59 protein-coding genes (1 of these 59 only partly in view) are annotated in these 54,825 nt (G+C 57.2%); 32 read left to right on the forward strand and 27 right to left on the reverse strand.

Annotated elements, in window-relative coordinates; all coding sequences use genetic code 11:
- Nucleotides 1-327: 327 nt before the first annotated feature.
- The 8 genes from ACR0JR_RS21135 (at nt 328) to ACR0JR_RS21170 (ending at nt 10,293) form a co-directional block, all read left to right on the forward strand.
- Nucleotides 328-1,194, forward strand: a complete 867-nt coding sequence (locus ACR0JR_RS21135; RefSeq protein WP_480457994.1) for a hypothetical protein — start codon at nt 328-330, stop codon at nt 1,192-1,194.
- Nucleotides 1,195-1,428: 234 nt separating this feature from the next.
- The gene (locus ACR0JR_RS21140) at nt 1,429-1,731 is read left to right on the forward strand and encodes a helix-turn-helix transcriptional regulator (protein ID WP_171186123.1); all 303 of its coding nucleotides are present in this window, start codon (nt 1,429-1,431) and stop codon (nt 1,729-1,731) included.
- The gene (locus tag ACR0JR_RS21145; RefSeq protein WP_480457996.1) at nt 1,724-2,944 is read left to right on the forward strand and encodes a type II toxin-antitoxin system HipA family toxin; all 1,221 of its coding nucleotides are present in this window, start codon (nt 1,724-1,726) and stop codon (nt 2,942-2,944) included. The genes ACR0JR_RS21140 and ACR0JR_RS21145 overlap by 8 nt, the downstream gene beginning before the upstream one ends.
- Before the next feature lie 307 nt (nt 2,945-3,251).
- A complete protein-coding gene (locus ACR0JR_RS21150) occupies nt 3,252-3,449 on the forward strand; it encodes a hypothetical protein (RefSeq protein ID WP_480457998.1) in 198 nt (65 codons plus the stop codon).
- Nucleotides 3,450-3,597: 148 nt separating this feature from the next.
- Nucleotides 3,598-3,792: a methylation-associated defense system helix-turn-helix domain-containing protein MAD1 gene (gene mads1 / locus ACR0JR_RS21155; RefSeq protein WP_480458000.1), complete on the forward strand. Its 195-nt coding sequence runs from the start codon at nt 3,598-3,600 to the stop codon at nt 3,790-3,792.
- Nucleotides 3,789-5,978, forward strand: coding sequence for a type I restriction-modification system subunit M (locus tag ACR0JR_RS21160; RefSeq protein ID WP_480458002.1), 2,190 nt, complete (start codon nt 3,789-3,791; stop codon nt 5,976-5,978). Before mads1 ends, ACR0JR_RS21160 begins: the two co-directional genes overlap by 4 nt.
- Nucleotides 5,979-7,202, forward strand: a complete 1,224-nt coding sequence (locus tag ACR0JR_RS21165) for an AAA family ATPase (RefSeq protein WP_480458003.1) — start codon at nt 5,979-5,981, stop codon at nt 7,200-7,202.
- On the forward strand, nt 7,192-10,293 hold the full coding sequence (locus ACR0JR_RS21170; protein WP_480458005.1) for an HsdR family type I site-specific deoxyribonuclease: 3,102 nt from the start codon (nt 7,192-7,194) through the stop codon (nt 10,291-10,293). Before ACR0JR_RS21165 ends, ACR0JR_RS21170 begins: the two co-directional genes overlap by 11 nt.
- 18 nt (nt 10,294-10,311) lie before the next feature.
- Here the strand turns inward: ACR0JR_RS21170 and ACR0JR_RS21175 are convergent, their stop codons facing one another.
- On the reverse strand, nt 10,312-11,229 hold the full coding sequence (locus ACR0JR_RS21175; RefSeq protein ID WP_480458007.1) for a GIY-YIG nuclease family protein: 918 nt from the start codon (nt 11,227-11,229) through the stop codon (nt 10,312-10,314).
- Nucleotides 11,230-11,707: 478 nt separating this feature from the next.
- Between ACR0JR_RS21175 and ACR0JR_RS21180 the strand changes: the two genes are divergently transcribed.
- From ACR0JR_RS21180 to ACR0JR_RS21225, 10 genes are all read left to right on the forward strand, one after another.
- Entirely contained in the window at nt 11,708-12,586 is an 879-nt protein-coding gene (locus ACR0JR_RS21180) for an ArdC family protein (protein ID WP_480458009.1), read from the forward strand.
- A 667-nt stretch (nt 12,587-13,253) separates the two neighbouring features.
- Entirely contained in the window at nt 13,254-13,517 is a 264-nt protein-coding gene (locus ACR0JR_RS21185) for a hypothetical protein (RefSeq protein WP_480458011.1), read from the forward strand.
- Entirely contained in the window at nt 13,514-13,717 is a 204-nt protein-coding gene (locus tag ACR0JR_RS21190; protein ID WP_480458012.1) for a hypothetical protein, read from the forward strand. Before ACR0JR_RS21185 ends, ACR0JR_RS21190 begins: the two co-directional genes overlap by 4 nt.
- Nucleotides 13,714-13,938 (forward strand): hypothetical protein, encoded by a 225-nt coding sequence (locus ACR0JR_RS21195; protein ID WP_480458014.1) that lies wholly within the window; start codon nt 13,714-13,716, stop codon nt 13,936-13,938. Before ACR0JR_RS21190 ends, ACR0JR_RS21195 begins: the two co-directional genes overlap by 4 nt.
- On the forward strand, nt 13,925-14,206 hold the full coding sequence (locus ACR0JR_RS21200; RefSeq protein WP_421701066.1) for a hypothetical protein: 282 nt from the start codon (nt 13,925-13,927) through the stop codon (nt 14,204-14,206). The genes ACR0JR_RS21195 and ACR0JR_RS21200 overlap by 14 nt, the downstream gene beginning before the upstream one ends.
- 174 nt (nt 14,207-14,380) lie before the next feature.
- Complete coding sequence (locus ACR0JR_RS21205; protein WP_480458015.1) at nt 14,381-14,971, forward strand: hypothetical protein; 591 nt, start codon at nt 14,381-14,383, stop codon at nt 14,969-14,971.
- Complete coding sequence (locus ACR0JR_RS21210) at nt 14,958-16,766, forward strand: relaxase/mobilization nuclease domain-containing protein (protein WP_480458016.1); 1,809 nt, start codon at nt 14,958-14,960, stop codon at nt 16,764-16,766. Before ACR0JR_RS21205 ends, ACR0JR_RS21210 begins: the two co-directional genes overlap by 14 nt.
- Nucleotides 16,759-18,651 (forward strand): type IV secretory system conjugative DNA transfer family protein, encoded by a 1,893-nt coding sequence (locus ACR0JR_RS21215; protein ID WP_480458017.1) that lies wholly within the window; start codon nt 16,759-16,761, stop codon nt 18,649-18,651. Before ACR0JR_RS21210 ends, ACR0JR_RS21215 begins: the two co-directional genes overlap by 8 nt.
- 171 nt (nt 18,652-18,822) lie before the next feature.
- Nucleotides 18,823-20,553, forward strand: a complete 1,731-nt coding sequence (locus tag ACR0JR_RS21220; RefSeq protein WP_480458019.1) for an ATP-dependent nuclease — start codon at nt 18,823-18,825, stop codon at nt 20,551-20,553.
- On the forward strand, nt 20,540-21,946 hold the full coding sequence (locus tag ACR0JR_RS21225; protein ID WP_480458021.1) for a UvrD-helicase domain-containing protein: 1,407 nt from the start codon (nt 20,540-20,542) through the stop codon (nt 21,944-21,946). The genes ACR0JR_RS21220 and ACR0JR_RS21225 overlap by 14 nt, the downstream gene beginning before the upstream one ends.
- 114 nt (nt 21,947-22,060) lie before the next feature.
- On the opposite strand, the gene ACR0JR_RS21230 is transcribed toward ACR0JR_RS21225, so the two are convergent.
- The 14 genes from ACR0JR_RS21230 to ACR0JR_RS21295 form a co-directional block, all read right to left on the reverse strand.
- Nucleotides 22,061-23,059: a TrbL/VirB6 family protein gene (locus ACR0JR_RS21230; RefSeq protein WP_480458023.1), complete on the reverse strand. Its 999-nt coding sequence runs from the start codon at nt 23,057-23,059 to the stop codon at nt 22,061-22,063.
- A gap of 20 nt (nt 23,060-23,079) precedes the next feature.
- On the reverse strand, nt 23,080-23,256 hold the full coding sequence (locus tag ACR0JR_RS21235) for a DUF4177 domain-containing protein (protein ID WP_319949072.1): 177 nt from the start codon (nt 23,254-23,256) through the stop codon (nt 23,080-23,082).
- On the reverse strand, nt 23,249-24,244 hold the full coding sequence (locus ACR0JR_RS21240; protein ID WP_480458025.1) for an ATPase, T2SS/T4P/T4SS family: 996 nt from the start codon (nt 24,242-24,244) through the stop codon (nt 23,249-23,251). Before ACR0JR_RS21240 ends, ACR0JR_RS21235 begins: the two co-directional genes overlap by 8 nt.
- A 2-nt stretch (nt 24,245-24,246) precedes the next feature.
- On the reverse strand, nt 24,247-25,560 hold the full coding sequence (locus ACR0JR_RS21245) for a TraB/TrbI/VirB10 family type IV secretion system protein (protein WP_480458027.1): 1,314 nt from the start codon (nt 25,558-25,560) through the stop codon (nt 24,247-24,249).
- A complete protein-coding gene (locus ACR0JR_RS21250) occupies nt 25,553-26,248 on the reverse strand; it encodes a TrbG/VirB9 family P-type conjugative transfer protein (RefSeq protein WP_480458029.1) in 696 nt (231 codons plus the stop codon). The genes ACR0JR_RS21245 and ACR0JR_RS21250 overlap by 8 nt, the downstream gene beginning before the upstream one ends.
- A gap of 3 nt (nt 26,249-26,251) precedes the next feature.
- A complete protein-coding gene (locus tag ACR0JR_RS21255) occupies nt 26,252-26,902 on the reverse strand; it encodes a VirB8 family type IV secretion system protein (RefSeq protein ID WP_480458031.1) in 651 nt (216 codons plus the stop codon).
- 4 nt (nt 26,903-26,906) lie between these two features.
- Nucleotides 26,907-27,686, reverse strand: coding sequence for a type IV secretion system protein (locus ACR0JR_RS21260; protein WP_480458033.1), 780 nt, complete (start codon nt 27,684-27,686; stop codon nt 26,907-26,909).
- Nucleotides 27,683-28,777 (reverse strand): lytic transglycosylase domain-containing protein, encoded by a 1,095-nt coding sequence (locus tag ACR0JR_RS21265; protein WP_480458063.1) that lies wholly within the window; start codon nt 28,775-28,777, stop codon nt 27,683-27,685. The genes ACR0JR_RS21260 and ACR0JR_RS21265 overlap by 4 nt, the downstream gene beginning before the upstream one ends.
- 46 nt (nt 28,778-28,823) lie before the next feature.
- Entirely contained in the window at nt 28,824-28,982 is a 159-nt protein-coding gene (locus ACR0JR_RS21270) for a hypothetical protein (RefSeq protein ID WP_480458035.1), read from the reverse strand.
- Entirely contained in the window at nt 28,975-31,341 is a 2,367-nt protein-coding gene (locus ACR0JR_RS21275) for a VirB4 family type IV secretion/conjugal transfer ATPase (protein ID WP_480458037.1), read from the reverse strand. Before ACR0JR_RS21275 ends, ACR0JR_RS21270 begins: the two co-directional genes overlap by 8 nt.
- A complete protein-coding gene (locus ACR0JR_RS21280) occupies nt 31,331-31,609 on the reverse strand; it encodes a VirB3 family type IV secretion system protein (protein WP_024096577.1) in 279 nt (92 codons plus the stop codon). The genes ACR0JR_RS21275 and ACR0JR_RS21280 overlap by 11 nt, the downstream gene beginning before the upstream one ends.
- A 7-nt stretch (nt 31,610-31,616) precedes the next feature.
- A complete protein-coding gene (locus ACR0JR_RS21285) occupies nt 31,617-31,907 on the reverse strand; it encodes a TrbC/VirB2 family protein (RefSeq protein WP_480458039.1) in 291 nt (96 codons plus the stop codon).
- Nucleotides 31,907-32,485 carry a lytic transglycosylase domain-containing protein gene (locus ACR0JR_RS21290; RefSeq protein WP_480458041.1) on the reverse strand — a complete coding sequence of 193 codons (579 nt, stop codon included), beginning with the start codon at nt 32,483-32,485 and terminating at the stop codon, nt 31,907-31,909. The genes ACR0JR_RS21285 and ACR0JR_RS21290 overlap by 1 nt, the downstream gene beginning before the upstream one ends.
- 64 nt (nt 32,486-32,549) lie before the next feature.
- On the reverse strand, nt 32,550-32,867 hold the full coding sequence (locus tag ACR0JR_RS21295) for a hypothetical protein (protein ID WP_480458042.1): 318 nt from the start codon (nt 32,865-32,867) through the stop codon (nt 32,550-32,552).
- Between the two features lie 378 nt (nt 32,868-33,245).
- On the opposite strand from ACR0JR_RS21295, the gene ACR0JR_RS21300 reads away from it, so the two are divergent.
- From ACR0JR_RS21300 to ACR0JR_RS21310, 3 genes are all read left to right on the forward strand, one after another.
- Nucleotides 33,246-34,217 carry an ABC transporter substrate-binding protein gene (locus ACR0JR_RS21300; RefSeq protein WP_058274113.1) on the forward strand — a complete coding sequence of 324 codons (972 nt, stop codon included), beginning with the start codon at nt 33,246-33,248 and terminating at the stop codon, nt 34,215-34,217.
- Nucleotides 34,218-34,284: 67 nt separating this feature from the next.
- Entirely contained in the window at nt 34,285-35,313 is a 1,029-nt protein-coding gene (locus ACR0JR_RS21305) for an ABC transporter permease (protein WP_480458043.1), read from the forward strand.
- A 12-nt stretch (nt 35,314-35,325) separates the two neighbouring features.
- Nucleotides 35,326-36,384 carry a quaternary amine ABC transporter ATP-binding protein gene (locus tag ACR0JR_RS21310; protein ID WP_480458045.1) on the forward strand — a complete coding sequence of 353 codons (1,059 nt, stop codon included), beginning with the start codon at nt 35,326-35,328 and terminating at the stop codon, nt 36,382-36,384.
- A gap of 33 nt (nt 36,385-36,417) precedes the next feature.
- Here the strand turns inward: ACR0JR_RS21310 and ACR0JR_RS21315 are convergent, their stop codons facing one another.
- Nucleotides 36,418-37,341 carry a LysR substrate-binding domain-containing protein gene (locus ACR0JR_RS21315; RefSeq protein WP_480458046.1) on the reverse strand — a complete coding sequence of 308 codons (924 nt, stop codon included), beginning with the start codon at nt 37,339-37,341 and terminating at the stop codon, nt 36,418-36,420.
- A gap of 236 nt (nt 37,342-37,577) precedes the next feature.
- Here ACR0JR_RS21315 and ACR0JR_RS21320 point away from each other — a divergent pair, with 236 nt between their 5' ends.
- The 6 genes from ACR0JR_RS21320 (at nt 37,578) to ACR0JR_RS21345 (ending at nt 45,699) form a co-directional block, all read left to right on the forward strand.
- Nucleotides 37,578-39,182, forward strand: a complete 1,605-nt coding sequence (locus ACR0JR_RS21320; protein WP_480458047.1) for a fatty acid--CoA ligase — start codon at nt 37,578-37,580, stop codon at nt 39,180-39,182.
- Nucleotides 39,179-39,865 carry a dimethylsulfonioproprionate lyase family protein gene (locus tag ACR0JR_RS21325; protein WP_480458049.1) on the forward strand — a complete coding sequence of 229 codons (687 nt, stop codon included), beginning with the start codon at nt 39,179-39,181 and terminating at the stop codon, nt 39,863-39,865. The genes ACR0JR_RS21320 and ACR0JR_RS21325 overlap by 4 nt, the downstream gene beginning before the upstream one ends.
- An 11-nt stretch (nt 39,866-39,876) precedes the next feature.
- The gene (locus tag ACR0JR_RS21330) at nt 39,877-41,997 is read left to right on the forward strand and encodes a 3-hydroxyacyl-CoA dehydrogenase NAD-binding domain-containing protein (RefSeq protein WP_480458050.1); all 2,121 of its coding nucleotides are present in this window, start codon (nt 39,877-39,879) and stop codon (nt 41,995-41,997) included.
- Entirely contained in the window at nt 41,994-43,178 is a 1,185-nt protein-coding gene (locus tag ACR0JR_RS21335; protein WP_480458051.1) for an acetyl-CoA C-acyltransferase, read from the forward strand. Before ACR0JR_RS21330 ends, ACR0JR_RS21335 begins: the two co-directional genes overlap by 4 nt.
- Before the next feature lie 128 nt (nt 43,179-43,306).
- Entirely contained in the window at nt 43,307-44,326 is a 1,020-nt protein-coding gene (locus ACR0JR_RS21340; protein ID WP_480458053.1) for an AraC family transcriptional regulator, read from the forward strand.
- A gap of 194 nt (nt 44,327-44,520) precedes the next feature.
- Nucleotides 44,521-45,699, forward strand: coding sequence for an acyl-CoA dehydrogenase family protein (locus ACR0JR_RS21345; RefSeq protein WP_480458054.1), 1,179 nt, complete (start codon nt 44,521-44,523; stop codon nt 45,697-45,699).
- A 333-nt stretch (nt 45,700-46,032) separates the two neighbouring features.
- Here ACR0JR_RS21345 and ACR0JR_RS21350 read toward each other — a convergent pair whose 3' ends face one another.
- Nucleotides 46,033-46,488: a MerR family transcriptional regulator gene (locus ACR0JR_RS21350; RefSeq protein ID WP_480458056.1), complete on the reverse strand. Its 456-nt coding sequence runs from the start codon at nt 46,486-46,488 to the stop codon at nt 46,033-46,035.
- Between the two features lie 71 nt (nt 46,489-46,559).
- Between ACR0JR_RS21350 and ACR0JR_RS21355 the strand changes: the two genes are divergently transcribed.
- Both ACR0JR_RS21355 and ACR0JR_RS21360 read left to right on the forward strand, forming a co-directional pair.
- Entirely contained in the window at nt 46,560-47,495 is a 936-nt protein-coding gene (locus tag ACR0JR_RS21355; RefSeq protein ID WP_170394733.1) for a cation diffusion facilitator family transporter, read from the forward strand.
- Nucleotides 47,492-48,085 carry a methyltransferase family protein gene (locus tag ACR0JR_RS21360; RefSeq protein ID WP_217354369.1) on the forward strand — a complete coding sequence of 198 codons (594 nt, stop codon included), beginning with the start codon at nt 47,492-47,494 and terminating at the stop codon, nt 48,083-48,085. The genes ACR0JR_RS21355 and ACR0JR_RS21360 overlap by 4 nt, the downstream gene beginning before the upstream one ends.
- Here ACR0JR_RS21360 and ACR0JR_RS21365 read toward each other — a convergent pair.
- The gene (locus ACR0JR_RS21365) at nt 48,073-48,423 is read right to left on the reverse strand and encodes an ArsR/SmtB family transcription factor (protein ID WP_170394730.1); all 351 of its coding nucleotides are present in this window, start codon (nt 48,421-48,423) and stop codon (nt 48,073-48,075) included. The genes ACR0JR_RS21360 and ACR0JR_RS21365 overlap by 13 nt on opposite strands.
- A gap of 62 nt (nt 48,424-48,485) precedes the next feature.
- Between ACR0JR_RS21365 and ACR0JR_RS21370 the strand changes: the two genes are divergently transcribed.
- Nucleotides 48,486-49,334, forward strand: coding sequence for a cation diffusion facilitator family transporter (locus ACR0JR_RS21370; RefSeq protein WP_170394727.1), 849 nt, complete (start codon nt 48,486-48,488; stop codon nt 49,332-49,334).
- A 12-nt stretch (nt 49,335-49,346) separates the two neighbouring features.
- On the opposite strand, the gene ACR0JR_RS21375 is transcribed toward ACR0JR_RS21370, so the two are convergent.
- The 7 genes from ACR0JR_RS21375 to ACR0JR_RS21405 are packed head-to-tail and all read right to left on the reverse strand — an operon-like array spanning nt 49,347 to nt 53,658.
- A complete protein-coding gene (locus tag ACR0JR_RS21375) occupies nt 49,347-50,699 on the reverse strand; it encodes a dihydrolipoyl dehydrogenase family protein (protein WP_480458058.1) in 1,353 nt (450 codons plus the stop codon).
- A 22-nt stretch (nt 50,700-50,721) separates the two neighbouring features.
- Complete coding sequence (gene merA, locus ACR0JR_RS21380) at nt 50,722-52,152, reverse strand: mercury(II) reductase (protein ID WP_235183683.1); 1,431 nt, start codon at nt 52,150-52,152, stop codon at nt 50,722-50,724.
- Between the two features lies 1 nt (nt 52,153).
- Nucleotides 52,154-52,291: a hypothetical protein gene (locus ACR0JR_RS21385; protein ID WP_153218051.1), complete on the reverse strand. Its 138-nt coding sequence runs from the start codon at nt 52,289-52,291 to the stop codon at nt 52,154-52,156.
- Nucleotides 52,291-52,674 (reverse strand): mercury resistance system transport protein MerF, encoded by a 384-nt coding sequence (merF, locus tag ACR0JR_RS21390; protein WP_037941655.1) that lies wholly within the window; start codon nt 52,672-52,674, stop codon nt 52,291-52,293. The genes ACR0JR_RS21385 and merF overlap by 1 nt, the downstream gene beginning before the upstream one ends.
- Nucleotides 52,671-52,922 carry a hypothetical protein gene (locus ACR0JR_RS21395; RefSeq protein ID WP_138058777.1) on the reverse strand — a complete coding sequence of 84 codons (252 nt, stop codon included), beginning with the start codon at nt 52,920-52,922 and terminating at the stop codon, nt 52,671-52,673. The genes merF and ACR0JR_RS21395 overlap by 4 nt, the downstream gene beginning before the upstream one ends.
- Nucleotides 52,923-52,932: 10 nt before the next feature.
- Nucleotides 52,933-53,235: a heavy-metal-associated domain-containing protein gene (locus ACR0JR_RS21400; protein ID WP_037941656.1), complete on the reverse strand. Its 303-nt coding sequence runs from the start codon at nt 53,233-53,235 to the stop codon at nt 52,933-52,935.
- Between the two features lie 15 nt (nt 53,236-53,250).
- Nucleotides 53,251-53,658 (reverse strand): mercuric transporter MerT family protein, encoded by a 408-nt coding sequence (locus tag ACR0JR_RS21405; protein ID WP_235183693.1) that lies wholly within the window; start codon nt 53,656-53,658, stop codon nt 53,251-53,253.
- 76 nt (nt 53,659-53,734) lie between these two features.
- Here ACR0JR_RS21405 and ACR0JR_RS21410 point away from each other — a divergent pair, with 76 nt between their 5' ends.
- On the forward strand, nt 53,735-54,148 hold the full coding sequence (locus tag ACR0JR_RS21410; RefSeq protein WP_170394715.1) for a MerR family transcriptional regulator: 414 nt from the start codon (nt 53,735-53,737) through the stop codon (nt 54,146-54,148).
- 96 nt (nt 54,149-54,244) lie between these two features.
- Here ACR0JR_RS21410 and ACR0JR_RS21415 read toward each other — a convergent pair whose 3' ends face one another.
- Nucleotides 54,245-54,445, reverse strand: coding sequence for a hypothetical protein (locus tag ACR0JR_RS21415; RefSeq protein ID WP_480458059.1), 201 nt, complete (start codon nt 54,443-54,445; stop codon nt 54,245-54,247).
- A 2-nt stretch (nt 54,446-54,447) separates the two neighbouring features.
- Nucleotides 54,448-54,660 (reverse strand): helix-turn-helix domain-containing protein, encoded by a 213-nt coding sequence (locus tag ACR0JR_RS21420; RefSeq protein WP_170349196.1) that lies wholly within the window; start codon nt 54,658-54,660, stop codon nt 54,448-54,450.
- Between the two features lie 158 nt (nt 54,661-54,818).
- Here ACR0JR_RS21420 and ACR0JR_RS21425 point away from each other — a divergent pair, with 158 nt between their 5' ends.
- Nucleotides 54,819-54,825 carry the 5' end (the start) of a hypothetical protein gene (locus tag ACR0JR_RS21425; protein WP_480458061.1) on the forward strand. 635 nt of this gene lie beyond the right edge of the window, so only the first 7 of its 642 coding nucleotides appear in the window; the start codon lies at nt 54,819-54,821; its stop codon lies beyond the right edge, outside the window.

Raw genomic sequence — 54,825 nt, forward strand, 5'->3', positions numbered from 1 at the left:
GCCTCAAACACGGCAAGGAGTGATGTAAGTGATTGTTTTTAAATGGAGGCGAGTACCGGAATCGAACCGGTGTACACGGATTTGCAATCCGGAAAATTTTGTTGATTTCAAAGGGAAAAATTGTAAACGGACTTGTTTCGTTCAGGGTCACTTTTCAATAGGTTACGAGGCCCAAGTAAACGGCTTTTCACCGGCTTTTCCTATGGTGAAAAGGCAAAGAAAAACCGCTGAGGGGGCGGCCACCCACCTCAACGGCATAGAAGATTATTTCCGTCCGAATACCTACGGCATTTCCGGTCTGACCTCAACCCAATTGGCGGTGAGATCATGAGCTGGCGCATCGCAAATGAATGCGCCGAGCGCCGCTTTGGCAGCGCCGCGCGCAAGCAAATCATCATGTTCCTGGCAGACAAGGCGAGCGATGATGGCTCGGGCATCTGGTGCTCCAAGGGGACCATCCAGCGTCATACAGAGCTCAGCGAAAGCACGGTGAAGCGCACCATTATCGACTTCCTGCGGGAAGGCATTCTGATCGAGATAGGGCGGCGGCACTGCAAGAACGGCTACACGGTCATTTACCGCATCGTATTGGGGCGCGTGGCCGCGCTCGAACCCACGGCCGAGCCCGACATCGACACGGGGGTCACTGTGAACCCCGTCCAGCCTGAACCCGGTACGGGGTCCACGGTGAACGGGGTACGGGGTTCACGGTGGACCCCAAACCATCCTAAAACCATCCATAAACCACCTACGCGCAGGCGCGAGGCGGCGGAGGAGGAGGTTGAAGATCTTGAATCTGAGAAGATCTTGGCGGCCTATCCCGAGGACAGAATCCGAGACCGGCGGACCAGTCTGCGCCTGATCGCAGCGGCTGTGAAAGACGCGGTAGAGCCCGATGACCTGCTTCAGGCGGTCAAAGCCTATGCGAAGGAAAGTGAGGGCTTTACGCGCAGCAAGGTCTGCTTCTCAGACAACTGGTTCAAGATGCGGCGTTGGGAAAAGGGGCTGGCTCAGATACAGGCGGACCGTGAGAAGGCGCGAGAGGCCAAAGCCAAAGGGCGCGCCAGCCTCGTCGAGTGGATCCACGAGCGCCATCCTCTATGCCGCCACATCACAAACCGGCAGATCGAGGACTTGATCGCGTCGAAGCTGGTGACGCCCGAACAGGTGCGCGCTGCGGGGTTGCAGGCGTGACTTTCGAGCGAAGGGAACGCAATCGTTTCGTTCGAGCAGACGCGTTGTATGTGTGCGGTGAGGCAACCAGGCCATGTTTCGTAATGGCAACCTTAATGCTCCCAATGTTATGATGAGATAACATAAGCTGTGGTGCGAGCAGGGCGTTGGATCGTCAGGTTGAGTGGCGAAAATTGACATTAATGTTTTCTCAGGGTAACATATGGCGTCTTAGTGTCGCTTGGAGATATTATTATGGCTGTTCCGATCAAAATGCCCAGAGCGGCACGTAAAGAGCTCGTGACACTTGGGGAAAACATTCGTGTTGCGCGACTGCGCCGCAAGCTGACCGCTGAGATTGTTGCGCAGCGCGCTGGCACAACGCGGCAGACCATTGCCAAGATCGAAAGCGGGAACCCTGCAGTCAAGATCGGCACTTATGTGGCAGTACTGCAGGCGCTCGGCCTCTTGAAAGGTTGGGGGGATATCGACGATCCGGTTGGCGAGCAGATGGCCCTGGATGACCTCCCGCAGCGCGCGAGACTGAAAAATGGTTGAGGTCTGGATCGACTGGAAGGGGTTGAAACGGGTTGGCACGCTTCACCGCACAGCGGGGCGAGGCCGAGAGCGGGTATCCTTTACCTATCATGACGACTGGCTAGCCGACGAAAATGCCTTCGGGCTTTCGCCAAACATGCCTCTCGTTAAAGGGCAATTCGTGCCGGAAGCTGGGCAGGATATGCTTGCACCGCTTGGGGATTCTGCCCCTGATACCTGGGGTAGAACGGTCATGCGGCGCTATGAGGGGCGCATGGCAGAGGCCGAGGGACGACGTCCGAGAGTGCTGCAAGAAACCGACTACCTGCTTGGGGTGAATGACGAAACCCGTTTGGGTGCGCTGCGCTTCAGGGTTGATGGCGAGTTCCAAGCGCGCGAAGGCATTGGCGTGCCTGCCCTCGTGAGCCTCGGGGATTTGCTTCATGCGTCTCAGCGCGTTCTGCGCGGCGAAGAGACCACTGAGGACCTGAAAATGCTGTTTGCTCCGGGCAGTTCTCTGGGCGGCGCGCGGCCAAAGGCCAGCATCCTCGATCAACACGGCCGTCTTTCTGTCGCCAAGTTCCCAAAGGAGACGGACACCTATTGCGTGGAACGCTGGGAAGCCATTGCATTGGAGCTCGCAAGACGCGCCGGAATCACGGTTTCTGATCACACGCTTGAAATGGCTGGCGATAAGCCTGTTTTCTTGTCCCATCGGTTTGACCGGAACGACGACGGCAGGATCCCGTTCATCTCAGCCATGGCGATGCTGGGCGGCAAAGACGGCGAAAGCTACAGCTATTTGGATCTGGCAGACATTATCACCTCAGAAAGCGTCACACCCGATCAAGACCGCGAAGAGCTGTACCGGCGGGTCGCCTTCTCCATTCTCGTGACGAACCTCGATGATCATATGCGCAATCATGGATTTCTGCGTGGGCGGGGCGGATGGCACCTCTCACCAGCCTACGACATCAACCCCGTGCCGAACCAGCCGCGTGTGCTAAAGAGCTATGTCGACGATGACAACCCGGATGCCAGTATCGCCCTGCACCGCGCGCAACATGACTCCTATCTTCTCGAACGCGGCGAGGCAGATCGCATCATTGCCGAGGTGGCCGAAGCGACTATTGCTTGGCGTGATGTTGCCCGTGCCTTGGGGGCTCCGGAGCGAGAGATCAGGGAGATGGCAACAGCCTTCGAGCACGAGGAAGCGGATCTGGCGCGCGCGTGAACTGGGGCCGCTGTTGAATTGGATTGATCGAAAGCCGTTTGGCTGCAGCGAGATTTTGAGGTCCTTGGCCATTCTGATGCGTTACGACGTGGCAGTCGATTTTGGAGTGCAGAACTCAGATCCTCAACGCCGTGTTTCTGATTGCTGAACATAAGCGGGCAGCCGTAGCAGACGCGGTGCAAGCCCCGCTTCAACAAGAAAATTCCCCTGCGCCAGCGCATTCCTCGCGAGACAAGTTTCTCGCTGACAGCCCCTTGATGCCAGCTTTGGTCATGTTCATCGAAACACTCAAAGTGAGGATCAAAAGATGGCTACTCAAACTCTGAAACTGAACGTCAAATCCGGCGAAAAAGACGGCAAGAACTTCTGGGATCGCTGCGGCGTCCTCTTCGTCAACACCGACGACAGCGGCAAAATCACGTCGATCAACGTCAAACACAGCATGTTCCCCGATGTCGAAATGGTCGCCTTCCCTCGCCGCGATGAAGACCCGGTGACCGAATGACTTCAGCACCAGGGCGGGTTCTCCGCCCTGGAACGCAGCCCTGGAGCTGCTTCACGCTGAACTCGACGGCCTCTAGGAAGCCAAGCTTGCCGCTTCTCCTCCTTTCAACTAGTTTCAACCCATATCCCTCAGAGAGGACATTTTCGAGATGCCCAACGAAGACATTTTGACCGTGAAAGAGCTCGCTGAGTATCTCAAGATCGCTGAGAAAACGGCATATCGGTTCGCATCTGAGGGCAAGGTTCCCGGGTTCAAGGTGGGAAGCGCGTGGCGATTTCGCAAAAGCGAGATCGACCGCTGGATTACCGAGCAGGAACAAAAACAAGAAGGGGAGCAAAAATGACCGGGCAACAACAGGCTGAGGCATTGCGCAGAGAAATCTGGAGTATCGCAAACCGTGTACGTGGTGCTGTCGACGGCTGGGACTTCAAGCAATTTGTCCTGGGCGCTTTGTTCTATCGCTTCATCAGCGAAAACTTCACCAACTACATCGAAGGTGGGGACGACAGCATCAACTATGCGGGCATGTCCGACGCAGACATCCCCGATGAAGCCAAAGTCGACGCAGTCAAAACCAAGGGCTACTTCATCTACCCCAGCCAACTCTTTCAAAACGTGGTGAAAACCGCGAGCAAGAACGATAGCCTGAACACCGACCTGGCGGAGATTTTTTCGGCGATCGAGGCTTCTGCAAGTGGCTACCCGTCCGAGCAGGATATCAATGGTCTCTTCGCCGATTTCGACACCACCAGTAACCGCCTGGGCAGCACGGTCAAACAGAAGAACGAAAGGCTGGCTGAGGTCCTCAAAGGTGTGGCAGGCTTGCCGCTGAAATTCGAAGACAACAAGAACGACCTGTTCGGCGACGCCTATGAGTTCTTGATCTCGAACTACGCCGCCAACGCGGGCAAATCTGGCGGCGAGTTCTTCACGCCGACCCATGTGTCCAAACTCATCGCCAAACTCGCCATGCACAAGCAGACCAGCGTCAACAAGATCTATGATCCGGCGGCGGGGTCTGGCTCGCTGCTTTTGCAGGCCAAGGAAGAGTTTGAGAAACACATCATCGAAGACGGCTTCTTCGGGCAGGAAATCAACTACACCACCTACAACCTCGCGCGCATGAACATGTTCCTGCACAACATCAACTACGACAAGTTCAACATCCAGTACGGCAACACGCTGGAGGACCCGCACTTCCAGGACGACAAGCCCTTTGACGCCATCGTGTCGAACCCACCGTATTCGGTGAAATGGAAAGGCGCGGATGACCCGACGCTGATCAACGATGACCGCTTTGCCCCGGCAGGCGTGCTGGCCCCGAAGTCGAAGGCCGACTTTGCCTTTGTCCTTCATGCGCTGCACTACTTGTCGGCCAAGGGCCGGGCTGCGATCGTGTGCTTCCCTGGTATCTTTTACCGTGGCGGGGCAGAGCAGAAGATCCGCAAGTATCTCGTCGACAACAACTACATTGAAACGGTGATTGCCCTCGCGCCGAACCTGTTTTTCGGCACGACTATTGCAGTGAACATTCTCGTGTTGGCCAAGAACAAGACCGACACGGCTGTCCAGTTCATCGATGCGACAGGTGATGAGTTCTTCCGCAAAGGCGTGAACATAAACATTATGGAAGACCGACACATTGCCGAGATCATGAGGATGTTCGACAGCAAAGAGCACGTGGCTCACGTGGCCGAAACCGTCCCTCACGCCACGATTGTCGAGAAAGACTACAACCTGTCCGTCAGTGCTTACGTTGAGCCTAGGGATACCCGCGAGGTAGTCGAAATTGCCAAGCTTGATGCCGAACTGGAAGCCACCGTCGCGAAGATCGACCAGCTGCGTGAAGACATCGATGCCATTGTCGAGGGGGTTGAGCAATATCGCGAGCGGTTATTGAACTATGAAGGCAAAAACATCGAGCACTTACCGATGGGTGATGAGCGGGTGGGAACCTTTACGCGTGGCGGTGGGCTTCAAAAGAAAGACTTCGTGGAGTCTGGAGTAGGTTGTATTCACTACGGCCAGATTTACACCCACTACGGGACTTATGCCCGCACAACCAAAAGTTTTGTTTCAGAGGAGTTTGCCAAAAAAGCTCGTATGGCAAAGCCGGGCGACTTGGTGATCGCCACCACGAGCGAGAACGATGACGATGTCTGCAAAGCTGTCGCTTGGCTTGGTGATGACGATATCGCAGTCAGCAGTGACGCATGCTTCTATTCGCACAAATTAAACCCAATGTTTGTTGCCTATTTCTTCCAAACTGAGCAGTTTCAAAGGCAAAAAAGAGTTCATATTACAGGTGCAAAAGTCAGGCGCGTCAACGCCGATAGTCTGGCCAAGATCTTGATCCCTGTTCCCTCTCCCGAAGAGCAAGAGCACGTCGTCAACATCCTCGAAAGGTTCGAGGCGTTAACCACATCTCTTGGCGAGGGTCTGCCGCGAGAAATTAAATTGCGTCAGCAGCAATATGGATACTACCGCGACCTACTCTTGAGCTTTCCCAAATCTGACGGAGCTGAGTAGATGGAAGAGCAGAACGAAATTCCAGATCCACCAGAAGACAAACTAAAAGAAGTAGCTCAAAGCCTCGTCGATGCTGACAAGAAGGTGCAGCTTGTCTACGCCTTCAATGGCACCGGGAAGACCCGGTTGTCTCGTGCTGTCAAAGAGCACCCCTCTCTGGATTCTGAACAAGAAGAAGAGCTGGAGCTGACACAGCGCAAGTTCCTTTACTACAGCGCATTTACTGAGGACCTATTCGTCTGGGATAACGATACTGAAAATGATGAAGTCCGAAAAATTGACATTCAGCCCAATATTTTCACCGATTGGATTTTGAAATCTCAGGGTGATGAAAGGATCATCAAACACTTCCAGCGCTACACAGATGAACGGTTAACACCGGAATTTCCGCCAAAGACCGAGCAAATCACCAACAGCGAAGGCAGGCGGGAAAACATAACCACCTACCCAGAGGTCCACTTCTCGTTCAGGGGTGGCAGTGAACTCAAGCCCAATATCAAGATTTCAAAGGGTGAAGAGAGTAATTTTGTTTGGAGTGTCTTCCTGTCATTGCTGGAAGAAGCGGTTGAAATCCTGTTGGATGATCAAGACGAGAGTGACCGTTTCAAGGAGCTTGAGTATGTCTTCATTGACGACCCGGTCAGCTCGCTAGATGAAAATCACCTGATCGAGCTGGCCGTGGATTTGGCGACTTTGATCAAATCAGCAAAAGATACCGGCCTGAAATTCATCATCACCACCCATAACCCGCTATTTTACAACGTTTTGCACAACGAACTTTGCAATGACGACACTAGGTTGAGATGGCGGAACGCGCGAGCAAAAGCAGAAGCGTACTTATTGCAGAAGTATGAAGATGGGAGCTTTGACCTTTCGTCTCAAAACGATCGCCCATTCTCCTATCACTTGCACCTGCTATCAGAGGTGCAATCTGCCATCGGAAGCGGGAGCGTAAAGAAGTATCACTTCGGGTTCCTGCGAAATGTCTTGGAAAAGACAGCAACTTTCCTGGGGCATAAAAAATGGGAGCAATTGCTGCCGGTAACCACTGAGGGAAGGGTTAGTTCGCTGGCGTGGCGGCATTTGAACTTGGCCAGTCATTCCGCCCATAGCGGCGAAGAAACCGGTGAACTGAGCGCAACAGACCGAGACGAACTCAACAACATTGTCCAGCATATAATTGATCAGCACAAATTTAGGGATCTACGCCCCGATGACCAGTAAAACGACACCCATTGCAGAGACGCCCAATTACATCGTCCTCGACAAGTACACCAAGGAGTGGGACGCCGCCGATCGCTACCAGAGCGAAGACGATTTGGAGCGCGAATTGGTGCAGGATCTGGTCAATCAGGGCTATGAGTTCCAGCCTGCTCTGACGACTCCAGATGCCATGCTTGCCAATGTGCAGGTGCAGCTGGAACAGCTGAACAACGTCACGTTTTCAGATGATGAATGGAAGCGTTTTGTCGAGACCTACCTCGACAAGCCGAGCGACAGCATCGTCGACAAAACCCGTAAGATCCACGACGACTACATCCACGATTTTGTCTTTGACGACGACCGTGTCCAAAACATCTACCTCGTCGACAAGAAGAACATGGCCCGCAACAAGCTGCAGGTGATCAAGCAGTTTGAGCAAGTCGGCACACACGCCAATCGCTATGACGTGACGATCCTGGTCAACGGTTTGCCATTGGTGCAGATCGAGCTGAAAAAGCGCGGCGTTGCGATCCGCGAGGCGTTCAATCAGATTCACCGCTACAGCAAAGAGAGCTTCAATAGCGAGCATTCCCTGTTCAAGTTTCTGCAGCTCTTCGTGATCTCGAATGGCACCGACACCCGGTATTTCGCCAATACGACCAAGCGCAACAAGAATAGCTTCGACTTCACTATGAACTGGGCGAAAGCTGACAACGAGCTGATCAAAGATCTCAAGGACTTCACCGCGACCTTCCTTCAGAAGCGTACGCTGCTGAACGTTCTGTTGCAGTATTCTGTTTTCGATGTCAGCGACACTTTGCTGATCATGCGGCCTTACCAGATTGCGGCGACTGAACGCATCCTTTGGAAGATCAAAAGCTCATATGAAGCCAAAAACTGGAGGAAGCCTGAGGGCGGTGGTTTCATCTGGCACACCACAGGTTCCGGCAAAACGTTGACCAGTTTCAAGGCGGCACGGTTGGCAACCGAGCTGGATTTCATCGACAAAGTCTTCTTCGTCGTGGACCGTAAGGACCTCGACTACCAGACCATGAAGGAATACCAGAGGTTTTCCCCTGACAGTGTCAACGGTTCCGACAGCACGGCCGGGTTGAAGCGCAACTTAGGCAAGGACGATAACAAAATCATCGTCACGACGATCCAAAAGCTGAACAACCTGATGAAGTCAGAGGGTGACCTGCCGGTATATGACCAGCAGGTGGTCTTCATTTTCGATGAGTGTCATCGCAGCCAGTTTGGCGAGGCGCAGAAGAATCTGAAGAAGAAGTTCAAACGGTTTTACCAGTTTGGCTTTACCGGAACGCCGATCTTTCCTGAGAATGCGCTAGGGGCTGAAACGACCGCGGGGGTGTTTGGGCGCGAGCTGCATTCTTATGTGATCACCGATGCTATTCGCGACGAAAAGGTTCTGAAGTTCAAGGTCGACTACAATGATGTGCGTCCCCGGTTCAAAGCCATCGAGACTGAGCAAGACGAAAAGAAGCTCAGCGCTGCTGAAAACAAGCAAGCGCTACTTCATCCAGAACGTATTCGGGAAGTCTCTCAGTATATTCTGAACAACTTCCGTCAAAAAACCCACCGGATGCAAGCGGGTAGCAGTGGGTTCAATGCCATGTTTGCTGTCAGCAGTGTGGATGCCGCGAAGCTCTACTATGAAACCTTGAACGATCTGCAGGGGGGCAGTGAAAAGCCGCTGAAGATCGCCACGATCTTCTCGTTTGCGGCCAACGAACAGCAAGATGCGATCGGTGACATTCAAGACGAGAGCTTCGATGTGTCAGCGATGAATAGCAGCGCCAAGGAGTTCCTGAGTGCCGCAGTCAAAGATTACAATTCCTTTTTCAAAACGAACTTTGGTGTCGATAGCAATGGCTTTCAAAACTACTACCGCGATCTTGCCAGCCGGGTTCGCTCGAAAGAAATCGACTTACTGATTGTCGTCGGCATGTTCCTTACAGGCTTTGACGCGCCAACGCTAAACACCTTGTTTGTCGACAAAAACCTTCGCTTCCATGGCTTGATGCAGGCGTTTTCCAGAACCAACCGGATTTACGATGCGACCAAGACCTTCGGCAATATCGTGGCGTTCAGGGACCTTGAGCAAGCGACCGTTGATGCGATCACGCTGTTCGGTGACAAGAACACAAAGAACGTCGTGCTTGAGAAGAGCTACGACGAGTACATGAATGGTTTCGTTGATCAGGAAACCGGCGCGGCGCGACGCGGGTTCATTGATGTTGTGAAGGAGTTGACCGAGCGCTTTCCAAAGCCAGACGAGATTGTCAAAGAAGTAGATAAAAAGGAGTTTGCGAAGCTCTTTGGTGAGTATCTGAGAGTTGAGAATGTGCTCAGAAATTACGACGAGTTTTCAGCATTGAAAGCCTACCAGGGCCTAGATTTAGCAGATGCCGCTGCCGTTGAGGAGTTCAAGCAAAAGCACTATTTGCGCGACGAGGACCTACGCGACCTGGAGGCAATAGAACTGCCTTCAGACCGAGCAGTTCAAGACTACAGATCAACATACAACGACATTCGCGATTGGCTGCGCCGGGAAAAGTCTTCGGCGGAGCAAGAACAAAGCAACATCGAGTGGGATGATGTCGTTTTCGAAGTGGACCTTCTGAAATCGCAGGAAATCAACCTCGACTACATCCTCGAGCTCATCTTTGAGAAAAACAAAAAAGTGAAGAGCAAAGGGGATCTGATTGAGGATGCTCGCCGCGTCATTCGCGGTAGCCTTGGAAATCGAGCCAAAGAGAGCCTGATTGTGGACTTTATCAACCAGACTGATCTTGATCAGATTGATGATAAGGCAGGCGTGATCGATGCATTTTTCTCTTTTGCTCAGGCAGAGCAGCGCAAAGAGGTAGAAGAGCTTATCAGATCGGAAGATCTAAATTCTGATGCAGCAAGGCGCTATATTTCTGCTTCCATAAAACGCGAATTTGCAAGTGAAAACGGTGCTGACCTCAATGCCATACTCCCCAAAATGAGCCCGCTAAATCCGCAGTTTCGGACCAAGAAGACGACGGTCTTCGAGAAGATTGCAGCTTTTGTCGAAAAATTCAAAGGTGTTGGTGGGCAGGTCTAACCAAGACGTTGGGGTGCTCTACGATGGCTGTTTTGCTTCTGCTTGTTGCCAGTCGTGATACGTCTGCTTCGATCCCTTGACCTTCCACTCCAGGCGTCCGTTGCTGTTTCGGTCCAGGACGACAGCAGCGGCGGCTGAAGGACTGTTGAATGACCAAGGTTTCGTGAAGCGGAGTTTTTGATTGCCGTCGGCGACCAGAGTGCCGTCGGATATGAGCTTTTCCTTCAAGCTGCCATAGCTTTGTTGGACATAGCCGGTCTCGGTGAGCGCCTCAGACCCTTCCAGTATAACAAATTCACCATCTTCCTCGACAGCGGTCGCTTTGACACCGCTCTTGTGGCGGATCTCAAACTGCACTTCACCTGCGGTTCGTTCGTCGACTGGCTTCGCTGTCTGTGTCACCGCGCGCGGTTGTGGCTTGAGCATATCCAGGCCGATTACGGGCAGGATGATCCGCAGGTTCGATAGAAACTGCTCCATATTGGCTACGTCGGCCTCGGGCAATCGCCGCCTGCTGGTGTCCGGCTGCGTGCCATTGTCCAACGTGACGCGGCCTGCTTGGGCCGCTTGTTCAATGAGCCGCGCCTCCAGGTATTCCGCGTGCCCTTTGGAAAGGTCATCGTCACTTGTCGTGATGGTGATAGCCGTTTCCCAGAAATCTCTTTTGATCGCGCTTTGCTTGATCCTCTCAGCTACGGAATTTCCGGAGCCAATATAGGTGCGGGTTGCACCGGCTTTTTCGGGATCAGGACCCGATAGGATATAGATACCGGTCCTATCAACTTCTTCACGAGTGGTCAGGTCGCCGAAAGCTGAAGCGCCGCTTACAAAAAGCAAACCTGTCCAACCATGGATTGTCGCTTTTCGCAGCCCAGTTGGCTTTCCGTCGACGAGAAAAAGCTGGATTGTTCGACCGAATGAACCCTCTGCTTGCACGATTTTTCCCCTGAAAACATGATTCTAATAATTTCTTGTACAGCACACTTTAACCACGAAATTACATGATTGTCGTCCCGTCGGGACGGCTTTTGCAAACGGACTGCACCGGAGCTCAACGGGCTGTTGGCCCGCTCACCCCGATCCAGACATCATTCATTTTGTTTGGTCCGCCCAACATCCCTGACCGTGGCGGTCAACCTTAGTCCATCCCCAAAATCAGCCACCAATTTCCCCTGTCTCGCAGGCGAGCCATTCCTCGCGCGGCAAATTGGCGTCTGATTTTGGCGCAGACATTTTCTTCGCAAATGTGGCCGATTGACAGCCCCGTTCAGGGCCGTGGGTCGGGCTTTGCCCTCTCCCACTCTGTTCCGCCGAATACATGCGTATTCGGTCAGATCAGGTGGCCGAGGCGCAGCCCATCGGCGGAAGGGGGCGCGAAGCCTCACCCGCGTCACTTTGATCGAGGAGGCCACAAATGGCACCGAAGTTTGATGTTTATGCCCATGTCACCGACACTATTATTGCAGAGATCGAGACGGGCACGCCGCCATGGCGCAAGCCGTGGACCGGGAGTGCGTCCTGCATTGCCCTGCCGACGCGGCACAACGGCGAGGAGTATCGCGGGATTAACATCCTGATGCTCTGGGTCATGGCGGCCAAGCATGGTTATGCGTCCAGCCGCTGGATGACCTACAAGCAGGCCCAAGAGCTGGGCGGCCAAGTCCGCAAAGGCGAAACGTCGTCGACCGTGGTCAAATACGGGACGTTCACCCGAGAAAACGAACTGGGCATTGAGGAAGAACTGCCCTATGCGCGAGCATACCGCGTCTTCAACGCGGATCAGATTGAAGGTTTGCCGGAGGAGTACTACATCCGTCCCGAGGCCCCGTGCGATCTTGGCACTGAGGTTGATCCCGAGCTTGAGGCGTTTTTTGCTCGCACGGGTGCGGAGATCGTGACCACCGATGAGCCGCGAGTCTATTACAGCCCGGCCAAGGATCACATCCATATGCCGCCCGTGGCGACCTTCCTTAGTGCGAAAGGGTATTTCGCGACCCTTGCCCATGAATCAATCCACTGGACCGGTAGCGAAAAGCGGCTTGAGCGGATCAAGAAATTTGCGAACCGCGAGGCCTATGCCTTTGAAGAGCTGGTGGCCGAAATCGGCGCTTGTTTCCTTGGGGCTCAGATTGGTGTCGCGCCGGAATTCGACCAAAGCGCCGCCTATGTTGAAGGGTGGATAAAAGCGCTCAAGGAGGACAAGCGGGCGATTTTCCGCGCGGCGTCCGAGGCCCAGAAAGCCGCCGATTTTGTCCTAGCATCCGCAGGTCAATCGAAAGCGGCTGCAGCATGAGCGGCCCCGCAATCTTACCCCCGATGACGTGCCGCAAATGCGGCGCGTCAAATCCGGTGATCTTTCTTGCGCCGGTCATCGTGAAAGGCAGTTGCTCCTGTATGTGCTTGGATTGCGCCGAGGCCCGTTCGTGGCTCGATCCGGACGGCAACTTGAAGTCTGGTATTGAGCTTTGAGCACCTGCGCCCCGCCTCATGTGGCGGGGCGCAGGCACTTTCAACGAGATGCAAAATTGTGGCCCGTGCTGCTGCGCACGGGCCGCTCTGAGAAACGGACTGTGTGGAGGATCGACCGGCTTTCAGCCCGCTCACCTCCTTCAGGCTTCTTTCAATTTGATTAGTCCGCCCAACATCCCTGTCGCGCCCCGTCAATGGGCAAGCGCCGCGCGGGCGCGTCGTCAAAGCCTGCAACCCGTGTCCTCGCGCGAAGGCGCGCTGCGGGCCGCACCAGTTGCTGGCGTTGACCCATTGACTGGCCTCTCCTGGGCCGTGGGTCGGGCTGTGCCCCCACCCACTCTGTTCCGCCGAATACATGCGTATTCGGTCAGATCAGATTGGCCGGTGTGCAGCCCATCGGCGGAAGGGGAGCCAAGCCCCAACCGCAGCAGCCAAGAGGAGGCCACAAATGGCTCACAAATATCAGCCCCCGAAATTCTGGACCTGCGACTGTGATCGCGACCGGTGGTCACATCATCGACGGGCTCTATAGCACCTGCGTCTATTGCGGGAAGCATCGGCACGAGCTGAGAGAGATCGTTGTTCCGTCAGGTTTGGGCGGCGTGTTCTGTGTCGAGATCCTCAGCGTCGAGGATGATTGCGCCAAGGTGAAGGTGGCCAAAAGCTCGAACGGCTTTGACGCGCTACCGCCCTTCACGGTGCCGTTCAAAGACATCGCCCCGCGTTGGAAGCACAAGGCGGGAGAAATCCGATGATCCCTGACTATCACAGCGATGATTTTGCGACGGCGCGTCTGGACGGTACCGTCAGCTTGCGAAGCGCCGCCCGCGAGGCCCGCGCCACGCTTTACGCGGTGTTGAACCGGCTGGAACTGAATGATCTGGAAGGTGAAGAGCAGCCCTATATCGACGATTGTCTTGGGGCTCTCGCAATCCTTGAGGAGGCGTTGCGATGACCTTGGAAGACATCAAAGCAGCAATGGACGCGGGCAACCGCGTTCATTGGGTCAACAGCGGGTATGTCGTGACGCGTGATCGCCTCGGGCAGTATCTCATCACCTTCACGCGGAACGGGTCGGCTATCGGCTTGACCAGTCGGGATGGCACCCGCCTGAACGGCGAGCCTGACGAATTTTTCAACGGGGAAAGTGCAAAGGTTTGGCATGGAGTATTCTGACATCAGGCAGGCGGCCCGAGAGGGCCGCGCCAGCGTGCATCTTCACGGGTTCTGCAATCTGCCTGATGGCGGGCAGGAGTATTGTGATGATCCAGAACTGATTGATGGCTGGGCAATCTATGTCCGAGTTGAGACCCCGGACGACCCGCAACAGCCCTTTGATCTGCAAGAGTTGCCCGATCATCAAACCTATGCCAGCGCTGAAGGCGCGGCCCGCGCAATAGCGTTGCAATTGCTTGGCGATGCTGAGGCATGGAACCACGATTAGTGGTGCCATGCCTTGCGCATGGGGCCGGGCTTTGCCCGGCGGTCGCAGCCGATGGCTGCTCCAAACGGAATACAGGCAGTTGATGCAATATTATAATATTGATTCAATTATGGCGAAGTGCCATAACAGGGCTGCCTGTATGATGCTGGCAAGAAATAGGGGTGATTACTTCACATGGCCCGACAGCGCGCACCACGGCACAAGCGACTGACGCAAAACCAGCGTTTTGCCATCGTGCGCAAGCGTGCCGAAGGGGTGTCGATCGAGGATCTGGCCCGTGAATTCGGCGTCACGACCCGCAGCATCTTCTACACGTTGAAGGGCGATCAAAGCCGCAAGCTTGATGCGCGCGTGCGCTCTGAGCTGGTGAATGTCCGGCTTACGCCAAAGGAGCTTGCGCGCTTCGATGCCGTGCTGACGCGGCATGATATCGCCAGCCGCGCCGACGGGTTGCGGCGGCTGATCTATGCGTCGAACGATCTCTTCGTTCCTGACGATGAACTGGTTAATCAGATGCAGGGGCTCTCGGCCTCGCTCAATCGCACCGGCAACAACATCAACCAGATTGCGCAGCGCCTGAACGAGGCAAAGCGCCAGGGTAAAACGCCACCCTATGGCAATTCTGCCCATGGCCAGGTGCGCGCTTTGGCCGGGCTGATCTTCGATATCGCTGATCAAGTCCAAGACATGGCGCAGCGCCGCCGAAGTGCGCTGTCTGGCGAGGTTGCTCGCGTTCTGGGAGGCTTTGCCGATGGCCCGGAATAGCGCCGTTGCCGCCGCGCAGGAGGCCTTCTTCGATCGCGACTGGAGCCGCATTCGAGGAAGCGTGCCGCGTACCCGTGCCAAGCAAATGGCCCGCGCCGCCATGGGGCATTCCCCCGCGATCTTCAAAGCCATTCGCGACGGGGGCACACACAACAAATCGCAGCTGCGCAACCAGCTGGAATACCTAACCACCAAGTCGAGCTTTATCATCGATAGCCGTGGTACCTATGACGGCCAAAGCGTCCTGTCAGCCAAAGAGATCGAACAGGTCACGCGCCGATTTTCAGCGCAATGGAATGAGGGGTTTCATCCCAAGCTGGGGCATACCTCGCATCTCTTGATGGCTTTCCCGATTGGCACGCGCGGCGAAGATGTCGCCGAGATCACGCGCGAGATGTGCGAGCGCTTCTTTCAGGGCGAAGGCAGCCACTTTGACTACATCGCCGCCGTGCATGAGGACCGGGTTCACCCTCACGCCCATATCGTTCTGAACCGGCGAAGCAAGGACGGTGAATTCTTCTTTCTGAAAGAAGGGCACCACTTCAACTACGACAGTTTTCGCGAAGCGATGGTGGAGGTGTCGGACCGCTATGGGCTGCGGCTTGAGGCGACGCGAAAGCTGGAGCGCGGGATCACGACGAAGAGGCCAAGCGACGTGGACCAACGTCGTGCAGAAGCAACGGGGCAGAAGCTGATCGGGCGTAAGCGTGTGGGGCCGGAGCTCGACCGCGCTTTGGCTGAGGTGGCGCAGAACGCGCGGCTTTATCGCGGCCTGGCTGCCGAGGCCTCGCGCGAGAACCAGCATGACATCGCAGTTGCCTTGGACAAAGCCGCGACGCTTTTGGCGCAGGGCAAACCGATTGAAGCAGATGGAAAGGTATATGGTATGGCCGAAGAACAGCATTCGTTTGATGAGGTCGTGGATGCCTTTCACGACAAGATCAACCAAGCCGAACGCATTGTGGCGGACGCCCCGGTGGAGCGGCGTGCCGCGCTGGAGCATGAGCTGAACGACATTTATCGTTCTTTGTCACATCTGAGCCCAATGGGAACGCAGTCCCACACCTTGCTTGAGGATGCGTCCAAGAGTGGGATTTATTCGGCCGGGAATATTCAGGCTGAGGCCCAAGGTGCCTTGCGAGATCCAACGCTCGCCGAGCGTCTTGAACAGGCTTTGAAAGACACCGGCATTGACGCGCAAGAGGTGGCGCGACGCGTTGAAGTCGGCGCGAGCAATGCCGCGCTAGAGCGGCAATGGCTTGGTCAGGATTTGAAGGCGATTGCCGAGAAGGAGGGCTTTGACCTATCTCGCGCCGATGAGCTGGAGAAGGCGATCGACCGCCTCGACCAGGTGCACAGTGAGTTGGGCCATATGTTGGCCGAGACGCACGTTCTCAAAGACAGTGGGACGGTGGAGACCGACCGGCAGGAAAGCATGGTCGACAGGTTACCGCCGACCACTGCTAATATCCTGAGCCGTATGAGGGACGACCCAACCGCAGATCCATTCCGAAACGATCTGGAACACGAGACCTTGCGTGCTGAGATGGAGGAACTGGTCGGTGAAGAACAGGCGGCCGACTTGGCGATTGGTGATGAAACGACGCTTGAAGAACACATCGAAGACCGCCTGGAAAGGCTCTATGCGGCCAAGGCCTACCTGCAGAGCGATGCCGCTCTGGCGAACAGTGTGGCGATGGAGCATGTCCTAGACGAGATCGCAAATGAAGAAATTGATGTTCAACGCGAGCAGCATGTCGATGCCGACGGCGAAAAGGGCGTGACGCATGGGTAAGGCGCGGATCGCACTCGGCGTCATGAGCTTTGCTCTTCTGGGCGCGGTGTTGGGGTATGTTCTGGCGTCGGCCTTTCTGACATTCCGCTGGTTCGGGGTTGGGGCGGACATCGATTTCTTGATGCTGGCGCGCAGCTATGGGGATCTTCGAGTGACCCATCCGGGCGATATGCAGATTGTTCACTTGATCGTGGGGATCAGCACTGGTGCCGGTGTTTTGCTTAGTGCGGTCTTGATGAACGACGCTCTGACCAAATTTGGGGAAACCCATTGGCAGCAAATGTCCGAGATGAAGCGGAACGGTTTCTTCGGCAAGCCTGGCCACGGCTTTGTCCTCGGCAAAATGGGAAAGCCCAAGAGCCGCAAACCCTTCGTGATGTCCAAGGTGTTCCCCCATGCCCTGATCGTCGCCCCGACCGGACGCGGCAAAACGACGGGGTTTGTCATCCCGAACCTTCTGACCTATCAGGGCAGTGCGGTGGTGCTCGACGTAAAAGGCGAAAACTTCGAAGCAACATCGCGCCACAGGGCAGCGCAGGGCGACAAGGTTTTTCGGTTCGCGCCCACTGACTGGAAGGACGGCCGCTCGCACCGATACAATCCTTTGCTGCGAATATCGGCGCTGGAGAACGTCGACCGCCAGCAGATGGAGCTGCAACTCTTGGCTTCGTTGTTCCTGCAAGCAGATAACGACCGCGTCCAAGGGCTACTTGATGGCGGTATCGATTTGTTTGTTGCGGCAGGACTTTTGGCGTTCGAGCGCAAGCGGCCGACCTTGGGCGAAATCTACCGCATCACCGCATCAGGCGGAGACAAACAAAAGGAGTACCGCCGTCGCGCCGACGAGGTGGTCAATCCAGCTGCCAAGCTGATCTTCATGCGCATGGCCTCAACCAACAACGACACGCTGACCTCCTACCTGTCGCTACTGATGACATCGGGCCTGAAGCAATGGTCCAACCCCGCCATCGACCGTGCAACAGCAACGTCTGACTTCGATTTTCGTGATATCCGAAAATCGCCGTTTTCGGTTTATCTCGTGGTCGAACCGCTGATGGTAAAACCGCTCGCGCCGTTGATCCGCCTGTTTTTCTCGGATTTGCTGGCATCGCTTCAGGATCATGAACCCGGCAAGGACGAACCCTGGCCGGTGATGATCATGCTCGATGAGTTCAACCGCCTCGGCAAAATGCCCATCGTTCTGGACAGCATCGAAACTCTGCGCTCTTACCGCGCCAATCTCGCGATCGTCACACAGACCATCCCGGCGCTAGATGAAATCTACGGCGAAAATGCCCGGCGTGCCTTGCAGGGCAACGCGGGCATCAAGCTCTATCTGACCCCCTCGGATGAAAAGACCATCGAAGAGCTCAGCAAAGCCGTCGGCAAAACCACCAAGCGTGTTGTAACCCGCTCGCGATCGGTCGGCCGCAACCCCTTTGCCGGGCGCAGCATGTCCGAGCGGACGGAAGAAACGGCTTTGTTACCTGAGGATGAGGCGCGGCGCATGGATCTGGATGACATCGTCTTAGTCGTCGACGCGCAAATGCCTGTCCGCGCCAAGCGGATCAAGTACTATGAGGATCGGTTCTTTAAGCAGATCTTCGACAAGCAGACCGGCGATCTGCCATATCCCTCAGCGGGTGACCAGATGCGTGGGCTTCAGGGCCAGATCAAGGCGCTGGAGGTTAAGATTGGCGTGTTGGAGGTGCCAAGAGAGGTTGCCGTCGACGCCTTTGAAGTTGGCGGGAAACGGCGCGATGAGATTGAAGAATTGGCGTCCGGCAGTCAAAATGCACCGTCAGCTGCCCAGGCCAGTTTGGGTGACTATCAGGCCGGAACTGAAAGGGTGGAAAGGTTTATGGACGAGGCAGCTCGGGAATGACAGGCTGAGAGATGCTTTTTGCTTCACAAGAGCTATTCACGCACCGGATAGAACTGAACTGACGTTCAATCGATTGACACAGCTAGGCGGTACATGAATTCAAGTAAGGTCTTATGCTTCTTCGGCTTCTCCGCTAGGTTGTGAAGAAACTGGTTCGGGAAGCTCAGTATTTTGCCAAAAATTTTCTACTTAAACGTTCAAAACTTCAGATCGATAAAAGAGTTATCGTGGAAGCCTAACCACGGCATAAATTGTCTGATCGGGGTCGGAGACAGCGGTAAGACAACTGTGTTGGACGCAATTGACTACTGTCTTGGTGCGAGACGTTCCGCGCAGTTTTCTGACTACGATTTTCATAAAACGGACACCAGCGAGCCAATAAAGATCTTGGCCGCACTCGGTGCACTTGAACCGTCACTTCTCTCAATTGATGCCTATGGCGACTATTTTTGCGGCTACAACCCCACTACGGGAAAATTTGAAGATGAGCCTGGCCACGGACTGGAGACAGTTTTAGTGCTCCGACTGAAGGTTGAAAAAGACCTAGAACCACAATGGTCACTTTTGTCGAAGCGGGCGAAGGCTAAGGGCATCGAGCGAAATTTACGGTGGGAGGATCGCCAAACTTCCTCCCCATTGCGACTCGGGGATCACCCCGACTGGCACCTCGCATGGCGACGTGGTGCGCTGTTTGAAAGGCTGACGGATGAAAAGCTGGCTCTAACGGAGGGTTTGTCCGATGCCGCTCGAAAAGCCCGAGCAGACTTTGGCAGTACAGCAAACAAGGAACTGACGGACAGCCTCGATGTGGTGAAGAAGTCTGCCGATGAGTTGGGCGTACCGACGGCTGGGGCGGTACACGCGCTACTCGATGCGAACTCAGTGAAGTTTGGCACGGGAGCGATTGCGCTGCATGACGCGAACAACATACCGCTTTCATCTTTGGGTACTGGATCAAAACGCTTGCTGGTGGCAGGCTTGGCAAGAAAAGTCGCAACATCCGCTAGCATCGCCTTGGTTGATGAGTTGGAAACGGGTCTGGAACCGCATCGGATACGAAGCCTGCTCAACACGCTGGGTGCGAAGGACACGTCGGCTTCCCAACAGGTTTACGCAACGACCCATTCGCCAGTTGTTCTGAGAGAGCTAGACCACACCCAGTTGACGTTGCTGCGTGTTGACAAAACCACCGGAAAGCACCGGGCCCATTCCGCTTCTGAGAGTGCTCAGGGATTGCTGAGAAGTAACCCAGAGGCTTTTCTGGCGAAGCGAGTAATCGTTTGTGAAGGCAAATCTGAAATGGGCTTCATTAGGGGGTTTGATCAGCACAGTAGCGGATGTGGAAACGTCTCAATGGAAGCGCTTGGAACCGTGCTAGTTGACGGAGGTGGAGCCAAAAAATTGCTTTCTCCAGCGAACGAACTCCTCCGCCTCGGGTACAATGTATCAATTTTCATGGATAGTGATGTTCCTCTAGAGGCCGCTGATGAAGAGGCTTTTGTTACTGGAGGAGGCACGGTATTCAAGTGGCCAAACCAATGTGCTCTCGAGGATGCGATTTTCCGGTGTGCTACCGGGCCGGTCATTGCTTCGTTGTTGGACTACGCCGTTTCGTTGCCAAACGGTGATAAGGTCGACGCGCAGATTTGTACGGCATCAAGAAACCAATTCAATCTGGCTCAAGCAAAGAGTTGGGCGGAAGCAAATACGCTTCAGCCTGCAACCGCCGGCATACTGGGCCAGGCAGCGCGTAGTGGAGACGGTTGGTTCAAGCGGATTGCGCCATATGAACATGTGGCAAAGAACATTTTAGCTCCCAGTTATTCCTCGCTACATGCCGATCTGACGGGCATCACTACAGCATTGATGAATTGGGCTTGGGGTCACAATGACCGAACCTGATCCTCTCCAGATATCAAGAGGATGCATACAGGCTCCCGCTGGATGCGGAAAAACCCACCTAATTGCGGAAAGTTTAAAGCGCTGTACTACTGAGAAACCAATCCTCGTTTTGACTCATACGAATGCGGCGGTTGCGGCGCTTCGGCAGAGGCTGGACAAGGGTGCAGTTCCTCGATCTAGCTATCGTCTCGCAACCATTGACGGGTGGGCTATGAGACTGGTCGGCATGTTTCCATTGAGAAGCGCCGCAGACCCATCCATTTTGGAGCTGTCCAGCCCAGGAACTGACTATCCAGCTATAAAGCAGGCTGCGCTCTGTTTGCTGCAAGGGCGCCATATCGACAACCTTCTTGCAGCAAACTACTCTCGGCTACTAGTCGATGAATACCAAGACTGCCTGAGCGCCCAGCACCGAATTATATGTGAACTTGCGAGAGTGCTGCCGACTTGCATTTTCGGCGATGTCCTTCAAGGAATATTCGATTTTGGGGACACACAGGTAGACTGGAACGCTGAAGTGCTTCAGGATTTTCCGTTGGTAAGTGAGCTATCTACACCGTGGCGCTGGAACCTCGCCGGGGCGGGATCATTGGGCCAGTGGCTGCTGGACTTGCGACCAACACTTCTGAGCGGTGGCCAAATTGACCTCTCTACGGCTCCATCAGAGTTGGAATGGGTTCCCGTTGCAGGCGACCAGGATTTTGAAAAGATTCTTGCCGCAACACATGGTATGCCAAAGGGCATCGAGAGTTCGCTGATTATTTGCAGCAGCCGCAATCGTCAGAGGCAACAACAAATTGCTCAGTTTACAAAAGGTGCGTCAGTCGTAGAGAACGCGGACCTTACAGACCTAGTTTCTTTTGCTCGGCGTTTCGATTTTTCTTCAACCAACGCCACCGCAGAATTGCTCAATGAAGCCGCAAGCGTTCTTCGCGGAATAAGCGCGACCGAAATGATAACGAGAATTGTGTCACTCAAGGCAGGCACGAACCGAAAGCCAGCCACAGCTCAAGAAATGGCGGCACTGAGTTTCGACGCGGATAAGACCCCTCAAAAGGCGGCGGCCCTCTTGTCAGCTCTGAGCAATCAGTCCGGTGTGTCAGCCTTTAGAGGAGAAGTGTTTAGAAACCTTCTGAAAGCACTTCACGCATCTGCAAGCGCAAACGATTTTGCGGATATGGTGCTCAAGGCTCGAGAGGAGCGGCGCTTTCATAGCCGTGCCCTTGGAAAAAAATCTGTCGGCAGCACGCTTTTGGTAAAGGGCCTGGAAGCCGATCAGGTCGTGATTGTCGATACACATGAAATGAATGCCAAGAACTTGTATGTTGCGCTCACCCGAGGGGCGAAGAGAGTAGTGGTGTGCTCAGCATCTCAGTATTTGCCAACCACATAGCACGTCAGAAAAGCGCGCTTCTTGAAAATGCTGCGCGTTGCACGAATGGCTTTTCTGGTTAAGCCGTGGCTCGGCATCCGAACGGTCAGTGGAGGTCGTTTCTGGGCAAAATCTCTATTCCAACCGTTTCGCCCGATCTGCCACCCGCTGAACCATCGAGACAGTCGCACCGCCCGCCTGGCGTAGTCCAGCCCCGGCGATCTCAGCATTTGACCTCGTCCCAAACCGCGCCCGCGCCCGTGAGCCCTTGGTTCCGATCAAGCCCTTTGCGAACCCACCAGGGCTGGGAATGCTTGGCGGTCCGGCCATCATGAAATTGCCTGAGATTGAGCGGACGATCAGCGGGGTGGCGATGATCATGCCGCCTGCGAGGAACATCATCATGAAAAAGGGCACCAGCGCGCCGATGTTGCTTGCGCCGGAGGGATCTCCGAGTTCGGTCATCAGCGAACGTGACATGCCGACGACCGTTGAAAACACTCCTGCGATCACGAGGGGGTAGAGCGCGTAGGATACCGTGCTGGACAGCCATCGGTGGAAATAGTCCTTGCTGACATCGAACAGCGAAAGCGCGATCATGATTGGGGCGATGCCGATCATGAAAGCCAGCATGATCTTGGCGAAGATCAGGACAAGGCCGCAGAGCGCGCCGATCACGCCCAAAAGGAATGCGCCGATCGCGCCGATCAAGGCTCCGGCCATCCAATGCATGTTGTCACCGGCTGCGTTTAGGTAGTCGCCAAACTCTTCAATGAGATCGTCGAAGGCCTCGGCAAAGTAGGACGCACCTGCACCGCTGCCGCCAAGTCCTGCCACCATTCCGCCTGCGAGCTGGTCGAGCCCGCTGATGAGCGCGCTGGCTACTGCGTTGAATTGGACCCAGTTCATCGCAAAGAGTGAGATCAGCATGAGTTTGAGGGCGAACCAGAAGGCGGTCCGCCCATCCATGGATTTGTACTGAAACATCATGTTGAGGAAAACGCCGATCACGGCGAGCGTCGAGGCCACGGCGATGACACCGCCAAGCTGACCGGCGACGTTGCCAAAGGTGGTTTGGGCTGCGTCGTCCAGAAAGTTGTCGGTTGTTTCTACCATCCAGGTGACGACGCCCATCGGATCTTCCTCGGTCTGCTTTAGGCGCTCGCGCCGGTGCGACGTTTCATGAAGGCCTTCAGAATATGTTCGCCGTCAAAATCCGGCACGACCGAGACCAACTCCCAGCCGTCTTGGCCAAGAGTTGTCAGCTGCGCTTCGATCTTCGGAGGCTTGATCTTGGCGGTGTTGATCTGTTCAATTTTGTATTCAAACATGGGCTATTTCCTTTGAATGGGCCGGATCAACCGGCAGGTAGAATTCGGTGATGCCGCGTGCGCCTTCATGGCGACCAGCCTGGATGATCACATCGATCGAGCGCGTGATGTAATCGTTCATGTCTTGGTAGGTCATGGGCACATCGGTCTTCAGGGCGGCAATGGCGAGGCGCTGGACCGCCAGCGGAGGCGTTTCAGCATGCAGCGTGGTAAGTGAGCCGCCATGGCCGGTGTTGATCGCCTCGAGGAAGGTCATGGCCTCTTTGCCGCGCACTTCGCCAAGGACAATGCGGTCCGGCCGCATGCGAAGGGTGGAGGTTAGTAGAACATCAGCGCTGCGCGTGGCCTCATCGCGATCAGACATCAGCGTGACGACATTGGGCTGCGTCGGGCGTAGCTCCGGAGCCTCTTCGATCGTGATGATGCGTTCGTCGGCGGGCACGAAGGAGAGGATCTTGCGCGCCGTGACGGTCTTGCCGGTCGAGGTGCCACCGGACACGATCATGTTGAGCTTGTGCGTGACGCAGAACTTGATCGCGGCGTCGATGTCGCCCGTGGCCACGACATCGCGCAGCTCGGCATTGCGTTTGCGGCGTGCACCCTCGTTGCTGCGCTCTTTTCCGAAGAGAAAGGACAGCTTGATCCGCTCCAATGGCAGGTCCGCAAAGAACCGCAGGGAAATCGCGTAACCGCCATCAACGGCGGGAGGCTGGATGACTTGCGCGCGGATCGGGCGGTCACGGTAGGTGATGCTGACTGATACAATCGGCTTGGTCCGGCTCAGAGTGGTGTTCGCGGCGGAAGCAACCTGATTGCCCAAGTCTTTGATCTCGTTCGGTGAGAGCCGCCGGTTGACGGATCGCATGAAGTGATCCCCCTGAAACTCAGCCCACAGCGTGCCGTCGGGGTTGATGCAAAGCTCGATCAGCTTTGGATCACGCGCCTCGGGGATCTTGTCCATCGAGCTTTGCAAATAGCTGGCCGCCATAATCAGAAAATCTCCAGATCGCGGTCGACCATCACGGTGACGCGGGCACCTTGATCGACATAAATCACGGGTGAGACGGAGAGATATTCGCCGATCACGCTTTGTGCGCTGTCCTGCAGGTCTTCGCCAATGCCCTCGAGCACATCCGAGGCGATCTCATCTTCTGTGTTTTGGGCGGCGACGGCAGGCAAGGCTCCGATCAGTGATATCAGGGCGGCTGACCCGAACCGCGTGCCAAAGCGGCTGTCGACGAAACCGGTTGTGCCGGAGCGCCCCAGTTCGTCGCCACCAAAGGCGCTGATTTCAACAGTCTGATTGCTGGGCAGAATGATCCGGTCCCAGGCGATCGTCACGCGTTGTTGCGCAATGTCGAGGCCGGATTGATACCGCCCGATCAGACGCGCGCCGCGCGGGATCAGGATCCGCGAGCCGTCATAGGCGTGGACATCTTCAGACACCATCGCGCGGACCTGACCGGCGAGCGAGCTGTCGATCGCTGTCTCGAGCACGGCCTGGATCATCGTGCCCTGAACGACGGTGTTTGACGGGTTCACGATCACCTGGGCCTGCGTCACCTCAGCAGGTTCAGCGCCGTTGCGAACAAAGTCTGTGTCTCCATCAAGCCGCCGCTGCTGCGCGACGGTTTCATTGTTGCCGCCTCCGGTGCCGCCAAAGGCGATGATCGGGCTGGCGATACGGGCTTGCAGCTCCTCAAGTTCGGCTTGCCGCCGCCGCTCCAGCTCCTGAAGACGCAGCTCTTCGGCCGTGGGGCCGGTTGGTGCGGGCGTGCGCGACGTTTCCAAGCGAGCAAGCTCCAGATCATTTTGCAGCCGCTGGATTTGCCTTGCGCGTTCTTCCAACTCCTCGTGCAAGGCGGCTTGCGTTGCTGCTGCCTCGCTGCGCAGGGCATCGATCTCTGCACCCAAAGTATCCAGCGCCTCCGTGTCGACGGCAGGGGCCTCAGGTGCTGGCGCGTTGCGCAGTGCTTCAAGCTCGCGCCGCAGGGCGTCCATTTGCGCGCGCAGCTCTTCTGTTTCGCTGTTTGGTTCCGGTTCCGGCGGCGGGGTTGTGTCAATCGGTGCAGGCGTGGGCTCGAGCGCACCAAAGCCCGGTCCCGCCGCTTGGAATTCGTCCGGTGAGGCGGTTTCCAAGCTGTCGGGTTCAGAGCCGCCAGAGAGCAACAGCATGAGACTACCAAGGGCCGCGATTGCCACAATGCCCAAGGCAGTAGTGACAACAGACGGACGTGCCTTGCGGTTTTGTGGTTTGCCTTCAAGCGCTTCGAGGCGCTTCTTAAGCTCAGATGTTTCACTCATTCTGGCTTGCCTCGCTCATCTCTTGGACGCAGATCTCGTCCTCGCCGAGCCTGAGAACCCATCGATCGCTTACACCCGAGACACGGATCACGCCGTCTGGCCTTGCGAGCGCATTCACGCTGCGTTCGTTGCCACCGGACCAGCGAAAGATCGCGGGCAGCGGCGCGTTTGCGGCAAAGCGGAAATAGGTGAAGGTGCCATCGTCCCAGATTTCGCGCGGGGTGATGTCGGATCGCGCGCTGACGCCATAGGCGTGGTTGGCAGGTTGGCTTGCCGCCACACGCGATTGCTGGGGAGCGGACTCCGGATAGGTGAAGCGGATGACATAGAAAGTCGGCGAACTCGCCTCGGTCACGTTGAAATAATAACTGCGCCGGTTGGTATAGACGGTGATGTTTGTATGCGCGCCGCGCGTAACGGGCTTGATCGCAAAGGCCTGACCACCGGGCACGCCGTCGAGAAGAAAGCCTTCAGTGTCGCCCGCGATGATCGACCGGATGGTCTCGCCTTGGCCAAACTCGATGCTGGTCACATGGGTAAGGCTGGTGCGGATGCGGTAGACCTGCCCATCCTGATAGGTGGCCAGCCGGATACGGGCATCATAGGGGCCTTGTCGCGGCTGCGTCTCGGCATTGGCGGTGCCAGCAAACGGAACAATGAGGGCGAGGATCAGGAACAGGCGGCGCATAGGTTACTCCAAACGATCCGAGCGGATCGCGTATTCGGTGACGGTGAAGCCGAAAGGGTTCTGCCAGACATCGTCGATCGATCGGCTATTCTCGGGCCGAAACTCAAACATCAGCGTTGCGGTGAAGAGCCCGTTTTGACTGCCGCGCGGTGAGTTGAGGTGTTTGCGCAGACGCACCTGGGCACGATTGGTGCTGATATGGGTTATCGAGAGCACCTCGACCTCAAGCCGCGCATCTGTGCCGTAGCTGTCCGGAGGATAGGCCTCATGACCGCTCGTCCATAGCGCGCGCAGCCCTGCGGCGGCCGCGCCGTCCGACTGGTCCAGGACCCGCCGCACGCGCACATCATTGTCGAGCTGATTGTATGTCTCTCGATCAATGACATAGCGATAGACCTGAGCCTCGATGATAGCGGGGCGTTCCGTGAGTGAGACCGCTTCAACCACGGCATTGGGGAGGGCCATGCCTGTTTCGCTATCAAAGGGCACGATCATGGGCGGCGGGTCCACGTCGAACAGAGCGACAAGAGCAGCGGCGAGACAACCTGCCATGCCAAACGCCATGCCTGTCAGCCCCAATTTCTGCCACATGAGCTCGCGTCGTCTTGCGCCGTAGACGAGCTCTTCTTCGATGATTTCGGCCTCGCTGTTCATGGGGTCAGTCCGCGCGAAGCTCTGGCAGGGTGAAGTCCATGTAGCGGCGCTCTTCGGCCAGCGTGGCGGCATCCACCACGCCGGATTGACCTGCGCCGACAGTCTGAATGGCTTCGAGCTCCCACATGCGTGTCATGGCGATGGCCAGCTCAGCGGTGACACGGGTGTTGTGATCGACGGCTTCTTTGAGCGTTTCCATGTCGGGGATCAGCGAGACCAGCTGCTCGACCCGTTCAAGGGATTGCGCGGCCTCTTCATAGCTGTTTTCAGCGGCCGCCGACATCACAGCCCCAGTGCCTGCCTGGCTGGCAATGCGCTCCGCCCCAGGATTGCCGCTGCTGGCCATGTCGGAGAGGGTATCTTGGTCGAAGCCTGCATCTTCCAGGGCTTGCGTCATGCGGCCTTCCATCTGAGGGGCCGCGTTGCCGATGAGGCCGGTGAAATCGCCACTCTGGATTTGCCGGATGGTGCCAAGGAGATCGCCAAATTCTTGATCGAGCAGCCCGTCGAGATCACCGCCCATGGCCATTTCAATGATATCCGTCGCGCCGGTCAGGGCCGCATAGGTCTCATTGAGCGTGTCTAGCTGCTGCTGCACCAGATCGAGCTGTTCGAGAAGCGTGTCGAGCTGGTCGGTCTGGATCCCGAAATCTTCAAGCATCTGCTGCAGCTGACGAATTTCCTGCGCGATGTTGCGCGTGTCGACCGTGGGGACACCTTGGGCAAATAGGGGTGAGGCAAACAGCAACGCGCAGGTGGTTACGGCAGAAAGAAAGCGGATCATCGTAGTACCTCCAGATCGAATTGCATGAAGTCTTGTTCACGCGCCTGCGCGGCCGCCATGGCCAGCTCTGCCGCGCTGAGCGGGCGGGTGTGGGCGGCCTTGAGGCGCGTGCGGATGGCGATCAAGCGGGCGAGTTCGGCCCGCGCATAGGTGTTGAGCGACATGGCAGCGTGAATGTCGTCGGTCTCACCAATGCGGGTGATGATGTCCTGAACGCGCTGCGCGGCCGCTTGCACCGAGACCATAGAATAATCGCCATAGACCCCGGCACCGAAGGAAGTCAGGCTCATGGTCGAGTTGGCGAGCAGAACCGGATCAATCGTGCCGAGTGCATCAACACCGCCGACGCGTGCAAGGTAGAGGTTGTAGCGTTCGGGGATGACCTGAACGTAGTGCTGGGTTTCGGCAAAGGGCGGCACACCGCCGTAGCGCTGCACATTGCCAGGACCGGCATTGTAGGCGGCCAGCCCGTGAATGATGTTGCCGTCAAACATAGCCAGCATCTGCGCCAGATAGCGTGCGCCGCCGGTGACCTGGATGTAGGGGTTTTCATAATAGGCCGGGTAAATCCCGAGATCCTGTGCTGTGCCGGGCATGATCTGGGTGAGGCCAAACGCGCCGACCGGGGAACGCGCCCCGATGGTGAAACGGCTTTCTTGCCAGATCAGCGCCTGCAATAGGCAGCGCCATTGCTTGGGCGATAAGCCCGCCGCGTGCACACCGGACATGTGGTGCGTTTCTTGAGCGGCACGAATGATCAGCTCTTCAATCGATCCCGAGGCATCACCGAACATCTGGGCTGCGCCTGGGTTCGGGTCGACCGAACCATAGAGCGTGTCTGCGGCGCTCTCAGGTGATGACCCAGCTTCCAAGCTCGCGACCAGCGCGCCGGAATTTCCGCTGGCCAACGTCGTGGCATCGAGGATGTCTTCCAGCGCCTGGAGTTGTTCTTGCTCGAGCGCTTCAAGCTCTTCCTCTTTGGTCAACCGCTCCCGCTGCAGCGCCAGATCTTGTTCGCCCTGCTGCAGCACGCGTTCGCGCTGCAGGAACATGCCCGCATCAAAGGTCGGCACGCCTTGGGCATAGGCCATTGGCGCTGCGAAATAGACCAAGCCCGCAAAGATATGCAGGCGGTGCTTACTCACCGAGACCACCAATCGGCGCGAGCAGCTCGAAATTGCAGTTGCTACGGCTGACCTCGGCAAAGGAGTTGAAGCATTTCGCTTCGGACGGCCGGTATTCCGCGCAGGCTGTCAGGTTCAAAAGGGTGAGGGTTAGAACGCACAGTCTACGCATCAATCTGTCTCCAAAAGTCTGGGTTCTGGCGGTAATCCGCGCCGACCAGCGCTTCGCCTTTTTCCATACCGCCAAGGATCGTGAGGTAGGGGCCAAGGGCGCTCAGATCGGCATCGATCACGACCGAGCCTTGATCATCACGCACCAGCGCCAGGCGGGAATTGCTGCCGGTGCCGAGCAAGACGCTCAGCTCTTTGTCAGTGAGCCCCAGCATGGTGTAATCGCTGACCGAGGCGCGGATGTTGGGAAGCAGGAGCTGCGTGGGCACAGCCTCGACAATCGTCTTGCCGGTGCGAGTTTTCTCAAGCTGGCTTGCGTATTGAGTCATCATCACGACAACCGCGTTCTGTTTGCGCGCGGTCACAAGCCAGTTGCTCAGCCGATCCGCAAAATACGGATTGTCGAGCGCCTTCCAGGCCTCATCGATGATGATCAACGTCGGCTTGCGATCCTCGATCACGCGTTCGACCCGCCGAAACAGATAGGACAGGACCGCCATGCGTTCCTTCTCGCTTTCGCTGTCGAGAATGCCGGTCAGGTCGAACCCGACCACATCACCATCGAGAGAGAAGGTATCCTCAGCGCTTTGACCGAAGATCCAGCCATAGCGGCCATCAGCAGTCCATTCCTGAATCCGTTCGAACAGATCCCCTTCGTCAGCTCCCGCCACAAAGAGCGAGGCCAAATCCTGCCAGTTGCGAAGGGCGGCATCGCTGGCTCCGGCGTTCTGGCGCACCACTTCCTGAATGCGGTTGATCTGGACCGGGCTTAGGGGCTTGTCGGAGCGATGCAAAAGGGTGGCCAACCAATCAGAAAGCCAGGCTTGCCCGCGCCCGTCGATTTCTGTGCGGAGCGGGTTGAGACCTGTGGCTTCACCCGCCTTGATGGCGCTGTAGCGCCCGCCATTGGCTCGCACGGCCATTTCCATACCCGCGCGATAGTCGAAGACGAAGACGCGCGCGTCGCAGCGACGGGCTTGGGTCATGAGGAAGGCCGACAGCACTGACTTGCCAGAGCCAGGTCGGCCGAGGATCAAGGTATGCCCGCCGGTCGGCTCTTTGTCCGGCTGCCCGGTCTCATGGTAATTGAACAGGAAGCCCGAGCGTTCAGGCGTTGGAAACAGGGTGATCGGCTTGCCCCATGGGACTCTGTGTCCGGGTTTGCCCAGTTGACCGCGATGCAGTGCTGCGAGGTCGGCAAAGTTCGTGTTCGTGATGGCGGCCTTGCGGCTGCGCATTTGCCCATTGCCAGGATGCTGCGCGAAATAATGGGCTCGCGCCGCAAAGCTCTCGTTCACCAGATTGACGCCTTCACTGGCGGCGATGTTGCGTACTTCGGCAGTGATTGCTTCCAGCTTTTCCTCAGTCTCGGCGAAAACCGTCACCGTCATGTGATGATCGCCAAAGCTCAGCCGCTTCGACTCCAGATCGTCCAGCGCGTCTACCAGCTCTTCAGCAAGAGAAATCGCACCATCATCACTGGCCTTCATAAGGCGCTGTTGGCGTTTGATCCGGCTGGCCATGATGTTGCTGTTGATCGGCGTGAAGGAATGTGTGACGACCATGTCGACGGGCAGGTTCAGCTCATCGAACATGGTGCAGCTGGTTCTGGCTGGGTAAGTCTTGATCGCAAAGCTGGTGCCAAACCGCTTGCCCGCCGTCCCATCGTCGAGCGTAAAGCCGCGTCCCTGAAACGTGACGCGGGTGTTGGCCACATCTTCGGCAATGACGCCAAATCGCGATTTTGCGAAAAGCGGCTGTTCCTGGCCAAGGTTGAGTGCGCCAAGAAAACCAAGCAGTTCGCCGCTTTCCGCTCCAAGAAGGCGCGGGTTCATCTCGGCAAAAGACGACAGCAGAAACCCGACGACCTCCTCAAGCTTGCGTAGCTGCTTCGCTGTCTGGTCTTTCAGGTGTGCGATTGAGTCCGAGCGCTTCAGGCGCAGCCGCGCGCCGAGGGGCGGACGTTTCAGTACCGTGAGCGTGAGAGTCTTGTCCCGCAGACCTGCCCGCGCCATTGCCATTTGCCAGCGGGTATCCAGCGCTTGGGCAAACCCTTCATTTGGCACTGGTGGTAAGGCGGTCCCGATCGCTTTTGAAACCTTGTGCACGTAGAAACTGTACTCTGGCCCGATCTGCGCAATGATCGCCGCGAAGAGCGCGCGGATCTTCTCCAAATGCGCGTCATCGCTGGTCATGCTGTTGACGCCATCAAGGCGGATGCACTGGAACAGCGCATTGCCGCGCGTGCGGATCGTCACGTCATTCACGAGGCCGCAATAGGGCAGCATGCTGGCCATCGGGCGCTCTTTGCGCGCCCAGTCTGGCAGCGTTGCAAGATCATCCGAAGGATCACGGAGCATAGCTGTCCCCCGAATGGATCTTGCGGTTCGGGGTGGGCGGCGTTTCCTGCAGGGCAGTGACCATCACCTCAAGAAAGGCCGGATCCCAATCCGCCGCTTTCCACAGCGCAGGATAGGCCAGAGCGGCAATGATGATCACCGGCCAGCTCTGAACCCAAAGAAACAGCAACACAAACCCGAAGAGCCAAACCATGGCATACATGATCGGCAAGCCGATGAGCTTTGGCGGCCTGATCAGGCCGAGGAAGAGGCGGGTTTGCGTTGCCATGCCGGGTTTACGCACCCCAGATGGCGGTCACGATGGTCGGCGCAGCTGCGATGCCTGCAATGGCAACCAGCACCCAAAGGGCTTGGCGGAAATCCAGAATGCCAAAGAGCCAGGAGAGGAACACACCGATCAAGGCCAAGGTGCCGATGACTATGCCCAAGGGGCCGGTGATCGTGTCGACGATACCTTGCAACAGGTTCTGCACCGGCGAGAGGTCGATGCTTTGCGCAAATGCGGGATTGGCAATCATCAAGCTGGCCAGAGCCAGCGACAGGATCGTGAGGAATTGTGTGTACATCAGGAGGCTCCAGTCAGTCGATCACGCACGGCCATGACGCGGCGCACGTGATTTTGGGTTTCTTGGTAGGGAGGAATGCCGCCATAGCGCGCGACCGCGTCTGGCCCGGCGTTATAGGCGGCAAGTGCCAGTTCAGGCGTGCCAAAGCGCGACAACATCATCAGAAGGTACCGGGCAGAGCCGTCCAGGTTGGCCTGCCAGTTATGGGGATCGACACCAAGCTGCACAGCTGTCGCAGGCATCAACTGCCCGAGGCCAATCGCACCTGCGGAACTGCGCGCATTCGGGCGATAGGCGCTTTCGATCTCGATATTGGCTTGGAAAAGCGCGCGCCATTCAGACACAGATAGACCGGCGCGGCGCAGGGCGGGGTGTCCGCCATAGCGATGCGCGGTGCTTTCAAGAGCTGCGAGGATATCGGGGCGGGGAACTGTGCGGGTTGGTTCCGGAGGAGATGCCTCGGGCTCAGGGGCTGAGAAAACGATTAGCTCTGGTGGGTTTGCACCAATCCCGTCGACATAGGTTTGGGCAAAACCTGATTGGGGTGTTTTGGTCTCCAGCTGGCCATCGGCCCGCATGGAAAGCACGAAGCCTTCAGAATAGGCGGGCGCAGCAAGGAATGCTGCGAGGGCGGCAAGTAGTTTAGCCCGCGACGTCCAGTTTGTGAGAGGCGATCTTGCCTTCGAACATGGGGATCGAAACGATCGAAACACCAAGGCTCGCAAGGAAGCTGGATAAGCCGTTGATTGTCTTGAATTCCCTGGCAGCCATGTTGTTGCGCGCGGTGACGAGCAGGCGACGCGTCTCGCCATCTGGCGAGACGCAATGCACGGTCCAAACTCCGGACCACTGAGCACCTGTACGTTTGGGCGTAACCCGACACACAACATCCGCCGAATGACCCTCGGCAAGCAGCGTGCGCAGCCCTTCTTCGCTGACAACATTGGGGGCGTCTTGCATCAAATTCATAGGATCGAGCCTTGCAGAGTTGTGCATTGGCCCGGCAGTCCCTCATGGACTACCGAACCGATACAATATTATAATCTTGCAATCAATAGGTGCAATTTGCGTTGTTGCGCCCTTCATGCGTTGAAACAAATTTACTGCAACGGAGTGGCTGAGCCAAGATAATAAGGGGCTTTTGAAACAGACATGGGCGGCTCTGGCTGTTTTGAGTTGGGAGTCATCTCTCAACCTGTAAACAATTGTACATGATTCAAAATTCTTTTCAGTTTTTTGCTCAAAGGCCTGTCGGTACAAATCATCGCTACAAACAAGGCGAATTTTGGTTTGGAGCGTTTCTCTGCCCCTGTTTCGCCGATGACAAGGAGGAAAGAAATGTTCAAGATATCAGCGGGTCTCGGGTGTGTATTTGCTGCGGCAATCACCGCTTCGGCGGCCCAGGCAAACGAATGCGGTGAAGTATCACTGATGCAGGCCGATTGGGGGTCAGCGCAAATTGTGACCGCGGTCTCGAAGTTTCTGATGGAGCAAGGCTATGGTTGCGAAGTGACCACGGTTCCGCTCTCGAGCAACCCTGCGCTGGCATCCGTTTCCGAGACAGGAGAGCCCGATATTCTGACTGAAATCTGGACAAACGGCGCGCCGGCTTACCAAGGGTTGGTTGACTCAGGTGCAATCATTCCTGTGACCGAAGTTCTGTCAGATGGCGGTGTCGAAGGGTTCTTTGTTCCGAACTACCTTGTGGAGGAGCATCCGGAACTGGCAACAATTGAAGGCATCGCAGCCAACCCCGAACTCGTCGGAAATCGCTTTCACAATTGCCCCGAGGGATGGACCTGTCTGAATGTCAGCACCAACCTGATGAAGGCAGGCGGGCTGATTGATGCAGGCATTGAAAACTTCGTGCATGGATCAGGCGAAACCCTTGCGGCTTCGATCGCTGCCGCCTACGAAAACAAAGAGCCGTGGTTCGGCTTTTATTGGGCACCGACATCGGTACTGGGCAAATACCCGATGACCCTGGTCGATATGGGCCCCCATGACCCTGAAAAGCACGCCTGCAACATCACAGCGGAATGCGCGACGCCAGAAATGAGCGCCTTCCCCCGCAGTGAAGTCGTTACAGTTCTGTCGAAAGAATTCATGGCCGAAAACGCAGCAGTGTCTGACCTGATGACAAATCTGTCCTTCACCAACGCACAGATGGGCGAAACGCTGGCATGGGTCGAGGACAACAATGCCTCCTACGATGAAGGTGCGGTGCACTTTCTGACGACCTACAAGGATGTCTGGGGAGCGTGGCTTAACGATGCTGCGCGCGACAAACTTTCCGCATTGCTGCAGTAAACTGCATGGACAGGGGCATCCTCAGCGATGCCCCTAACGCACTGAAGTAGATCGGAAAGTGGGATAAATGGCCTTCTATGACAAGTTATTCAGCGCATTGGGTTTGAGCGAATGGTGTGGCACGTCAGATGACAAAGCGCCTCTTTCGCTGGCGGACCTTGCGGCGCAAGCAGGAGGAGAAGAGGCCTCTGGGCCGCTCGTTCCAATTCCCTCATTTGATAATCTGCACGAAAGCTGCAACCGCATATGGCAGTCGCGCGATGTAACCAACGGGATCGAAGAAGGGTTTCTGGCAGCCAAACCGGTCCTGAAAACCGTTCTGGACCCGATCACACAGCCATTGAGCTGGATGTTGGATGGCGCACTTTGGCTGTTTGAAGCGACGCCATGGTTCATCATGGTCCCGCTTCTGGTGGCGATTTCCTGGTACGCGTCGCGTTCGCGCCCTGTGACGATCTTCGTCGCCGTCTCGATTATGCTGCTGGCCGTCGTAGACCACTACGATGTGGCGATGCAGACTCTGTCGATCATCTTTGTATGTACGACGATATCGGTGCTGTTCGGTGTGCCCATTGGAATTGCCATGTCGAAATCCGACCGATTGCAAAAAAGCGTCGTTCCGTTACTCGATCTGCTGCAGACCCTGCCGACCTTCGTGTACCTGATCCCTCTGATTTTCTTGTTCTCGGTCACGGAGTCCAAACTCTACGGGATTGCGATCATCCTTTACGCGATTGTCCCGGTGATCCGCCTGACCGATCTGGGCATCCGGCTTGTCGACAGGGACGTGATTGAGGCGGCCAATGCCTTTGGCATGACAGATCGCCAGAAACTGTTGCGGGTGCAACTCCCTTTGGCGTTGCCCAATATCATGGCCGGAATAAACCAGACCATCATGATGAGCCTTGCCATGGTCGTGATCGCCTCCCTGGTGTCGGCACCCGGTCTGGGCGTGAACGTGTTGCGCGGCATCCGGAACCTTGAACTGGGTGTGGGCATCGTCGCTGGCATCGGCATCGTGCTGCTCGCAGTGATCCTTGATCGCGTGTCCAAAGCAGCTCTCACACGGGTCGATAAAACCCAAGTCAAACACTAAGGAGCCTGTTCGATGACACAACCAATGGTCAGCCTGTCCGGGCTCTATAAAATCTTTGGCACCCGCGACAAGGACGTGTTGCAGCATGTCAAAGGAGGCATGGGCAAGGAAGAGTTGTTGGCACGGCACGGGCACGTATTGGGTCTCAACAACATCAACGTCGATATGCAGGCGGGCGAAATCACAGTTGTCATGGGCCTGTCAGGCTCGGGCAAATCCACGCTGATCCGCCACCTGAACCGATTGATCGAACCCACTGCGGGCGAGATCATCGTGCAGGGAGAGGATGTGATGCAACTGTCCGAGGACGGGTTGCGCCATGCCCGACAGGAAAAGATGTCGATGGTGTTCCAGAAGTTCGCACTATTGCCTCACAAGACCGTGCTGAAGAACGCAGGCATGCCGCTATCGGTACGTGGCGAGGGCGAGGCCACTTGCGACCGCGAAGCCGCGAAATGGCTGGATCGCGTGGGTCTGACCGGGTTCGAGAACCATTATCCAGCGCAGTTGTCTGGTGGGATGCAGCAGCGGGTGGGCATTGCCCGAGCGCTGACCGCAAACACACCGATCATGCTGATGGACGAGGCTTTCTCGGCCCTTGATCCGCTGATCCGGACTGACATGCAGGACCTGCTGCTCGAGCTGCAAAAAGAGCTGCACAAGACCATCATCTTTATCACTCACGATCTTGATGAGGCGCTGAAGCTGGCCGATCACCTTGTGATCCTGAAAGACGGCTATGTCGTGCAACAGGGCGAGCCGCAGCACATCCTGCTGAACCCGAGTGATCCCTACATCGAAGACTTCGTGAGCGACATCAACCGCGCACGGGTTCTGCGGGTGCGCTCGATTATGACCCCACTTGGGGGTGACAAAGTGCCCGCGGATGCCCATGGCGAAGTGGACGTGAACGACACGCTCGAAAGCATGATCGCGCGGTCCGGCGGGGATACGTCACACGCCTATATCGTCAAAGATGGGGAGCAGACGGTCGGCACACTGGATATGACCGAACTGGTTCGCGCTCTTGTCCCTCGCGTCGCATCCGAGGCCGGTGCGCGTCAGTCCTGACGCGCGCTGACGGCAGAGCTGGAATTCAACAGATCAGGCCCGAAATAGCCGCATGGTTGGGTCGGCCTCGATCTGTTCGAACAGCCAGTCGATAAATGTATCGAGCTTGGGGTTGGGTGCACGCTCTTTTTGCGTCGCCAGATACCAGCGGCCTGGCTCGGGTACTGAAATGTCGAAGGGTCTAACCAGACGCCCCCTCTCAAGATCACGCGCGCAAAACGGTGCCCTTGCGACGCTGATACCGTGATTATTTAGAACAGCCTCACGGACAAGCGGGTAATTGTCGAAAACAGAGCCAAATTTCATCGTTTCGCGATCTAAGCCCGCCGCATCCAACCAGCAGTCCCAGTCGTCCGGCTCATTCCATGTGTTTGGGACACTCAGCAACAGGAAATTTTTTAGCTCTTCCAGCGGCATTTCACCGCTTGCGGTTTTCAAGGCCTCCGGAGCACATACCGGGTAGATATCGGCTTCGAACAACGGGCTATAGTCAAACCGTTTGTCAAATGGTGGTGCATTGAACACGCCCACATCGAACCGGTGCATGTCGTAATCACCGTCTTCAAAGGTAGAGACTATGCGCACGCGCGTGTCCGGATTATCCTGAAGAAATTCAGCCAATCTGGGCTGTAACCACATTGTATTGAAACTTGCGTAGGACTGAACGAGCAACACGTCCGGTTCCTCAGGTGTCTGGATGCGCCGTGTGGCTTTGATGATTCCCTGAATGTGTTCGCGTACTGGCGGGTAATACTGCTCGCCAGCCGGTGTTAGCTCGACCGAACGGCTTGTGCGTTCCAGTAGTTTAACGCCGATTGATGTTTCCAGTGCTTTGACTTGGTGGCTGACTGCCGCATGCGTCACACAAATCTCGTCAGCGGCCTTTCGGAAACTCTTGTGACGCGCCACCGCCTCAAAAGCGCGCAGTGAAACCAGCGTGGGCATGTGGGTGGTCATTACTGCATCTCCTTGAAGAAACCAGCTCTGTTTACCCTCAAGCAGAGTTATCCGACGACGGGCGCGAATGCAGCAGGGTTTTGATACTTTTTTCTTAGCTTGTCAGGGGGCGAAACGCAATTCGCGGTGCGATATGATCGGTTAGAATTTCTTGATGAACGGAAATTTCTTTCAATTCTTCAGCCGAGTGAGAAATGCCAGATTAGCAGATAAAGAAGCTCAAGGATTCCACCTTCATGCCACCATTGTCACCGCTCTCTAATGCATATGGCTATCCGTTGCTGATCAAACACTTGTTAACCCGATCGAATATTGCGTCTGCCAGCCAAGAGATCGTCAGTGCCACCGAAATGCGGCTGAGCTATGCGGACTTGGGCAAACGCGTGCGCCAACTTGCCAATTCTTTAAAGGCCAGCGGGATTCGTGAGGGCATGCGCGTCGGCGTCATGGATTGGGACACACACCGCTATCTTGAATGTTTTTTTGCGGTCCCGATGATGGGCGCGACCCTTTTCACGATCAACGTCCGCCTATCTCCTGCCCAGGTTCTTTATACGATCAACCATGGGCAGCCTGATCTGATCATCGTGCATCAGGACTTCATGCCGCTTATTGATGATATCAAATCGGGCTTCAATCGAGACATCATCATCGTGCCGATTGGCGACGGTGAAGGGTATGAAGAGTGGATAGGCGATGCCCCAGACAGCTTTGACTTCCCGGACTTCGATGAAAACCAAACCGCAACCTTGTTTTACACAACCGGGACCACCGGCAATCCCAAGGGGGTGAGCTATTCACATCGGCAGTTGGTCCTTCACACGTTGGGCCTGATCGCCGGCTTTGGTGCGTGGCCCGGAAACGCCGGATTTCATCGCGGCGACGTTTACATGCCGCTGACGCCCTTGTTTCACGTCCACGGTTGGGGTTTTCCGTATGCCGCAACGATGCTGGGGCTGCGTCAGGTCTATCCCGGTCGATATGACCCTGACACTATTTTGCGATTGATTGCAGCCGAAGGCGTCACCTTTTCCCATTGCGTTCCCACGGTTCTGTCCATGGTGCTCGACCATCCGGACTGCCCACAAATTGAGCTGCACAGATGGAAAGTGATCATTGGCGGGGCGGCTTTGCCGCGCAGTCTGCAGGACCGGGCGGCGGCGGCGGGCATATCCTTGCATGCGGCATATGGGATGTCCGAAACCTGTCCGTTTCTGACGGTGGCCGATTTGTCCAGCGGCGATCCAGAGGTGCAGGCACAAACCGGCTTTCCCGGCCCGCTTGTCGACCTTCGTGTTGTGACACCGGATATGCAGGACGTCCCACATGACGGCGAAACAACCGGCGAAGTTGTTGCTCGGGCTCCCTGGCTGACACAAGGCTATCTGGATAACGCGCAAGCCTCGGGTGAGCTTTGGTGCGGTGGATATCTGCATACCGGGGATGTTGGGTATATCCGCGAGAATGGATCGTTGCAGATTACTGACCGCCTCAAGGACGTGATCAAGACTGGCGGCGAGTGGATTTCCTCTCTGGCACTGGAAAACATAGCATCGTCTTGTAGCGGCGTTAAGGACGTCGCGGCAATCGGGTTGCCGCACGCGAAATGGGGCGAAAGGCCGGTCTTGGTTGCTCAAGCCGCAAAAGATGCCGACCCGGATCTTGTGCGCTTGAGAGTCATGGAAGAAATCCATTCGCGGGTTGACGCAGGCGAGATCTCAAAATGGGCAGTTCCAGACGAGATAATCTTTGTCGCCCGCCTACCTAAAACCAGCGTCGGCAAGCTCGACAAGAAACTCGTGCGGAAAGATATTTCAACGCGCTCGGACTTTAAATCATGACAGACAAGCAACGCCGTATTCAGGCGCTTATTCAATCCATTGTCACCTATCTGCAGGCTCACAGAGCTGCCACGCGCGGCGTTGATCTGACGTTGGACAAGCTGGCAGCCATGGACCTGAAGGGTGAGAGGCTCTTTGATTTACCTCCCCAAGGAACCCGGCACGATGAGGTTCTGAAGAACGCCATCGCCGGGATTGTCGCCCCCGAATTGCAAGAAATCGCACGTTGTCTGAAAGCGGCCAAGGATGATCTGATCTGGCGCGAAGACAACGCCCAATTCTATCCCCCTGGTGCCGAATTGGGCGAGGGATACACAAAGTGTAACCTACATACTCTGCTGATTGGGCCAGACGCATGTGGATATCACCATCCCGATTTCAACCTTGGCATTTTCATGCTGGGCCCAAGGACGCTGTATCGCGACCACAACCACGACGCGCCAGAGCTGTACCTGAACCTGTCCGAGAAATCTGGTTGGCGGTTTGGCACCCGTGACTGGCAGGATTATCCGGCTGGATCACTTATCTGGAACGCGGCGGGCGATCCCCACGCCACCCGGGTCTATGACCAGCCATTCATCTCCGTCTTTGTCTGGCTCGAGAACGTGAATTCACCCTGCAATGTAATCCACTTCGACGATTGGGCAGAGATCGAACAAGATCTTGCCAAACAGTCCAATTGAGGTTTCCAAACATGATTTCCATTAAACACACCGAGGGTGTCGCTTTCATTGAGCTGAATGCCCCGCCAGTGAACGCTCTTGGCCTGAAGATGCGGCAGGCGCTTTCCTCGGCCATCCACGAGTTGGACGCCGATGAACAGGTCAAAGCTATCGTTCTATGCTCGGCTCTGCCGCTCTTTTGCGGCGGCGCTGACATCGTCGAGTTCCGTACCGGGGCAGTTTGGGACAAGCCGGACCTGCCAGACATGTGTGTAACGATTGAAACCAGCAAAAAACCCATTATCGCCGCGATAGCAGGTCCCGCTATGGGTGGTGCGCTGGAGATCGCGCTTGCCTGTGATTACCGTGTCGCCACGCCGGATGCCGTGATGGGCCTACCTGAGATCAAACTGGGGCTGCTGCCTGGTGCCGGAGGCACCCAGCGACTACCCCGGATTGCCGGGCTGGAAGCGGCAACGCAAATGATCCTCTCGGGTGATCCCGTGAAAGGCGAATATGCCCTGTCTTGTGGGCTGGTCGACGCACTATTTGAGAACGACCAGGATTTTCGCGCGCATGTTTTGGGTTTCGCCACCCGTGTCAGCCATGAGGGCGATCCGAAACGCAGTTGCGCGGATATGACCGTCACACACCCTGATCCAAAGGGATATCTGACGAGTTTCCGAGACCAGATAGCGCACACGTCCAAAAACCTTGTCGCCCCTGAACGCTGCTTGGTATCCATCGAGGCCGCGTGCGAATTGCCGCTGGCCGAGGGGTTGGCACAAGAGAAGGCAGGTTTCGCTGAACTGCTCGACACACCTCAATCGCGCGCCGGGCGGCATCTGTTCTTTGCAGAGCGTGAATGCACCAAGGTTCCCGGCGTTACCCGTGCTGACCAACCACGTGACATTGCATCGGTCGCCGTGATCGGCGCGGGAACAATGGGGCGCGGCATTGCTATCGCCTTTCTGCAGGCGGGGTATCCGGTCACGCTTCTTGAAACTACGCAAGGCGCGCTCGAACAGGGGCTGGAAAAGGTCTGGGAGCATTTCCAGCGTGCGGCCCAAAAAGGGCGGCTTAGTGCCAATCGGGCAGAGGCAATCGCCGCCAACGCCACTGGGACGCTCAGCTATGCAGACCTTGCGAAGGCCGACCTGATTATTGAAGCGGCGTTTGAAAGCATGAATGTCAAACGCCAGATTTTCGAAGCGTTAGACCGGCACGCAAAACCTGGCGCGATACTGGCCTCAAACACATCGACGTTGGATCTTGATGAAATAGCTGCGGTCACGTCCCGTCCGGAGGATGTGATTGGTCTCCATTTCTTTAGCCCGGCCAATGTCATGCGCTTGCTGGAGGTGGTGCGGGGCGCCAAGACCGCTCCCGATGTCATTGCAACGGCAATCACGGTCGCAAAGAAGATCCGGAAGCTCCCTGTCACGGTTGGCGTGTGCTACGGCTTTGTTGGAAACCGGATGCTGGAACCATACTTCCGCGAAGGATCCCGTCTGCTTCTAGAGGGGGCAACGCCGAAACAGGTGGATAACGTCCTTGAAGGCTTCGGTATGGCCATGGGCATTCATGCGATGGCAGATCTGGCCGGAGTCGATGTGGGCGCACGCGTGCGTCAGGAACGGCGTAGTGAAATCGCGCATGACCCGACATACCAGGCTGTGCAGGACAGGTTGTTTGAACTGGGCCGACTGGGTCAGAAAACCGGGCGTGGAAGCTATGTCTACGAGGGACGGACACGGGTCGAAGACCCTGAGATAGTTCAAATCAGTTCCGAACTGGCGGACCTGCATGGTGTGAAGCGCAGGGGCATCGACGATCAGGAAATCCTTGAGCGATGTCTGTTCCCCCTAATCAACGAGGGCTTTCTGATCCTTGAAGAGGGCATTGCGACGCGCCCGGGTGATTGCGACCTGATCTGGGTCAATGGCTATGGCTTTCCGAACTGGCGCGGCGGCCCAATGCACTATGCCGACGAGATTGGATTAAGCCAGATTCTGGAACGCATGAACCACTATCGGCAGTCGCTTGGCGCCTATGGCGAGATGTGGTTCACGCCTGCGCCTTTGTTGGAAGAACTCGCAACCTCGGGCGTGACACTTGCCGCGCATTTTGATGCCAAAAAGGAAAAATCATGAGAGAAGCCGTTATCGTCTCAACCGCACGAACCCCTATTGGGGTGGCCTTCAAAGGTGCGCTGAACAACATCAAATCCCCTACCATGATGGGGCACGCCATTCAGCACGCGGTTGAACGTGCAGGCGTGGACCCCGGTACGATCGAAGATGTCGTCATCGGATCGGTCCTTACGGCGGGGACAGCAGGCATGAATGTCGCCCGTTTGTCGGCGCTGGCGGCGGGCCTTCCCAATACGGTGGCAGGACAGACGATCGACAGGCAATGTTCCTCCGGGTTGATGGCCATTGCGACGGCTGCAAAGCAGATCATCGTGGATGGTCAGAACGTTGCCGTGGCTGGCGGGCAGGAAAATATCTCCACCCTGCAGAATGCCTATCTGAAATGGGCGGGCGATGAGAAAGATCCAAACGTTATCGCGAGGTCCGAGCATGCCTACATGCCGATGCTGATGACGGCGGAAAATGTGGCGCGGACCTATGGGATAAGCCGTGACGCCCAGGATGAATATGCAGCACTGTCGCAGGAACGAACTGCAGATGCACAGGCAGTTGGCGCCTTTGATGACGAGATCGTCCCGATCACTGCGATAAAGCGGGTCAAGAACCGCGAAACTGGGGAGGAAACCCTGGAAGAGGTGACCTTGTCAAAAGACGAAGGCAATCGGCCGGGTTCGACGGCCAAAACACTCGGGGCATTGAACCCGGTTGTCGAAGGAGGCCTGATCACTGCCGGAAACGCAAGCCAGCTTTCTGACGGGGCCTCGGCTTGTGTGCTCATGGAAGGCAAAATGGCTGAGCAGCAGGGTCTCACACCGCTAGGTATCTATCGCGGCATGGCTGTTGCAGGAAACGCACCGGAAGAGATGGGTGTCGGCCCGATCTATGCCATTCCAAAGCTGCTGAAGACTGCAGGTCTTCGCATGAGCGACATTGGCCTTTGGGAGCTCAACGAAGCCTTCGCCTGCCAGGTTCTGTATTGCCGCGACCATCTTGGGATCGATCCCGAAATCTACAACGTGAATGGCGGCGCCATTTCGATTGGCCACCCCTACGGCATGACGGGCGCGAGACAAGTCGGGCACGTTCTGCTTGAGGGGAGGCGTCGTGGCGCAAAATACGTGGTGACCTCCATGTGTGTTGGCGGAGGCATGGGGGCCGCAGCGTTGTTTGAAGTCGCCTGACCCCACTGAAACGGGTTCAAGCAGAGCGTTATCTGGTTGAGACATTGGTATTCTGTCATCTGCGACGGTCGCCATCTGCAAGCCTGCGTTTCATGTCGACCGGAATTGGTGATACCTCCTGAGGCGTTATGACCAATGTCACACCAACGATCCTTTCCACGGTTTCCAGCCAGTTTGTCGATGACTGGCTGGCGGCGCTGCGTGCCCTGTGCCCGGAGGCGCAGATGGCATCACTGCTGAGCCGGTCCGGTCTGAACGCGGATACACGCGCACCGAATGGTCGCGTTACGCTGGATCAGATCGTTTGCCTCTATCAACTTGCCGCAGTTGAGACCGGTGATGAGATGATGGGGCTTTGGAGCAGACCCGTCAGACCAAGGGCCCTGCAACATCTTCTGACGACTGTCAGGGAAGCCACGTCTCTTGCATCTGCACTCTACCGGTTTTCGACGTTCTGGAACTTGCTGCTGGATGACTATCAGTTTGATCTGGATGATACTGACAGCGCGTTGGTGCTGACGCTGAAACCACAAGGTGACGCACAGGTTCGGCGGTTTGGGCATATGCTGATCCTCAAACTTGCCCACGGGCTCATGTCCTGGCTGGCGGGGCATGAGGTTCCGGTGAGGGGCGTTGATTTCGCATTTGACCGCCCGGACTTTGATCAGGATTACGCGATCATCTTTCCCGCACCGCTACGGTTTGGCCAACCCGCCACCGCGATCTCGTTCGATCCGAACGCACTGGGTCCCGTGCAGACGCGCAGCACCGCTGATCTGGACCGGTTTCTGCAAAACGCGCCCCGGGACTGGATTTTCACCTCTTCGCGCGAGCACACCCAATCGCTGCGGGTGCGCACTTATCTGGGCCAAACGGGATGGGACGCGGCGACCCTGACCCAGACAGCATCCGCGATGCACATGACCCCGCGCACCCTGATCCGCAGGTTGCAGGCGGATGGGACCTCGTTTCAGGCGATCAAGGATGCCCTGCGGCGCGACATCGCGATCCGCGACCTGCAGGCGGGACGCAAAAGCGTCGAGGCCATCGCACATGATGTCGGCTTTTCCTCTGCTGCCAATTTTCACCGGGCCTTTCAACGCTGGACCAGCAGCACCCCCAGTTCGTATCGCAGGACGAATATCTGAGACGCGCTTTTTGTCACCTTTGGACAATACCCTGTCACCACGCGAGATAGAGCGAAGAAGTTTCTCCTGCTAAATCTTGCGCAATACATGGCGTTCTCACCTGGTTCTCCTCTAGAAGCTTGACCCGCTGCCTGCTCAGCAGGTGCTGAAGTGTGGCGTCATGTGAAAAGAGCCGCTCACAAAAGGACCGACCAATGTCAGACAAACTCGCCACCATACTCCAAGCCGCACGCGACCACGCCGAGCAGGTCATCCTGCCCAATGTGGACGCCTGGAACGCCGCAAAGAAGTGGCCCCGTGATGCGTCTGACAAGGCCGGGGCCGCTGGCCTGACGGGGCTCTACGCCCCCGAGGAGTTTGGTGGTCAGGGCTTGCCGCTGGCAGAGGGCATTCAGGTCTATGAACAACTGGGGCTGGGGGACGGCGCTTATGCCTTTGCCCTGTCGATGCATAACATCTGTACCTTCGCGGGCTGCGGCTATGGCACAGATACCTTCAAGGAAAAATGGGCGCGGGATCTGACGTCGGGCCGCAAGCTGGCGAACTTTGCACTGACCGAACCGCAATCGGGGTCGGACGCAACAAACATGTATTCGCGGGCCGTGATCAATGATGACGGCACTTGGACGATCAGCGGTGCGAAGGCATGGGTCAGCTTGGCGGGTGAGGCTGATATCTATTTCACCGTGGTTAAAACCAGTGACGCACCCGGCCACAAGGATATGGCGATGATCGCCATCCCGGCCGACACCCCGGGCCTCAGCTTTGGTCCGCTCTACGATACCCCATCCTACACCTTCCTGCCTCTGGCCGAGATGTACATGGACAAGGTGGTGGTGAGTGAAGACAACATCATCCTGCCCATTGGTCAGGGCCTGCAAGGTTCACTCATGGCGATCGACATCGCCCGCGTCTCAATCGCGTCAGGATGCTGTGGATTGATGCAAGCTGCATTGGATACGGCGCTGTCCTATTCCAAGAACCGCAAGATGTTTGGCGGCAAGAACCTCGATCTGGACGGGATCCAGTGGATGCTGGGCGAAGTCGCGACCGATCTTGAAGCCTCCAAGCTGCTTTATCGAAAGGCGGCAGAATCCCTTGGCACGCCCGAAGGCCCACTGATGGCCGCTCATGCCAAACGGTTTGTGCCAGATGCCGCAGTGAAGGCTGCGAACACCTGCACGCAAGTGTTGGGCGGCATGGGGCTATTGCAGCCTTATGGACTGGATCGTTTGTCCCGTCTTGCACAAATGCTGCGGATCGTGGACGGGACAACCGAAATCAGCCGTGTAGTTATCGGGCGGGCCCTGCAAAAACGAGCGGCGACCTTGCCTGATCTGCCAGTACCGAAAGGTTTTGGTGAAACCGGCTGAACGTCCCAACCCGCCGAAGAAGCGGAACCGACCGGAAAATCTCTTCTGAAATCGGTAAAATCGAAAGACCGGCCGCGCAAATGTGGCCGGTTTCTCTATTGCAGACCTTGGTGCAAGCGCGCGAGGTCAGTGGAGACTATGCGCGCGTTCTGGAGTTCCTGGACGACATGAGGAAATGATAGCCGTCCTCACGTAGAGAAAGCTGCCGTTCAATAAAGCTGCAGCGAAGGTCGCCAACGCGGGACAAAGCGTGCATTCGCTGCGGCTGCGCCAACGGCGGCTTTCGGTCCTTCGACGAAACCGTCGATGTTGTCACAAGCAACTGAATTTCGCCTAGCGTCCGGATAAGTCTGCGCTACCGTCCGGCAGATCATGCGCACCGATACAGAGCCGGTGATCCCCCAGAACCTCGATGACGCGACACTCTCCGACGTGGCCTGGATCGTCCGCACTGGCCATCCGCACCAGTTCTTCCCGAAGCTGCGCGAGAATGGTCATGCGCCGGTCCACCGCCGCGAGCTGCTTGCGTGCGATCTCATGGGCAGGTGCGCAATCCTCTGACGGGGCTTCTGCCAAGGCCATCAGATCGGCGATGTCATCGAGCCCGAAGCCCAGTTCCCGCGCGTGACGGAGGAAAGCGAGGCGTTCGAACGCCGCTGCATCATAGCGCCTCTGCCCGCCTGTCGTCCGCGCCGGTGCCGGTATCAGGCCCCGGCTTTCGTAGTAGCGGATCGTCGTCACCTTCACACCCGTCCGGCGCGACATCTGCCCGATGGAATATTCTTTCATGTCGCCTCTTGAACCTCCAGTCGCTGTAGATCGTATCTACACTGAAGTGATACGAATCGAAAGGAGCTACTATGGGGCACGGCCATCATCATCACGTCGATCCGGAAGCGGGCGACCGCCGGGTCTTCGCCGCCATCGCAGTCAATATGGGCCTGACGGTTGCTCAGATCGTCGGCGGCATCGTTTCCGGTTCGCTGGCGCTGATCGCCGATGCGCTGCACAACTTTTCCGATGCAATCTCGCTCATCATCGCTTTCGCCGCCCGGAAAATCGCGCGGCGACCTCGCGATGCCGACATGACGTTCGGCTACGGTCGGGTCGAGGTCGTGGCCGCGCTCATCAACTACACCACGCTGATCGTGATCGGCCTCTACCTGCTCTACGAAGCCGCAATGCGCTTTGCCGATCCGCAGCCGGTCGAGGGCTGGCTGATCGTCATCATCGCCGGAATTGCGCTTATCGTGGACGCCGTGACGGCTGCGCTGACCTACGCCATGTCCAAATCCAGTGTGAACATCCGCGCGGCGTTCCTGCACAACGTCGCCGACGCGCTCGGCTCCGTCGCGGTGATTGTCGCTGGCACGCTGATCCTGCTTTACGACTGGCGGCTGATCGACCCGCTCGTGACGGTGCTGATCGCAGGCTACATACTTTGGCAGTCGTTCCGGGAAATTGGCCCGGTGATCCGTATCCTGATGCTCGGCTCACCACCGGAAATCGAGACGCAAGCGGTGCTGGAGACCGTGCGCGGAACCGACGGGGTGACCGGCATCCACCACGCGCATTTCTGGCAGATGGACGAACACCGAGCGGCCCTCGACGCACATATCGTAATAACCGAGGGCCGTTGGTCCGACGCAGACGCGGTGAAGGAGCGGATCAAAACAGCGCTGGCAGACCGCTTCGACATCGAGCACACAACGCTGGAGCTGGAATGCGCGCGCCACGCCTGCGACGACCCGTCCGAGTTCGGCGGGCGCGGGCATGGCGAGGAGCGGCACGGATGACCGACTTTGCTTCCGTGGCGCTGACCGTCGCGCTTGTCTGTGAAACAGTTCTTATTGCGATGCTGCTTTGGTCGATCCTTGTCCCATCCCGCCGTCTCTGGCCCCCGCAACGGGTGAACTGGCTCAGCCAACTCATGGTCTGGCTCCCGACCCTCGCGGTCTTCAGTAGCGCGATCCTTGTGGGCTCCGCCGGATGGAATGCTCTGGATTGGCCGCTCTGGCTTCGTTGGAGCGTAGGCCTGCCGCTGATCATGGCGGGCAATGCCGTGGTCTGGCCTGCTGCCTTGGGCATCGGCCTCGACGCGACCAGCGGCGCGGAAGCCGAGCTGAAAACCGATGGTTTCTATCGTTGGTCGCGCAACCCGCAATACGTGGCAGACATGGGCATCCTGGTCGGATGGGCAATCCTGTCCGCCAATCCCGCTGCGTTGATCATCGCGACGGGCGGTGTGGTCGCCTTTGCTCTCGCCCCTTTTGCCGAAGAGCCATGGCTGGAAGAGATCTATGGCGCGCCCTACCGCACGTATCGGAAACGGACGCCGCGGTTTTTCGGGTTTCCAAGCCGACAGAACGCTGACTACTCTGTGTAGCGTTCGCAGTCGCCGAGCCCGGTCGCGGTTGAGGCAAGGAGCCGATCCGCGGCACGGATCAGCTCGGCAACCCGCCTGTCCGCCAGGCGATACCGGACAAATCGACCTTCGCTGCGGCGGCTGACCAGCCCGCAATGCAGAAGGCAGCGCAGATGGTTCGAGACATTGGGTTGCCCCAACCCAGTATGAGCGACAATCTCCTGAACGCTGCGTTCGCCCGCCACCAGCGCATCGAGGATCGCCAGACGGCTGGGATCGCCGAGGCCCCGAAAGAGCTTTGCCCGCAGTTCTAGGGCGTCGGGTGCCAAAAGATCGTCTTGAACGTCTTGCGTCGTCATATCATTATCCACTGATACGTTAGCGGCGGCACTTTTGCCCGCCACTTTGAAGAGGATCGCACATGAACCAGGCCGAGAACAGCACGTTGCCGACGGCCTCCACGCCGATCCGAATGCGGGTGCAGGGCATGGACTGCGCCAAGGACGCGGCCGAGATCGAGCGCGCGGCCCGGTCTGCGGGCGTGGCCGAAGGCGATGTGAAGGTGTCTGCCGCAACCCACGTCATGACATTACGGATCGCGGAGGGTGACTTGTCGAAGGTGCGGCCCGCGCTCGATGCGACCGGCTACGGCTTTGAGAAGATCGAGGACGGCGATACATCCTCCGATCCGGCCTACAAGGACCCGAGTTATCGCCGCGCCCTCTGGATCGTGGTCCTGCTCAATCTCGGCTACGGCGTGGTCGAGATGTTCGGCGGGTTCCTGTCCGGGTCGCAGGCTTTGAAGGCGGACGCGCTCGATTTCCTCGGCGACGGCGCGATCACGTTTCTGGGCCTGCTCGCCATCGGTTGGAGCCTGACATGGCGTGCGCGGTCAGCGATGATCCAGGGCGTGTTTCTGGGGCTTCTGGGCCTCGGCGTCGTCGGCAGCACGCTCTGGCGTGTCCTCAACCAAACGACACCCGAAGCCGGGTTGATGGGAGCCTTCGCGGTGGGTGCGCTGATCGTGAACGTCCTCGCGGTCCTGCCGCTGCTGAAGCACCGCAAGGGCGATGCCAACATGCGGGCCGTCTGGCTGTTTTCGCGCAACGACGCCATCGGCAACCTTGCCGTGGTCATCGCGGCCGGGCTGGTCGCATGGCTTGGCAGCGCCTGGCCCGACCTGATCGTCGCGTTCGCCATCGCAGGGCTGTTCCTGCATTCGTCGTGGATGATCATCCGCGACGCGCGGAATGATCTGAAGGACGAGTAGGGGGCGCTTGCGTTAAAGAAGTGACCCCAAGTCCGATCCGACACTTGGATAGGCCGCCGTCATCGACTGAAGCTGCTTGGCCGTCAGGCCCAGCTTGATCGCCAACCCGAAGAAATTGATCAGCTCGCCGTATTCCGGGCCGAACAGGTGCGCGCCGAGAATCTTGCCATTCGACCTATCGACGAGGATCTTCGCGGCGGCGGAGGTTTCGCCGATCCGATAGTTCGAATACCAACCGCCAGTGTCGGTGAACCGGACATCTATGTCATGCCCGGCGTCCCTTGCCTCGTCTTCCAACATGCCGACACGCGCCACTTCCGGAACGGTGAAGACGGCCGTCGGAATACCGGCATAATCCGGTGCGGTTTGCGCGTCTTTGAGCATGTTGGAGGCCGCGACCTTCCCTTCGATCACTGCGACCGGCGTCAGCGGCATGCCATCGGTGTCGGCGGAATCTCCTGCGGCATAGACCGCGCTGTTTGTCGTGCTTTGCAGATGGGGGGCTACAACGATGCCCTTGTCACTGTAGTCAACACCAGCCGCCTCAAGATTCAGGTCGGCCAGGGCTGCAACCCGGCCCGCGCCATGCACGACCAAATCGGTTTCGATTGTCCGGGTCTGATCGCCCGACGCAACCTCGACAGTGAATGCTCCACTGGTTTCCGCGACCGAGACGATTTCGGTCTCGCGCATCAGGTCCACGCCGATACCGGCGCCGCGCTCGATCAGCATTTCGACCAGATCGGGATCGAAGCCGCGTAAGGGCCGGGCGCCACGATCCACGATGATCGGGTTGGCTCCGGCCCGTGCGGCGATATGCGCAAACTCGAAGGACACGAAGCCGCCGCCGATAAAAAGAACCCGTTTGGGAAGGGCCTCCAGGTTGAGGAAATCCGTGCTGTCGATCACGAGATCGGCCCCTGTGAAGCTCAGCGGCCTGGGCATGGCACCGGCGGCCACGAGGAACCGTTCCGACTGATATGCCGTTCCATCGACCTCCAGCGTGTTGTCTCCCGTGAAGCGGGCAGCTCCATGCAGGGTTTCGACGCCGTTGCCCGACAGGCCCTTTTCCATCTTGTCCGGCACGGGATCGGTGAAGCCACGCTTGTGTGCCATCAGATCGGCCCAGTTGATCGACAGATCACCGGGATCGATCCCCTTGCCCTGCATGAGCCGTGCCGCGTCCATGATTTCCGCACCGCGCCGCAGGATTTTCTTTGGATCGCAGCCGCGCAATGCGCAGGTGCCGCCGTAGGGCAGCGCATCGACAATGGCCACACGCCATCCTGCTGCGCCACACTTGTTCGCCGCGGCCACGCCTGCCATGCCAGCCCCTATGACGATCAGGTCGTAGTCTTCGCTCATTCTCCGGTCCTTGTCCTGATCTTCATCCGGCGCAGCAGCTCAACTTTGCCACGTCCATATCGAAGGTTTGCGCCGCCAGCTTCAACCCTTCTACCGTTGTCAGATAGGGGAAGACCGTCTCGCCAAGTGCCTTGGTGGTCATGCCGAACTTCAGCGCCATAACGAGGGTCTGGATCGTATCGGACCCCTCGGGCGCGATGATCTGGCCGCCAAGCAGTCGGTCGGACTTTCTGTCCGCCACCAGCTTGATCAATCCGCGCGTGTCGCGTGCGGCCAGCGCGCGCGGCACCTGATCGAGCGGCACGATGGACGTCTTTACGTCGAAGCCCGCGTCCCGAGCCTGGGCTTCACCGAGACCGACGCCCGCAACTTGAGGGTCGGAAAACACCACCCAGGGCATCGCGGCGTTGTCGTAGCGATGGTCTTCGCCGAGAACCGCGTTTTTGGCGGCGAGCTTTGCACCGTAGGCCGCCATATAGACAAACTGGTCACGGTCGGTCACATCGCCCGCCGCATAGATGCCTCGCACCGATGTCTGCATGTCCTCGCCGACGACGATGGACCCACGCGCGTCTGTTTTAACGCCGATTGCGTCCAGGCCCATATCTTCGGTATTGGCCCGCCTGCCAGCGGTCGAAACGAGGTGATCCGCTGTCACTTCGACAGGCTTTCCGTTCTGGATCACGCGTAGCGTCACGCCTGCGTCGTCGCGGCGCACAGTGTCGTAGCTTAACCCGGTCAGAAGGGTGATGCCTTCGGCCTCGAACGCCGCCGCCAATGCCTCCGAGACCTCTGGTTCCGCGCCGGGCAACAGATGCGAACGGGCGACAAGCGTGACCTTCACGCCCATGCGGCTCATCATCTGGGCCAGTTCCGCGCCGATGTAACCCGCGCCGATGAAGATCAGGCTTTTCGGCAGTACTTCGAGCTCCAGAAGACTGGTGCTGTCGAGCGCGCCGATTTCCTCGATGCCGTCGATGGTCGGCAGGACGGGACGCCCGCCCGTGGCGATGATGGTCCTCGGTGCTTTCAGGGTTCGCTCACCGACTGTCACGCCACATTCGATCAGCCGTGCGGGACCGGCGTCGATGTAATCGACACCCTCATATTCCGGCAGAAGGTCTGCGTATTTCTTCTGGCGCAGGGTCTCGACCAGATCGTCCTTGGACTGAACGAGCGTCTGCCAGTCATCGACTTGCGCGTGGCCTGATAGACCGGGGAACCGTTTGGCAGCTCCCGCACCGTGCACGGCCTCTGCCGCGCGGATCATCGCCTTGGACGGCACGCATCCCACGTTGACGCAGGTTCCGCCGATGGTGCCATGTCCCACGAGAGCGACGCGCTTTCCGGCATCCGCGCCGGTAATTGCGGCGGAGAAACCCGCCGACCCCGCCCCGAGGACGATCAGGTCATAGCCGCCCTGTCCATCGTCGTTTTTGTTCAGGTCTTTCATCTCAGCGCGCCTCACCATACTCGGGGTTGTTCGATTTGGCAGCGAACAGATAAATGACCGCGCCGATTGCGATCAGCGGTGTGAGCATGCCGAGAAGACCGAAGAACATACCGGTGGCGGTGCAACATCCCATCATCATTAGAGCGTTCCTTTCTTTTGCGCACGGTTCAGCAGAACCGCGTAGAGTGCTGTGGCGGCGAAAACGCCGATTGTGATCCGTATTGCGAACCTGAATTCGAGAAGAATGATCAGGATCGACAGGGCCACCGCGAGGCCGGTGGCCCAAAGTTTCGGGGCCGGTCCCGGTTTGCCAGCGCGCAGCCAAAAGGCCTGTGCCACCACGGCGAGGCTGAAAAACAGCAGCGGGAACAGGGCGTAATCGAGCCAACCCGATAGGGCCGACAATCCGACGCCAGCGATGATGACGACCAGAAACGGCGTAAAGCAGCAGAGCGCGGCGAACAGCGCACCGCCAAGCCCCCATTTCAGCAGTCGGTCGGGATTTTCTGGTGTGTCAGTCAATGGGCCGTCTTTCTTCGTGATGGTTCGGTGCTGGAGGCCCGTTTCATGTGTGAACGACGCAGTGCGCGGAGGATCAGGTAGGTCAGACCCGCCAAAACCAGCATGGCAATGCCACTCATTCCAGAGAGCCAAGCCCCAACGCCGCCGAACAACGCTGCAAGCACGGCAGTTCCGCCGCCGCAGCAGACCACCACGACCGGAGCTGCTATTCCGAAGGCCAGCAGGCCACCCATCAGATTGTCACGCATTGCAGGCGGCTCAGGAGGCTGTGTCGGGCAGCACCTGCGCCGGATAGCCATTGGCTGTCACCGCGCCAATGATGCTTTCGATTGAAGTCTCGGCGTCATCGTAGGTCACGCTGTAAACACCCTGTCCGTATTCGGGGCCGTCCTCGAATGCGGCGATCTCGACCGACGGAACACCGCGCATCGAGCTGGCGACGATGAATGAACAGGACGGGCATGTCAGTTCACTGACGGCGATCTCGACCTCGCGCTCTTCAGCGAGGACCGGAGTCGAGAGTGCGGCGATGGTCAGGGCGGATAGTAGAAGATGCTTCATGGTCTTGGTCCTCGTTCAGAATTTCAGGATGAAGGGGGTGATGTAGGGAAAGATCATGGCGACAGCGACAATCGCGGAAGCGGCCCAGAGGGTTGCGCGCATAATGCGGCGGTCGATGGGGCGGGCGCAGGTGCCATCGGCACAGGCCTCGGCATCTACAGGCTTGTAAGCCTTGTAGAAGCCGTATCCCAAAAACGCGGCGCTCAGCGCGAAGGTGTACCATTTGTAGGCATAGAGCGCTCCGAGCTGCGCGATGAACACGCCTGTCACGCCAAAACTGACCAGCACCAATGGAAGGATGCAGCAAGAAGTCATCGCCAGCGCACCGAGGACGCCGAGGCCGGTCACGCCCCATCCCTTGGTGGTTTCGTCGCCAATTTTCTGCGACCGAGATTGCGGAAGTTCCGCCAAATTTTGTTCCATCGAATCTTCCTTGAACAGATGTTTCCACCGTTCTAAGGTCTGTAGTTGATACAGGCTCAAGGGGTTTTTTTGCGAAATGAGTAACACAAGCGTGAGATCAATTCGGCGGGGTGATTTGGCACGAGCAACGGGCTGCAATCTTGAAACCATCCGCTATTACGAAAAGATCGGCATCATGCCGGACCCGCCGCGCAGCACGAAAGGCTATCGCAGCTACGATAACGCCCATGTCAGACGGCTGAAATTCGTCATGCGGTCCCGAGATCTCGGTTTTTCTCTCGAAGAGGTTCGCGGGCTGCTCGGGCTGGTCGATGAGCAATCCCGGACCTGCGCCGAGGTTCAGATCATCGCGGAAGATCATCTGACTGACGTTCGAGCCAAGATCGCGGACCTGCAGCGCATCGAGCATGTCTTGTCGGACACAGTTGCGCGATGCACCGGCGATGCTGTCCCAGAATGTGCGGTGATCGACGCGTTACTTGATGCGTGAGCAGATCAGCATTTGATTTGCGACCGCTGCGGCCCGAAAATGAAGCCGCCATTGGCCGCAACGCAGAAAATCGGAAAGATGGGCTCAAACCGGCCGTTAGCTGCGTTTTCCACCAATGTCTGGTTCAGTGGAAAGCTCTGAGTTGTGTTGCGCTATAGGCTCGCCGTCATTGTGCAACGCAGCCTGCGTCTCGCCGTTGTCCCAGCGATACAGAAGGCCGATTTGTTCACCTGTTTTGATGCATGAAATACGGCCGATGGCTTCGGCCGTTGAGCGAACACTCGTAATTTCGGGCAATATCAGCCCCTCTTGTTTAATAACTCTTGTGGGTCGATTTCGAGAGCAAGTGCGATCCGCTCCAGAACATCGATTGATGCTGAATTTTTGGCGAGTTCGATCTCGCTGATATAGCTGCGATCTACATCCGCAGCCAAAGCTAGCTGTTCTTGGCTCAATCCTCTGGAACTTCTTAGATTCCGGACATTTAACCCTACTCGTTCCCGTAATTTCATGGCCTCTATTCGGCCAGATCACAAGAACCGCTCTACGGAATATATTCCACAAAGCGCGCGCGAACATCATAAACACTATGCTCGCATATGGTGTGGAGATTGAGATTGGAGCTAGTGTATCAATAATGCAGTAATGTAGTCAGAAGGCATTTATTGATATGTGGT

This window comes from Ruegeria sp. AA3 (assembly GCF_056542905.1).

Excerpts from the sequence above, each read along its gene's own strand:
- ACR0JR_RS21305 (WP_480458043.1), top strand. The coding sequence starts at position 34,285 with ATGGCCTTCTATGACAAGTTATTCAGCGCATTGGGTTTGAGCGAATGG.
- ACR0JR_RS21385 (WP_153218051.1), bottom strand. The coding sequence starts at position 52,291 with ATGATGATGGGATGTTGCACCGCCACCGGTATGTTCTTCGGTCTTCTC.
- ACR0JR_RS21330 (WP_480458050.1), top strand. The coding sequence starts at position 39,877 with ATGATTTCCATTAAACACACCGAGGGTGTCGCTTTCATTGAGCTGAAT.
- ACR0JR_RS21145 (WP_480457996.1), top strand. The coding sequence starts at position 1,724 with ATGGTTGAGGTCTGGATCGACTGGAAGGGGTTGAAACGGGTTGGCACG.
- ACR0JR_RS21400 (WP_037941656.1), bottom strand. The coding sequence starts at position 53,235 with ATGAAGCATCTTCTACTATCCGCCCTGACCATCGCCGCACTCTCGACT.
- ACR0JR_RS21165 (WP_480458003.1), top strand. The coding sequence starts at position 5,979 with ATGGAAGAGCAGAACGAAATTCCAGATCCACCAGAAGACAAACTAAAA.
- ACR0JR_RS21240 (WP_480458025.1), bottom strand. The coding sequence starts at position 24,244 with ATGGCGGCCAGCTATTTGCAAAGCTCGATGGACAAGATCCCCGAGGCG.
- ACR0JR_RS21195 (WP_480458014.1), top strand. The coding sequence starts at position 13,714 with ATGACCTTGGAAGACATCAAAGCAGCAATGGACGCGGGCAACCGCGTT.
- ACR0JR_RS21200 (WP_421701066.1), top strand. The coding sequence starts at position 13,925 with ATGGAGTATTCTGACATCAGGCAGGCGGCCCGAGAGGGCCGCGCCAGC.
- ACR0JR_RS21140 (WP_171186123.1), top strand. The coding sequence starts at position 1,429 with ATGGCTGTTCCGATCAAAATGCCCAGAGCGGCACGTAAAGAGCTCGTG.
- ACR0JR_RS21310 (WP_480458045.1), top strand. The coding sequence starts at position 35,326 with ATGACACAACCAATGGTCAGCCTGTCCGGGCTCTATAAAATCTTTGGC.
- ACR0JR_RS21225 (WP_480458021.1), top strand. The coding sequence starts at position 20,540 with ATGACCGAACCTGATCCTCTCCAGATATCAAGAGGATGCATACAGGCT.
- ACR0JR_RS21350 (WP_480458056.1), bottom strand. The coding sequence starts at position 46,488 with ATGAAAGAATATTCCATCGGGCAGATGTCGCGCCGGACGGGTGTGAAG.
- ACR0JR_RS21340 (WP_480458053.1), top strand. The coding sequence starts at position 43,307 with ATGACCAATGTCACACCAACGATCCTTTCCACGGTTTCCAGCCAGTTT.
- ACR0JR_RS21280 (WP_024096577.1), bottom strand. The coding sequence starts at position 31,609 with ATGGCAACGCAAACCCGCCTCTTCCTCGGCCTGATCAGGCCGCCAAAG.
- ACR0JR_RS21160 (WP_480458002.1), top strand. The coding sequence starts at position 3,789 with ATGACCGGGCAACAACAGGCTGAGGCATTGCGCAGAGAAATCTGGAGT.
- ACR0JR_RS21255 (WP_480458031.1), bottom strand. The coding sequence starts at position 26,902 with ATGAACAGCGAGGCCGAAATCATCGAAGAAGAGCTCGTCTACGGCGCA.
- ACR0JR_RS21275 (WP_480458037.1), bottom strand. The coding sequence starts at position 31,341 with ATGCTCCGTGATCCTTCGGATGATCTTGCAACGCTGCCAGACTGGGCG.
- ACR0JR_RS21150 (WP_480457998.1), top strand. The coding sequence starts at position 3,252 with ATGGCTACTCAAACTCTGAAACTGAACGTCAAATCCGGCGAAAAAGAC.
- ACR0JR_RS21410 (WP_170394715.1), top strand. The coding sequence starts at position 53,735 with ATGAGTAACACAAGCGTGAGATCAATTCGGCGGGGTGATTTGGCACGA.
- ACR0JR_RS21190 (WP_480458012.1), top strand. The coding sequence starts at position 13,514 with ATGATCCCTGACTATCACAGCGATGATTTTGCGACGGCGCGTCTGGAC.
- merA (WP_235183683.1), bottom strand. The coding sequence starts at position 52,152 with ATGAAAGACCTGAACAAAAACGACGATGGACAGGGCGGCTATGACCTG.
- ACR0JR_RS21205 (WP_480458015.1), top strand. The coding sequence starts at position 14,381 with ATGGCCCGACAGCGCGCACCACGGCACAAGCGACTGACGCAAAACCAG.
- ACR0JR_RS21170 (WP_480458005.1), top strand. The coding sequence starts at position 7,192 with ATGACCAGTAAAACGACACCCATTGCAGAGACGCCCAATTACATCGTC.
- ACR0JR_RS21285 (WP_480458039.1), bottom strand. The coding sequence starts at position 31,907 with ATGTACACACAATTCCTCACGATCCTGTCGCTGGCTCTGGCCAGCTTG.
- ACR0JR_RS21395 (WP_138058777.1), bottom strand. The coding sequence starts at position 52,922 with ATGCGTGACAATCTGATGGGTGGCCTGCTGGCCTTCGGAATAGCAGCT.
- ACR0JR_RS21405 (WP_235183693.1), bottom strand. The coding sequence starts at position 53,658 with ATGGAACAAAATTTGGCGGAACTTCCGCAATCTCGGTCGCAGAAAATT.
- ACR0JR_RS21320 (WP_480458047.1), top strand. The coding sequence starts at position 37,578 with ATGCCACCATTGTCACCGCTCTCTAATGCATATGGCTATCCGTTGCTG.
- ACR0JR_RS21375 (WP_480458058.1), bottom strand. The coding sequence starts at position 50,699 with ATGAGCGAAGACTACGACCTGATCGTCATAGGGGCTGGCATGGCAGGC.
- ACR0JR_RS21355 (WP_170394733.1), top strand. The coding sequence starts at position 46,560 with ATGGGGCACGGCCATCATCATCACGTCGATCCGGAAGCGGGCGACCGC.
- ACR0JR_RS21325 (WP_480458049.1), top strand. The coding sequence starts at position 39,179 with ATGACAGACAAGCAACGCCGTATTCAGGCGCTTATTCAATCCATTGTC.
- ACR0JR_RS21370 (WP_170394727.1), top strand. The coding sequence starts at position 48,486 with ATGAACCAGGCCGAGAACAGCACGTTGCCGACGGCCTCCACGCCGATC.
- ACR0JR_RS21210 (WP_480458016.1), top strand. The coding sequence starts at position 14,958 with ATGGCCCGGAATAGCGCCGTTGCCGCCGCGCAGGAGGCCTTCTTCGAT.
- ACR0JR_RS21420 (WP_170349196.1), bottom strand. The coding sequence starts at position 54,660 with ATGAAATTACGGGAACGAGTAGGGTTAAATGTCCGGAATCTAAGAAGT.
- ACR0JR_RS21345 (WP_480458054.1), top strand. The coding sequence starts at position 44,521 with ATGTCAGACAAACTCGCCACCATACTCCAAGCCGCACGCGACCACGCC.
- mads1 (WP_480458000.1), top strand. The coding sequence starts at position 3,598 with ATGCCCAACGAAGACATTTTGACCGTGAAAGAGCTCGCTGAGTATCTC.
- ACR0JR_RS21230 (WP_480458023.1), bottom strand. The coding sequence starts at position 23,059 with ATGGGCGTCGTCACCTGGATGGTAGAAACAACCGACAACTTTCTGGAC.
- ACR0JR_RS21365 (WP_170394730.1), bottom strand. The coding sequence starts at position 48,423 with ATGACGACGCAAGACGTTCAAGACGATCTTTTGGCACCCGACGCCCTA.
- ACR0JR_RS21180 (WP_480458009.1), top strand. The coding sequence starts at position 11,708 with ATGGCACCGAAGTTTGATGTTTATGCCCATGTCACCGACACTATTATT.
- ACR0JR_RS21265 (WP_480458063.1), bottom strand. The coding sequence starts at position 28,777 with ATGGCCTATGCCCAAGGCGTGCCGACCTTTGATGCGGGCATGTTCCTG.
- ACR0JR_RS21360 (WP_217354369.1), top strand. The coding sequence starts at position 47,492 with ATGACCGACTTTGCTTCCGTGGCGCTGACCGTCGCGCTTGTCTGTGAA.
- ACR0JR_RS21300 (WP_058274113.1), top strand. The coding sequence starts at position 33,246 with ATGTTCAAGATATCAGCGGGTCTCGGGTGTGTATTTGCTGCGGCAATC.
- ACR0JR_RS21215 (WP_480458017.1), top strand. The coding sequence starts at position 16,759 with ATGGGTAAGGCGCGGATCGCACTCGGCGTCATGAGCTTTGCTCTTCTG.
- ACR0JR_RS21245 (WP_480458027.1), bottom strand. The coding sequence starts at position 25,560 with ATGAGTGAAACATCTGAGCTTAAGAAGCGCCTCGAAGCGCTTGAAGGC.
- ACR0JR_RS21260 (WP_480458033.1), bottom strand. The coding sequence starts at position 27,686 with ATGATCCGCTTTCTTTCTGCCGTAACCACCTGCGCGTTGCTGTTTGCC.
- ACR0JR_RS21295 (WP_480458042.1), bottom strand. The coding sequence starts at position 32,867 with ATGCAAGACGCCCCCAATGTTGTCAGCGAAGAAGGGCTGCGCACGCTG.
- ACR0JR_RS21290 (WP_480458041.1), bottom strand. The coding sequence starts at position 32,485 with ATGCGGGCCGATGGCCAGCTGGAGACCAAAACACCCCAATCAGGTTTT.
- ACR0JR_RS21335 (WP_480458051.1), top strand. The coding sequence starts at position 41,994 with ATGAGAGAAGCCGTTATCGTCTCAACCGCACGAACCCCTATTGGGGTG.
- ACR0JR_RS21270 (WP_480458035.1), bottom strand. The coding sequence starts at position 28,982 with ATGCGTAGACTGTGCGTTCTAACCCTCACCCTTTTGAACCTGACAGCC.
- ACR0JR_RS21250 (WP_480458029.1), bottom strand. The coding sequence starts at position 26,248 with ATGCGCCGCCTGTTCCTGATCCTCGCCCTCATTGTTCCGTTTGCTGGC.
- ACR0JR_RS21235 (WP_319949072.1), bottom strand. The coding sequence starts at position 23,256 with ATGTTTGAATACAAAATTGAACAGATCAACACCGCCAAGATCAAGCCT.
- ACR0JR_RS21315 (WP_480458046.1), bottom strand. The coding sequence starts at position 37,341 with ATGACCACCCACATGCCCACGCTGGTTTCACTGCGCGCTTTTGAGGCG.
- ACR0JR_RS21135 (WP_480457994.1), top strand. The coding sequence starts at position 328 with ATGAGCTGGCGCATCGCAAATGAATGCGCCGAGCGCCGCTTTGGCAGC.